Below are 57,671 nucleotides of genomic sequence, written 5' to 3'. Positions count from 1 at the left end.
AAGCGGTCGAGGCGGGCCGGGTGTCGCTGTCGACCGGATTCCGCACCGAGCGCATCGATCTGGTCGACGGCCGCGCGGTGGTGACCGCCGAGGACGGGCGCGCTTTGGCGCCAGCCGATCACGTGGTGGTGCTCACCGGGTTCCGGCCGGACCTGTCGTTCCTGTCGGAGATGCGCATCGCGCTGGACCCGATCCTGCAGGCCCCGATCAACCTGGCAGGCTCGATCGATCCGAACATGCACTCCTGCGGCAGCGTATTGCCGCACGGCGCCGCCGAATTGGCCCACCCCGAGCCGAATCTGTACATCGTGGGCATGAAGTCCTACGGCCGGGCGCCGACGTTCCTGGCGATGACCGGCTACGAGCAGGTCCGCAGCATCGCCGCCGAGCTGGCCGGCGACCACGAGGCCGCGAGCCGGGTCGAGCTGACGTTGCCCGATACCGGGGTGTGCAACGGGGCGGGCTTGTTCGACAGCCCCGAGGGCGAGAACGCCGGGGGCGGGTGCTGCGGACCAGCCCCGACGTCGCAGAACTCGGCACCGCAGCTGCTGTCGTTGTCGCTGAACCCCATTGGCGGATGACCCAGGCCAATCCTCATCCGGCGCCCGGTGCAGCTCACGGGCTGCGCTGGGTGTTGGTGACGTTGTGTGTCACCGAGATCAGCAGCTGGGGCGTGCTGTACTACGCCTTCACCGTGCTTTCGGAGCAGATCAGCGCCGACACCGGCTGGTCCCCGCCGGCGGTGACGGCCGCGTTCTCCGCGGGGTTGGTGACCGCGGCATTGGTGGGCATCCCTATTGGGCGGTGGTTGGACCGGGTGGGTCCGCGCTGGATCATGACCGCCGGCTCCATCCTGGGCAGCCTCGCGGTGGTGGCGGTTGTGACGGCGCCGAACTACGGCTGGTTCGTCGCGGCCTGGGTGCTGGCCGGGGTGGCGATGAGCGCGGTGTTCTATGCGCCCGCGTTCGCGGCGCTGACCCGGTTCTTCGGCACCGACGCCGTGCGTGCACTGACCGCGTTGACGCTGGTGGCTGGTTTCGCCAGCACCGTGTTCGCCCCTTTAACCGCGGCACTGTCAGCCCAGATGAGTTGGCGTCACACGTATCTTGTTCTGGCTGCCGTGATGGCGGTGATCACCATCCCGGCGCACTTCTTCGGCTTGCGGCGCCCATGGCCGGCGGTGACCACCACGCATCAGCATGTCGAGGCGCCGACCCGCACCGCTCGGAGCGGGCCGTTCCTGGCGTTGATCGCGGCGTTCGCGCTCGCCGGGCTCGCCTCGTATGCGGTGATCGCGAACCTGGTGCCGTTGATGAGTCAACGTGGCATCAGCACCGGTGCCGCGGCGGTTGCGCTTGGCTTGGGCGGCGCCGGGCAGGTGTTGGGCCGCCTGGGCTATCAGAGGTTGGTGCGCCGCGTCGGTGTCGTGCCCCGCACGGTGCTCGTCATGGCCGGCGTCGCCGCCACCACCGCGCTGCTGGGGCTGTTCAGCAGTTTCGCTGCGCTGGTCGTGGTGGCGATCGGGGCGGGAGTGATCCGCGGCATCATGACCTTGCTGCAGGCCACCGCGGTCACCGAAAGGTGGGGCCCCACCCATTACGGCCATCTCAGCGGCATCCTGTCCGCGCCGATCATGATCGCTACCGCGGTCGGCCCGTTCGTCGGCGCGGCTCTGGCCAGCCTTCTCGGTAGCTACGCCGCGATGTTCGTCGCCCTCGGTGCGATCGCCGCAGCGGGGGCACTGATAGCGGTGGCCACCAGGCCCCGGGTTCAGACCCCCGCTCCGGTCGTCCGGATCTAGCCGCTTTCGGCGTGGGCTCCGATCCGGTGCAGCCGGGAGGTCAGCTGAATGCCTTCGCCCGGAGGTGGCGCGCCCAGGTCTGGGTGGCCATTTGCGTTGCATCCCAGGGTGATCCCAGCGGCGGGGTGTAGGACAGGTCCAGCTCGGAGAAGCCCTCGACGCTCATCTCGTGAAACAGTGCGGCAGCGTAGGTGTCGACCCGCTTGGACACCTCGGCGCTGCGGTGTCCGACCAGCTGGGCACCCAACAGCCGGCCGGTATGTTCGTCGCCGGTGATTCGGATGTGAATCGGGGTGGCGCCCGGGTAGTAGGCCTTGTGGTCATCCGGGGTGGCCGTGGTGGTGACCGGTGTCCACCCGCGGTCGGCGGCCAGCACTTCGTGATCACGCAGCCCGGTCCGGGCGGCCACCAAGTCGAAGACCTTGACCACCTGGGCGCCGAGGCTGCCGGCGAACCGCGCTGAACCGCCGACAGCGTTCTCCCCCGCGACCCGGCCTTGCTTGTGGGCGGTGGTGCCCAGCGGCAGCCACGTCACGCCGAGGAGGCGGTGGTGGGTGTGTACGCAGTCCCCGGCGGCGAACACATCCGGCAGGTTGGTGCGCATCGCCTCATCGACGGCGATCGCGCCTTTGATTCCGAGTTCGGCGCCGGCGTCGACGGCCAGCTCCACATCAGGCTTCACACCGACCACGACGAGCACGAAATCGACTGTCTGCTGCAGTGTTTCACCACCACGGTGGGCGGTCACCGTGATCGCTCCGGTGTCTGTGCGGGTGACGGCGGAAACGGTGGTGTGGGTGAGGACCTGCACGCCGTGGCGTTCCAGTGCGTCGTGGACCAAGGCGCCCAGCTCGGGATCGACGGTCGGCAACACCTCGGCTAGCGCCTCGATCTGGGTGACGGCAATACCGCGGGTGGTGAGCCCTTCGGCCATCTCCAGGCCGATGTAACCGGCGCCGATGATGACCGCGGTGGCTGGTTGGCGTTGCTCCAGGGAGTCCATGACGGCGAAGGTGTCGCCCATCGAATGCAGCAGGTGCACGCCATCTTTGGGGCCGAGGGCGTCCGGTCCGGTCAGTCCGGTGATGGGTGGGCGGGCACTGACGGCGCCGGTGCCCACGATCAGGGCGTCATAGGACAGTTCGGTGGGTGCCCCGGTGGGGTCGAGGACGTCGAGGGTGTGTTCGGCGGCGTTGATTCCGGTGGCGCGGGTGTCGGTGAGGACCCGCATGCCGGTGGCGGCCAGGTCGTCGGCGGTGCGGTGCGCCAGATGGGTCCAGTGCGAGACCTCCCCGGAGACGTAATAGGGGATGCCGCAGATGGAGAAGTTGGGATAGGCGTCGGCGACGACCACGGTGACGTCGGTGCTGGGGTCGAGTTCACGGATGCGCAGGGCAGCGCTGATTCCGGCGTCGCTGCCGCCGATGGCGACGATATGGCGTGCGGGCATGACGAAGTCTCCTCGGTACATCGAGTGGGAAGGGTGGGTGCTGCCGCGGTGCAGCGTGAAAGCGAGCTGCGTCAGGCAGATGCGTTGGTGAGCGTGGTGTGGAGGCGTTGCACGCGGGCGATGATGTCGTCGCGGACCAGGCGCATCCGGTCTAGGCCGTCGATGCCGCGCTCAGACGGTTCGTCGGTGTCCCAGTTCTCCACCCGGGTGCCCGGCAGCGGATCGAGTAGGGCTTCCCGGCCGAGGGTGACCACCAGATCGACGTCGCGGGCCAGCTCGTAGTCCACCGGCGTGGGCTGCTCACCGGCGATGTCGACGCCCACCTCCAACAGGGCTTGGGCGGACAGATCGTTGACCGCGGCACCAGGTTTGGTGCCGGCCGAATACACGGCCACGGTGTCCCCGGCGAGCTGACGCATGAGACCAGCCGCCATCTGCGACTTGCCGCCGTTCTTCACGCACACGAACAACACCGAAGGTGTCGAAGAGTCAGTCATCGGGTCCTGTGCTCCTAGTTCTGCCGTGCGGTGACATGGAGTTCCGCGAGGAGGCGGCGGACGCGTTCTTCGAGGTCGTCGCGGATCGGGCGGACCGCATCGACGTCCTGGCCTTCCGGGTCGGGTAGGTCCCAGTTCTCATAGCGCTTGCCGGGGAAGATCGGGCAGGCATCTCCGCAGCCCATAGTGATCACCACGTCGGCTGCCTGGACGATCTCGTCGGTCCAGGGTTTGGGGAACTCCCCGGTGATGTCGATGCCAACCTCGGCCATCGCCACGACCGCGGACGGGTTGATGGCATCGCCAGGTTCGGAGCCTCCCGACCAGGCCACCGCGTCCTCGCCGGCGAGATGGGTGAAGAAGCCCAGCGCCATCTGAGACCGGCCGGCGTTGTGGGTGCACAGGAACAGCACCGTGGGCTTGCCGTCGCTGATCTTGCCCTCGACTCGGGCCAGGGCGTGCAGGCGTTGACGGGCGAACCTTTCGGCCAATAAGGGCAGAAAGTTGGGGACGGTGGCGCGGCCGGCGAACTGGTCATAGGAGGTGCTCAGGAACCTCTCGATGGTCTCGACGCCGAAGCTGGCGCCGAAGTCGCGTTCCAACCGGGTGGCCGCGGTCTTGAGTGCGTGCTGTTGATCGATCGAGAGGTCGCGGTGCGAACGCAGGGCGGCGGGGCTGTCAAACATGGTGTTACGACTCCTGTGTCGTGGACGGGTGGATTGCGGCGGGTTCGGTGGTGTGGTCGCGGAAGCGTCGGCGCAGCGCCAGCGAGACGTAGACCAAGGCGACCAGCACGGGAACCTCGATCAGTGGGCCCACCACCCCGGCCAGGGCTTGCCCGGAGGTGGCGCCGTAAGTGGCGATCGCGACCGCGATGGCCAACTCGAAGTTGTTGCCCGCCGCGGTGAACGCCAAGGTGGTGGTTCGTTGATAGCCCAGGCCGATCGCGGCGCCCAGCAGATAGCCACCGCCCCACATGATCGCGAAGTACACCAGCAGGGGCAGCGCGATCCGCACCACGTCGAGAGGCCGGCTAGTGATCTGTTCACCTTGCAGCGCAAAGAGAATCACGACGGTGAACAGCAGCCCATAGAGCGCCCACGGCCCGATCCGGGGCAGGAACTTCGACTCGTACCAGTCGCGGCCCTTGGCCTTCTCGCCGATCCGACGCGACAAGTACCCGGCCAACAGGGGGATACCGAGGAAGATGAGAACCGATTTGGCGATCTGCCACGGCGAAGTGTCGATGGTGGTCTGCTCCAGACCCAGCCAGCCGGGCAGCACCGACAGGTAGAACCAGCCCAAGACCGCGAACATGATGACCTGAAAAATCGAGTTCAACGCCACCAACACGGCGGCGGCTTCCCGATCGCCGCAGGCCAGGTCATTCCAGATGATGACCATGGCAATGCAGCGCGCCAGCCCGACGATGATCAGCCCAGTCCGGTACTCCGGCAGATCGGGCAGCATCAGCCACGCCAGCGCGAACATCAACGCCGGCCCGAACACCCAGTTCAAAAATAACGAGCTGAGCAGCAGTTTGCGGTCCCCGGTCACGGTATTGAGGCGGTCATAGCGGACCTTGGCCAGCACCGGATACATCATGATCAACAGGCCCAGGGCGATCGGCAACGAAATCCCGTCGATCTGCACACTTTCCAGCGCGGTATTCAGACCCGGGATCCATCGACCCAGCAGCAGGCCGGCGACCATCGCGACACCGATCCACACAGGTAAGAAGCGGTCCAAAGTGGACAACTTGGCGATCACCGGCGCTGAGGAACTCGAGGCCACCGTGTCGGTCATGCCGTCACCCCCGCCAGCGCGGCCGCGTTGAGATCCAACAACGCCGAGAGGTCACGCAGCGCTTCCGGGACCACGGCGTAGTACACCCACGACGCCCTACGCTCAGAAGTGAGCAGGCCGGCGGCACGCAGGACCTTGAGGTGATGCGACACCGTGGGCTGGGAGACGTCGATGCCACCCGAGACGTCACACACGCACGCCTCCCCACCGGAATGACTGGCGATCGCACTGAACAGCCGCAGCCGCACCGGATCAGCCAGCGCCTTCAACTTCTTGGCCATCTCGGCAGCCGCCGGCTCAGTCAGTGGCTCGCGCAACAGCGGTGGCGTGACGCAGCAAGCATCTGCGGCCAGTCCCTCCGGATTCGACATACATCGATATTGACGACTATCGAACCAAGATGCAAGCGAACGATGTGTGAACACCGCACGCCGCGCGCACCCGGCCCGTCCCCGCAGTCCGCCAACACACTTTGCAGACCAACGCGGCGCCTTTATCGAATCTTCATCGAAGGACTAAGAAAGCCAAACGACGCATCAGCACACTGAGGGCATACCCGTGAACGGTGCGCCGTCGCCCGCGACCGGCCCTCACGACGCGCCAGAGGGTGCCCCGCCCGTAAGCCGATGACGACAACCCGATACGGAGAGCCCCACTCATGCCGCAGACAGGCTGTCCCCCACAGCTTCGAGCGACGACGCACTGGCTGCGCACGACCGTCGTCGCGGTGGCGGTGCTGCTGATAGCGGCCGCCTGCACCTCGACTCCGGCGGCGGCGCCCACCCCCGACGTCATCACCGACAAGGGCACGCCCTACGCAGACTTGCTCGTACCGAAACTCGAAGCGTCCGTCACCGATGGTGCAATCGGCGTCGCTGTCGACTCCCCCGTAACCGTTACCGCCGGCGGCGGTGTTCTCGGCCAAGTATCGCTGACCAACGAGGCGGGCGAACTTGTCGACGGGCAGCTGGGCCCCGACGGCGTTACCTGGTCCTCGGCGGAACCGCTTGGCTACAACAAGCAGTACACCCTGCAGGCGCACGCACAAGGACTTGGCGGAACGACAAGCACCAGCGCAACATTCGAAACCCATTCCCCCGAAAACCTGACGATGCCCTACGTGTTGCCCAATGACGGCGAAACGGTGGGCGTGGGTCAACCCATTGCGATTCGCTTTGACGAGAACATCACGAACCGAGCGGCGGCCCAGCAGGCGATCACCGTGACCACGAACCCATCGGTTGAGGGTGCGTTCTACTGGCTCAGCAATCGTGAAGTCCGCTGGCGCCCCGCCGAGTACTGGGAGCCCGGCACGAAGGTTGAGGTGTCAGTTAAGGCTTACGGTGTCGACTTCGGCGACGGGCTCTTCGGCCAGGATGACGTCACCACGCGCTTCACCATCGGCGACCAGATCATCGCCACCGCCGATGACGCCACCAAGACGATGACCGTGCGGCGCAACGGCGAAGTCGTCAAAACCATGCCCCTGTCCATGGGCAAAGCCACAACACCCACCGACAACGGCGCCTACATCATCGGCGACCGTTACTCATTCCTGGTGATGGATTCGTCCACCTACGGAGTCCCCGTCAACTCACCCGACGGGTACCGCACCGAAGTCGAATGGGCAACGCAAATGTCGTACAGCGGCATCTACGTGCACTCGGCCCCATGGTCGGTGGGCAGCCAAGGCATCGCCAATGTCAGCCACGGATGTCTCAACGTCAATCCAGCGAATGCCCGCTGGTTCTACGACAACACCCGACGCGGCGACATCGTCGAAGTGATCAACACGACCGGCCCCACCCTTTCAGGAACCGACGGTCTCGGCGACTGGAACGTCCCCTGGGAGCAATGGAAGACCGGAAACGCCAACCTCTGACCATCGAAAGGTGCTTGACAAGCCGATACTGCTTCACTGCACGGAGACTCTTAATGCCATTGTCCCGCAGTACCTTTGAGTGCCGTTCCGAAGGGCCGTTGCCATTCGGGCGGTTGTCGCGCAGCTGGAGCCCGTCAACTCCCCGGTGACCGAAGGCGGTGCGCTGCCGCCGACGATGCTTCACGTGACCGCTCGGGGCAGAACGACTGACCCCGACGACCGTCCATAGTGCCCCCTTCTCCGTGAAGCTCGCACAATGTGCGTTCACCCCAGGCGCTATTCACGCGCGCCTTCCCGACCGCGAAACGCCTGAGCCCGGTAATGCAGCATCCAAATCGCCAACTGCCGCAGCGAATTTCACCATTGTAATTATGTGGCTGCTGTTACTGGTGGGGCTTTTGTGAGTTACGCTTTTCTACGTAGGAGCTACGTATTTTGGTGCTGCGCCGTGCGTATGCGATTCAGCCCCGCTAGTGGTGCGTGATAGCTCACCGCGCGGAGCACCGAGGAGAAGACATGGGATTACACGTTCGAAGCAAGGGTGCGGCAGCTGCCCGTGCCGATCGCTGCGACCCCGCAACTCGTGTAGCGGGCCGCGTTCGACGGCTCCCCGGTGTGATCGCCATCGTCGTCGCGCTCCTCCTCGCGTGCGCACCGATCACGTCGGCCCAACCTGCCGCCGGCCCGTGGGACCCACTGCTGCCAAAGATGCCGAGCGCGGGCGCTCCCGGCGATCCGGTTGCCATCGCGAACGCATCCCTGCAGGCAACGGCCATGGCGACGCAGACAGCCATGAGCATGGGTCGCAGCTTCCTCAGCAGCCTGGGAATTGTCAGTCCCGCCGCGGATCCGTCGACGAGCGTGCGTGGCAATCGGGTCAATGGTGCGCAAGCGATCGAGTACGTGATTCGCAGGGCGGGAACACAAATTGGTGTTCCCTACTCCTGGGGTGGCGGAAGCCTCACCGGTCCCAGCCGCGGCGTCGACCAGGGGGCAGGCACCGTGGGCTTTGACTGTTCTGGTCTGACACGGTTCGCGTTCGCCGGCGTCGGAGTGCTGCTCCCGCGATGGTCCGGCGACCAATACAACGCCGGCCGCAAAGTGCCACCCGCCCAAGCGAAGCGAGGCGATTTGCTGTTCTGGGGGCCGGGCGGCAGTCAGCACGAAGCAATCTACTTGGGCGGCGGCCAAATGCTTGAGGCGCAGCAGACGGGCGTCCCGATCAAAATCTCACCGGTGCGCATGTCAGGGATGACTCCGTACGTCGTTCGCATCATCGAAAGCTGACTGCTCCCCCGCAACCGGTCACCAGTTGGATCGCTACGACGCACCCGGCATTCGCTGCCCCCCGTCGGCTGTGAGGCAGTAGCCGGTCCCGCGCACCGTACGGAGGTACCGCGGTGATGCCGGATCGTCACCCAGCTTGCGCCGAAGCTGACCCACATGCACCCCCAGAGTGTTCCGGCCGCCGGCAGACGCATCCCCCCACAGGCTCAACTGCAATTGACGACAGGTCACCGCTTCACCCGGACTCTCCGCCAGCGTGCAGAGAACCTCAAACTCTGTGCGGGTCAGTGGCAGCGCCTCGCCGCGGAGGAACACCCGGCGCCCGACCAGATCGATAAGGAGATCTCCGATCTCACGACGGTGCGTCTCGTCGCTGCGGCCGCCGTCACGTCGTTCGCCGTGGACACGGCACTTCCTCAGCGCCAACCGAATTCGCGCGTTCAGCGCCTCGATGTCGTCCACCGAGACGGTGCCGGCGGTAAGGAGCAGGGGGGTGACATCGCCGTCGCTGAGAGCAACCACGCCGACCTGAGTTTCCTGACGGATGCGGTCAAGCATGGCCGCGCCCAGCCCCTGAGTGCCGACGCACACCACGACCACATCGGGATCACACTCGCGCAGCGCTGTGAGTGCAGCGCCAGACGAGTAGGCCACCTCCACGGCGAAATCGCCGGCGAGCAGGTGTCGCGCCACAGTGGTCGCATAGATGCGTCGAGGCTCCACTAGCAGCACACGGATGCGGCCGGCGGCCGCCGCTGGCGGTATGGAATCAGCGACAAGACGGTGCGACTCGATCGTCGTGGCACTCTCCTCGCCGCTCAAGAAAACCCAACGCGCCCGCATTCCTTACTGCGCCGCTCACGAGACAGCCTACCGTCATCTACGTAGTTACTACGTAGATGACGCGTCGACCGGAGAGTTCAACGTTGGTTCGCTTCGGTTACGGCCTCCGGCGCTGACCCCAGCCGTCCTCGCAGATCCAGTCGGTACAGCGCAACCGCCGACAGTAATCCGATAACTGTCAACAACACCCACAAAAGTTCCGGCCGCCCCGCCTCACGGGTGAGTTGCATCAACGAGCCTGTTGCCAGGTTGCCGACGAGGATGCCAACGCCGACGATCGTGTTATAGAAGCCGTAATGAGTTCCGACGAGCCGGTTGTCGGCCAGGGAGACGACGGTATCCATTTCGAACGGGAACACCGCAGCCGAGCCGACCGCCAGCACGGCCGCCGCGATGAGCAGCGCTGTCGCCGCAGCAACACGGCCGACTCGCTGATCATCAGGAAACACGATCAGCGGCAGAAACGACAACGCCAGAATCAGCATGCCGATCGCCAGCGACCGCCCCGAACCCCAACGACGCGCAAACCACCGTGTGATCCGCATCTGTCCAAGCACCGCCACCACCCCGGAGACAACGAAAATCATTGCGGTGACCACGGAGTCGTTTTGGGGAAACAAGTATCGCGCCTGCAGCGGCATCGCCAGATACACCTGGAACGACAGCACATAGGAACCGATCATCGCCACGGCGAATAACAGGAACGAGCGATTGGCCGCGACTGCCCGCCAGTCCTGAAGCACCGAGGTCTTCTCCTGTGCTGGAGTCACAGCACGTTGCGGCAGTGCGAACAGCTGCGCCACTGTCAGCGCCGCGAAGACGAGCGCCGCGGCCGCAGCAGTCATCTTGAAGTCAACGAACATCAACGCCAGGCCCACCAACGGCCCCGCGAGGATGCCCGCTTGATAGAACACGTTAAACAGCGCGAACGCTTCCACCCGTCGAGGGCCCGCATCGGCGGCCAAGTACGCACGCACCGCCGGGTTGAAAAGCGCTCCGGCGAAACCCGTTGCCGCCGAAGCCACCAACACTGCCGGTAGCGAGTCGGCGACCACCAGAAGCCCGAATCCTGCGGTGCGCAGCACGCATCCGCTCACAATGAGGGGTTTGTAGCCCAGGCGATCGGCCAGCGTGCCACCGATGATGAACATGCCCTGCTGGGAGAAGTTGCGGACCCCGAGCACGAGCCCGATGGCCCATGCAGCCAGGCCCAGGGGCCCAGCCAGATAGCCAGCCAGATAGGGCATGAGCATGTAGAAACCGAGGTTGATCCCGAACTGGTTGATCATCAACATGCGGCTTGGCCAGCCGAAGCTGCGGAACCCAGACAGCAGTGTCATCGCGGCACCACCTGCGTGGGGTCAACGACCACGGGGCACCGCGTCCAGGTCGTGACCGCGTGTGTCATCGGGTCGTCAACGGTGGCTGGTTCATTGGACGGAACCTTGTCCAACAGACCATGGGTGCGGCAATAGTCGTCGTTATAGACGGTGTCGAAATAGCGCTGCGGGCCGTCAGGGAAAATGGCGGCGACCGTGGTGCCCGGGTCGCTATTGCGCGCAGCCCACCCGGCCACCAACGCGACCGCGCCCACACTCCACCCGCCACTGGCATAGTGGGTGGCCGCCAGGGTTCGGCAGGCCCATACCGCATCCGCCGGCGCGACCCAGTGCACTTCGTTGAAAGCGCCGTAATCGACGTTGCCCGGGAAGATGCTGGAGCCGAGGCCGCGCATGAGTCGAGTGGTGGCGCGCTGCCCAAAGATTGTCGAGCCCACCGTGTCGACGCCGATCAGCTGCAGGCCGGGATTGAATTCCCGCAAGACCCGGGCCACGCCTGCCGAGTGTCCCCCGGTGCCGACCGAACACACCAACACATCCACAGATCCAAGCTGGTCATTCAATTCGACCGCCAGCCCGCGGTAGGCCTCCACGTTGTCCGGATTGTTGTACTGGTCGGGATGCCACGCGTGCGGATCGGTGGCCAGAATCTCCTGCACGCGTTGCGTGCGGGCCTGCTGCCAGCCGCCGCGCTCGTGAGGCTCGGTCACCAGTTCGATGTGCGCGCCGAACGCGGCGAGCATGTGTTGGATGATCGGTTCCATGCCGGGGTCAGTGACCAAGGTGACGGGGTGACCGTACACAGTGCCCGCAAGAGCGAGCCCCAATCCTAATGTGCCACTTGTCGATTCGACGATACGGGCGCCCGGGGCGAGCACCCCGCGGGTGCGCGCGCGTTCGACCATATGCAGCGCGGGCCGGTCCTTCATTCCGCCCGGGTTGAAGCCCTCAAGTTTGGCCCAAAAGCCCTGCCCTGCGGTGGTGAACGGCGCGCCGATCCTCAGGACGGGCGTCTGCCCGACCATCGTGGCCGGCCGCTCAAAGCGGCCCAGCCGTAGGCGCTCGAATCGGTCTGTGTCGTGGGCATGGTTGATCGAAACGGCGTGATTCATGTCGGGGATATCGCTTCTGTTGACGCCGCGACTGACGCGCGGCTGCTGGTGGCGGGCAGCAGTCACCGGCCCCCGGTCCAGAAAAGACGGGGCCTGACGCTAGCCGATCAGCGACGCGCGATGCACAGCCGGACAAGCACGTCGCGTCCGGTCTGTGCGACGGGTGAGCGCGGAGGACCGCGAATAGGAGCAAGCGGCGCGTAGCGCCAGAGCGCCGGCAACACAGCCAGAGCGCCGACCAAGGCCAGGGCAATCAGCGTGATTGTCCCCCGCGGCAGGACAGCTTCCGCAAAAGACTCCGGTGACGGCGCACTTCCGCCCTCGGAGATGTGCGGATGGTCGAGCTGGACGGCCACCGGCGCGCCCACCGCGCTCGCAAGGGGGTGGGGTCCGTGGGCTGGCGCCGCCTCGGTCCCCGGCAGCGCCCATTCCGCAGCCACAATGATGGTCCAGAACGCGAGGAACACAGCGACGACTGCGCGTCGCCGCTGCGAGGAACTCCCGTCGATATAGCTCACGATGTTGCCGACTGTAGCAGCGGATCGCCGAACGGAGTGGCGGCCGTGCAGTCGACGCCGTGTCGTGACCTGCCCGCGACAGTCCTCGTCGGCGGCCCGTGCGAAGCGATCAGAACCTTCACATCATTCGCCCGATAACGTTGCCGTACTGCTTATTTCACCGCTGCGCATGCCATCACTCCAACCTCGGTGACACCAGCCTTTACACTGGTCATCTACGGTTTGACTACGGAGATAATTGGCGATGTGAACTCAAGCATCAGGCAGCCAGGGAGAGATTTGCTGAGTGGGCAGACACCCGACTGCCGAAGGTCCTCGTCCGTCCAAGTGCGCATCACCGACCCGCACCCAGATCGGATGGGTTCGACCGACACCTAGTGGTGGCAGAGCACCTGAATGAATGCCGGAGTGGCGAGCATGGTGGTGATGGCGGCGACCAGCAGAGCGCGGTGACGCCACCGCACGTGCCGACGGGTTGGGGTGACCAGACGCTCGGCTCGGGCGATGACCGCCGTCGCCGCCGCGGCCAGACCTTCAGCCACAGGAGGTCGGTGACCGGCCAGCGCAAGCAACCCCGTGAGTAAAGGACGAGTCCCGACGCGACGAGCGGCGGTGTCGTCGGCACACATCTCCAGCAGTTCCGCCACAGCCTCATGCGCGCAGGCGAACAAAGGAAGGCGAGGAAGGGTGGCGGCGAGGGCACGCAGCACCATCAGAATGTGGTGATGATGCCCTGACAGGTGGGCATCCTCGTGCGCAAGAACCGCCTTCAGTTGCGACCGGTTCAACGATTTCACGGCCGCCGAGGTCACGACGATCGCATGGGGGCGGCCGATGACACAGTAGGCGGCGGGGAGGTCGGCCTCCACGACAACGACGTGAGGATGGTCGGTGGGCCGACCGACGATCCGCGCGGCCTCTGCGTGCTCATGGCTTCGGGTGCGCAGCCTGGCCAGGCAGCGTCCCAGTCGCAGCGCCACGACCGCAGAGGCCAGCAGTCCCCCACCGATAAAAGCAATGGACCCGAGGCGTCCCGCCAGCGGGGTGTGATCGGAGAACCCGAACAGTTCCAGGCAGAGGGTCACGACCGAGCCGTCCAGCACGCTGTTCGACGTCGCGTTGACCACCAGCACCACTGCCGCCAGCCACGCCGCAAGCACGGCGGCAACCGTGGCCAGCCAGGCGGCCACACCCATAGACGGACTCACTCCGCCACCGGTGAGGCGCCGCAGTACCGGTGGAGCAAGCCACGCCAGCACGGCGCCGTAAAGCACCAGCCACAGCGCCGTCGTCATGACCGCCGGCCTTTACGCAAAGCCGCCTTCAGCTGCGCGGATTGCTCAGCGCTCATCTGCTCAAGGAAAAATGCCAGCACGGTGTTGGTATCGCCACCGGAGTCGAACGCGGCTTTCATCAGACGCGCTGACCGCTCCTCACGAGTCATCGCCGCCCGGTACACATAGGCCTTGCCGCTGCGCTGCCGCTTGAGCCACCGCTTGCGATACAGGTTGTCCATGGTCGACAACACGGTGGTGTACGCGATGGGTCGCTGCTGAGCCAAATCCTCGAACACATCACGCACCGTGGCCGGCTCCTGGTGATCCCACACCCAGTCCATGACCACCGCTTCGAGATCGCCGAAAGCTCGCTGTTCCATCCGCCGCAACTCCTGCCCGCTCTGACGAGGTGGCCGATTCGCACAGCGCGGCACCTGCAGCTCCCTAATGTAGCCGCCAACAGCCCAGATGCCGGGACCTCGCCGCGGCGGCGCCACCGATGTCGATCCGCTCACTGGTGCACCATCCTTGTGTCGGTGATCTTGGATGGATTGCCGATGCACCCGAGGTGCCGCTGATCTATCGCCCTGCTCGCTCGACGCTGTTGATGTCCAGCATGAGTTCTGCGGAGGTCAGTGGTTACCCGGGGCGCGTTGACCGTCGACAGGGCTATGCGCCACCGAGCGCCGCTCAGTGAGCGAACCGGCAGTCGTGCCCCGGAACCTGCACATAAGGGTGCCTCCCCACTGGGCTTAGCAGCGAGGAGGCTGTCATGAAGTCTGCCCGAAATACCCTGCCAACGGAACCCGCCAATGGGCTCACGTGTGGAATCGACTGGGCCTGCGATGATCACGCGGTCTCGATCGTCGATGCCAAAGGCCGCGAGATCACCCGCAAAACGATCGGTCACAACGCCGTTGGGCTGCGAGATCTGCTCACCACACTGCAACGCGCCGGTGTCAGCGAAGTCGCCATCGAACGCCCCGACGGTCCGGTCGTACACGCCCTGCTCGACGCTGGGATCACCGTCGTGGTGATCAGCCCCAACCAACTCAAGAACCTGCGCGGGCGCTACGGATCGGCCGGCAACAAAGATGACCGCTTCGACGCGTTCGTCCTGGCCGACACCTTGCGCACCGACCGGACCCGGCTGCGGCCCCTGCAGCCCGACAGCCCGGCCACGGTGGCCCTGCGCCAGACCTGCCGAGCCCGTAAAAATCTGGTCGCTCACCGCGTGGCGATCGCCAACCAGCTGCGGGCTCATCTGATGATCGTCTTTCCCGGCGCGGTCGGGCTGTTCGCCGATATCGACTCGCCGATCAGCCTGGCCTTTTTGGCCCGCTTTGACTGCCAGGACCGCGCCGATCGGCTCTCGGTCACCCGGATGGCCAACTGGCTGGCCAGCGTCGGCTACAGCGGCCGCACCCACGCCAGTGAACTGCACCGACGACTCACCGCCGCGCCTCGCGGTGCCGCCGGTATCGACGGTGCCACCATCACCGCGACCTTCGTCGAGGTGTTGAGCACTGTGAGCGCCCAGATCAAAACCCTCGACCAGAGCATCGCCGAGCAACTCGACGCTCACGCCGATACTCATATCTTCACCAGCCTGCCACGCTCGGGCACCTTCCGTGCCGCCCGACTGCTCGCCGAAATCGGCGACTGCCGCGCACGGTTCCCCACACCCGAATCGCTGGCGTGCCTGGCCGGAGTCGCCCCCTCCACCCGCCAATCCGGGAAAGTCAAACACGTCGGATTCCGCTGGGCTGCAGACAAACAGCTCCGCGACGCCGTATGCGACTTCGCCGGCGACAGTCGTCGAGCCAACCCCTGGGCGGCCGATCTCTACAACCGCGCCCGAGCCCGCGGACACGACCACCCCCACGCCGTGCGCATCCTCGCCCGCGCCTGGCTCTACATCATCTGGCACTGCTGGCACGACGAAGTCGCCTACGATCCCACCCAACACAGGGCCCTCCAAAAGCTGATCAACCAAGATCAACCCAGGGCGGCTTGACACAGGGCAACTCATGCGTGCGCCATCGAAATCATTCCAAGGCCACGGCCCCATCGGACCAAAAGCACATGCTGCCGCCCGCTCAGGTGTTACCGAGTTGAGACTGTGACAGGCGTTTCTCCTGATGCTGCAGTGATGTACGTTCCAACTACGTACTAAGTAACTACGTAGATAGATGGCGCTAGAAGGCAGTGGGATATGACACCTCGGCGCACTGGCCCGACCGACTCGCGGCCACCGGCAGCCACCCCACAGGAGAACTGATGCAGCGCTTCACGTCGCTTCTCACCGCTGGGGCGCTGGCGTCAATGCTGGTGCTTCACCCCTCGGGGATCGCCACAGCCGGGCACGGAAGCGAACCTGATGGTGACAACGAAACGGTCGCAGGACTTGTCGCCGCCGTCGCCGAAGCCAACCAGCACGTCGCCGACATCGGCGCGGACATCCAACACCAACAGGAGAGCGTCAATCGGGCCCTGGTGGAGCTTGCCGCTGCCCGCGAGGCGGTCTCCGAGGCGCACAGCAGACTCGCCGACAGCGAAAAAGCACTCGCCGACAGCCAGAGCGCCATCGACGCCACGCAGCAGCGTTTCGATGAGTTCGCCGCCTCCACCTACATGAACGGTCCTTCCCGCGCACTGCCGCTGGCAACTAGCTCCGAAGACATCCTCTCAGCAGCATCGACGCAGCAGACCTATCTCATCGCCTTCAACAGCGTCAAAGACGATCTTCGCCGAAGCCAGACCGAACGCGCCAACAGACTCTCAGCCGCCAAGCAGGCCCGCCTGGACGCCGACGCAGCAGCAGCCGACGCGCAACGACGACAAGACGGTGCAGTCGCCGAACTCATTGCCGCGCAAAACGCATTCACCGATCAGCAGTCCGACCTCACCCGGTTGGCCGCCGAACGCGACTCCGCCCAAACCCGACTCACTGCTGCGCGGCCGGTCGCTGCCACCACCAACCAGCCCACGGCCGCGCAAACCGGTACCACCGTGGCCCCGAGCGGCCAATGGGACCGCTCCACCCCGACACCAGCCGACAGCCCGGGCACCGGCCAATGGGACACCACGCTGCCGATGGTGCCCAGCGCCAACGTGGCCAGCGATCCGATAGCCATCATCAACGCCGTCCTCAAAATCATGGCGACCTCGCTGCAGCTCACCGCCGACATGGGTCGAAACTTCCTCGTCAAACTGGGCATCCTCTCCCCAGCGACCGCCGCCGCCGATCCCGGCATCACCAACGGACGCATCCCGCGCCTGTACGGCCGCCAGGCCTCCGAATTCGTGATCCGACGCGCCATGTCCCAGCTCGGCGTTCCCTACTCATGGGGCGGTGGCAACGCCAACGGACCAGCTCGGGGAATCGATCAAGGAGCCGGCACCGTCGGCTTCGACTGCTCCGGCCTCATGCTGTACGCCTTCGCCGGCGTGGGCATCAAACTCGACCACTACTCCGGATCGCAATACAACGCCGGCCGCAAAGTACCGTCATCGCAGATGCAACGCGGTGACCTCATCTTCTACGGCCCCAACGCCAGCCAGCACGAAGCCATGTACCTCGGCGACGGCATGATGATCGAAGCTCCCTTCACCGGATCAGTGGTCAAAATCTCCCCGTACGCACCTCCGGCATGACGCCCTACGTCACGCGCTTGATCGAGTACTAACACCTCGCGGCGAGCCATGGGCACGTGCGCCTCTGGTGGGTCAGTCCCCTCCGGAGAGGCTGCCGGTGCGCGTTCCTCCGGTGGCTTACGCCGCTCGCTGCGGCACGGCCGCCCAGAAGCCTGAAACAGGGCCGTCGCGCCGGCAATAGCAGCGGCCCACAGCACGACAATGACGGCGCACAGGATCAGCCACACTTCCCATCCGAGACTGTCCGGGCAGACGTCCATCAGCCAGCGCATGTCAAGCCCACCTCCACAGTGAGCGTCTCCCGCTTCCAGGACGCAATCGGTATGAGTCTGATAAAGATCTGCTGAAGATCGCCGCCGCTCCGGCAGTCGCGTGCCGCCGCACCCGTGTCAGCAGGCACCATGATGACCATGGAGCACCATCCGGGTACACCGCCTGAGCAGGCAAAGGGATACCGCGCCCTGGTCGTCGACGACGAACTTCCCCTGGCCGAAGTGGTGGCCAGCTATCTAGAACGCGAGCAGTTCGAGGCAGTCGTGGCCGCTAACGGCGTCGACGCGATCGCCATCGCCCGCGACCTTGACCCCGATGTCGTCATCCTCGACATCGGCCTACCCGGCATCGACGGACTGGAAGTCTGCAGACAGCTACGCACATTCTCCGATGCCTACATCGTCATGCTCACCGCCCGCGACACCGAAATCGACACAGTCCTCGGCCTCACGGTCGGCGCCGACGACTACATCACCAAACCCTTCAGCCCACGCGAACTCGTCGCGCGCATTCGCGCCATGCTGCGTCGACCCCGCGTCCTGCAATCAGCTACCACTACCGCCGAAACTGAACTCACGCCACCTCGTCGCTTCGGCGCGCTGAGCATCGATGTCGCCGCCCGCGAGGTAGGCATCGACGACGAACGAATCGTGTTGACTCGCACTGAATTCGACATTCTCGAAGCTCTCTCCGGCCGGCCAGGCAATGTGCTCAGTCGGCGACAACTACTTGAAATCGTGCGCGACGGACCCTGGGTCGGCAACGAGCATCTCGTCGACGTCCACATCGGCCATCTACGGCGCAAACTCGGCGACGACGCAGCCTCTCCCCGCTACATCGCCACCGTGCGAGGAGTCGGATACCGGATGGGAACCGGACAGTGACTCCCCCACCTGCACCCACACCTGGCCGACGTCGACGCTGGGGTCGCCCTGGTATCGGCATGCGGCTGCTGGCAGCCCAAGCCATCGTGTTGGTCGCTGGGGCCGCGACGACCGCAGTGGTGGCCGCCGTCGTTGGCCCACCCCTGTTTCGTGAGCACCTTCACCTCGCGGGCGTGCCGATGGACTCGCCGGAGGAAGTGCATGCCGAGGAGGCCTACGGCTACGCCACGGTCATGTCCATCGGGGGCGCCCTGGCGGTGTCGGCGTTAGCCGCGCTCGCCGTCAGCTTCTACGTCAGTCGACGGCTCCAACGGTCCATCACCGAGGTCGCCTCCGCCGCCACCGATGTCGCTCAAGGAAATTACGAGATTCGTGTGTCATCGCCGCGCCTCGGCGACGATTTCGACGCGCTTTCGACCGCCTTCAATCAGATGGCTTCCCGTCTCCAAGCGGTTGATTCGACACGACAGCGACTATTCGGAGACCTAGCGCACGAAATCCGCACACCGGTCGCGGTACTGGAGGCCTACATCGAAGCCCTCGAAGACGGGGTGCGTACTTTGACTCCGCAGACGGCGGCCATGCTGCGCGACCAGACCCGCCGGCTGGTGCGGTTCTCCGATGATGTCGCGGCGCTGGCCAAGGCCGAGGAGAGCTCGGTTTCCATGTCGTACGCCACGATTGACGTCGACCGCTTGACGCGCCAATCCGTCGCCGCGGCCCAGGAACGCTACGACACCAAAGGGGTTGCACTACGCCTACGCCTCCAGCAGGCGCTGCCGCCGCTGTGGGCCGACGAGCAGAGGCTCTCCCAAGTCCTGGGCAATCTGCTGGACAATGCGCTGCGGCACACACCGTCCGGCGGTTCGGTCTACGTCAACTGTGTCCGCGACGGCGACCGGTTGAGAATCGCCGTCGCCGACACCGGTGAAGGAATTGCCCCCGAGCACCTCACCCGACTGTTCGAACGGTTCTATCGGGCAGACGCCGCCCGCGACCGCGAGCACGGCGGCGCCGGTCTAGGGCTCGCCATCGCCAAAGCGCTGGTCCAGGCCCACGACGGATCCATTTCCGTAGCGAGCGCCGGACTGGGCGCCGGCGCAACATTCACCGTCGACCTACCCACTGCTCAGGTACGCGCCGACGAGTTCCCTGTCACGGGTGCCTCAGCGCGGACCTGACCGTCGTGCCTCTGAGCTGTTACTTGTCCAGCATTCCCTGCATCGTGTCGATCTCCGCTTGCTGAGAGGACACGATGGCTCGCGCCATCTCCACCGCCGCCGGGAACTGGCCAATTTCAATCTCCTCCTGCGCCATCATGATTGCACCCTTGTGATGGGCGATCATCTGCGTCAAGAAAAGTCGGCTCGCCTCCGCACCCTGCGCGTTCTGCAGCGCAGCCATGTCGGCTTCAGACATCATGCCGTGGCCGCCACCACCCATGCCAGGCATGTCGCCCATATCGCCGCTAGGCATCTGGTGGCCCGGCATATTGTGGCCAGGCATTGCAGTGCTAGTCGGCGCAGGTGCAGGCGAGGACGACGCTCCCCACTCCTGAAGCCAGCCCTGCATCGTCTCGATCTCAGGGCCTTGTGCGTTCTTGATTTCGTTCGCCAACGAGATGAGCTCGGGATCGATGCCCTGCTTGCCGAGAAGCATGTCGCTCATCTCGATCGCCTGCCGATGATGAGGAATCATGCCTTGGGCAAACGTCACATCAGCGTCGTTGTGGGTAGCGTCGCTGCTCGCAGCACTCGGCGATGCCGATGCTGCCGCCGAGGTGCTGCTGGCCGATGACTGAGAGTCTGTTGCCGCATTCGAACAGGCGCCGACGAACAGGGCCGACACCGCCAACGCCGCCACCCCAACTCCAAATCGCTTGTGCTGCATCGCACATCCTTTCTCACACATCTTCGTGACGCCAAGCGTCTACGCAGCGAGCGCTCTCGCCGCCTCATTCCAGCTTCAGGACTTCGCATATGGGTCGGTTCGTGTTCCGATGAAGATTTGATGAAGACGCCTTCACGACCCGCCGGTACCCGCTGCGCCGCCCAGGGCTCCGAACCGGCATCGCGGCGGTGCCCCATGCCACCCATCTACTATTGCACTACGTAGATTGTCCGTGATCGGAAGGTGTCAGTGTGCAGCTCCGTAGGTTCATCGTCGCAATTCTGACCGGAGCCCTGGCTGCGGGGTGTTCGTCGAACGCCCCCGGCAGCGCGGCACCCGCGATAGAGCCGGGGATGGTGCATATCCACGGTCTTGGCATCAATCCGTCCGATGAAACCCTCTATGTGGCAACTCATTACGGCCTCTACACGGCAGAGACCGATCAGGCGCCACAGCGAGTCGGCGATCTCATCCAGGACTTCATGGGCTTCACCGTCACCGGGCCCGACGAATTCTTGGCCAGCGGCCACCCCGATCCGGCTGACCGTCAACAACCACCACATTTGGGCCTGATCAAGAGCAGCGACGCCGGCCAATCCTGGGAATCTCTGTCGCTGCACGGCAGCGCCGATTTTCATGCACTCGAGTACCGCCACGGGCGGGTCTATGGTCACGACAGCCAGTCGGGCACGGTGATGGTCAGCCTCGATCAGAAGTCCTGGCAGCGGCGTGCAGAAATCCCTGCCTCCGACCTCGCAGTATCACCCGCGGACGCCGACGAGATCCTCGCGGCCACACCCCAAGGGCTCCTCCGAAGCAACGACGGCGCAATGACATTCGCCGCAATCACCGATACACCGGCACTGGCACTCGTCAGCTGGCCCCAGCGCGGCCCCCTGCTCGGGGTCGACCTCCAAGGAACCCTCTACACCAGCACCGACAACGGGCAGACCTGGCAACCACGACACACCCTCAGCGCCAAACCTCAGGCCCTTCTCGCCGCCGGCGACGGCCAGGTCTACATCGCCACAGATACCGCCATCTACACCTCCACCGACGACGGTGCCACGGTGAACGTCCTCACCGCTGTGGAATAGACGGCCAACAACCGAAACCCCCGCGGAACGTCGCACCAACGCATCTGAGGAGCCGCAATGCCGGATGACCACCATCTCATCACCGATGGCGCCACCATCGCCTACCAGCTCAGCGGACCCCCCAACACGGTACCGATTGGCTATGGGCACGGCGTGCTCATGAGCCGGCAGATCGTGCGCGGCCTGGGCATCTTCGACGTCGACGCTATCGCCGAGGGCCGCCACCTGATCACCTACGACCAGCGCGGACACGGCGCATCACCGGGCCGCCCAGAACCCGAGGACTATCGCTTCGAGCAAGCAGCCAACGACCTCCTGCGCGTCCTGGACGCGGCCGGCCTCGACGAACCCATCGATTTCGCCGGATCCTCGCTCGGAGCCGCTGCTGCACTGCATGCCGCCCTCAACGCTCCTCGCCGATTCAGGCGGCTGGCGCTGGTGATCCCTCCCGTCGCCTGGGAAACAGGGCCCCAACAAACGCGCCAGTGGTACTTCGACACCGCTGACCTCATCGACTCCATTGGACCAACCGCGTGGCGACAACAATGGGCCGACGCTCCCCCACTGCCGATCTTCGCCAACTACCGGCAAGGCAAGTTCGAACCCGGCGTCGACGACGATGTGGTCTCCGCCGCCATGCGCGGGGTTGGCTCCTCCGACCTACCCGACCCTGATCAACTCACCCAGATCCGCCAGCCCACTCTGGTCCTGGCCTGGGACACCGACCCCCTGCACCCGATCTCTACCGCCGAGCGCCTCGCTGATCTGATCCCCGACTCGACCCTGCACGTCGCACACACCATCGACGAGATCCGCGAATGGACCCAGATCACCACCCGTTTCTTCAACGATTGACGCCAGCGCCGCGGCGGCGGCCTAGTACCGCCGGACGTTGTGAATTGGTGCGGAAGAGATCGGCGCGACTTTCACCGGCGTTCCGAACGTGGACGCGTGAACCATCATCCCGTCACCGATGTAAATCCCCGCATGAGAGACATCACCATAAAAGGTCACGATGTCACCGGGCTGCATATCAGAAACAGCCACCGCCTGCCCGCCCTGCGCGAGCGCTTGACTTGACCGGGGCAACGACTTCCCGTTCTGCAGGAACGCCCACTTGATCAGCCCTGAGCAATCGAACGCATCCGGGCCTGTGGCGCCCCACGAATACGGTGATCCCACCCGTGTCAGGGCAGCTTGCACGACCGCAGTTCCGCCCCCGAAGGGTTCGCCGCCGGCCGGGCCCGGCATGGCCACGATGCTTGGATCGTTCGACGGCGAGGACGGCGGCAGCGGTGGGGGCGGCGGCCCCGGATCGGCCAAGATGGCCCGCTGATCAGGCGTCAGAGCCTCGTAGCGAGCCTGCACGGCAGCAATCTGCTCCTGCATTCGGCGTTGTTTGGCATCGAGGTCCGTTCGCACCGCCGCGGCCTCGTCGGACGCGATCCGTGCTGTGCTGCCGACTTCGAAGACTGATCTGCGGCTGCGGCTGCACGCGTACTCGCCGATCGGAACGCGGCCATTTGCACAGTCAGCTCCGAGGCAACCGTCTGCTGGACCGCCAGCTGATCTATGAGGTCCTGGGGAGACGTTGCCGTCAATGCCGCCGCCAAGGTGTCGGTACGGCCACCCATGTATGCAGAGGCGGCCAGCTCATCGACTGCAGCCTGATACGTCGCCAGATCGGCCGACGCCACATCGACGGTCGCACGATCAGAGGCCGCCTTTTTCTCCGCGACCTGCTGAGCGGCGAGCTTCTCGTCGAGGTCGATTTGCGCGGTGTGAATCTGCTCTGTGGTCTGCTCAGCAACACGCGATAATTCGGTCAGTTCGGCAAGCGCATCAGCCGCAGGCTCAGCGTTCACGTCGGTCGCCAGAAGCGCAGCAACAATACCGATCGCCGCCAAGATGAAGGCGAGCCGTTTACCCAGCGCGCGCGATGGGGCCTCAAGCACAGGCAAAGTCACAACAGCGGAAACCTTCGGTGAGGTACGAAAGTACGTAGCAGGTACGTAGGTCACGGTTAGGTTACGAGGTCGCCGGGCTGCTGTCCAGCCGGCAACAACGGGGCGACGGCCCTCTTCTTGAGGTCTCGACACCCCTCATGTACCGCGCGCCGCGATTACGAGACATGGCCGAGTTGGGTCTCCGGACTGTCGCACCAGCTGTGCGTGGACCCGTTCTCTCGACTGTCCCCCATCGCACGTTTGACCTGGGGTCCGCGGCTGCCATCCACCTCGGTCAGCATCCACCAGACAACTGGTCTGTCCCTAAACCAGCTGGGCAACAAGGCGGGGCCGACCGCCGCCTTACCCTGCTGAGCTTCAGCAACTCGCTGCGTGTTTACATCGACGATCTTCGTCGAGAGACGATGCGCGCCACACTGCTGTGCCCGGATAGCCGGCGTCGCCGCCCTGGCCGTGGCTCGACGCCCCACGGAGCCGCCCCCACCGCGGTGGTCCTCCAGCGCGGCTGAGCGCCCCAGCGCAAGCCTCGCGTCGACCGTTCCAGCTTCCTCGGCTCGACGTTGCGACAACCGCCGCCACGGCCCGTCTAGCACCGCCCAGGGCGTTCCCGCCGAGACCGCAGGAGACCACATCAGCGACCGCAATTGCTTGCCACGGTGTGGGCTGGGCGCCAAGCAGCGCCGCCTGCACCGCGGCGGCATCCCAGTCGTGCCGCATCGCATCGCGCAGCGCCACCGATCATGCGCGCCGCACGCCGCGACTAGCGAAGCGCCGCACCGCATGCCGGCCGCCGCGACACATTCGCGCCACCCGCACCCTGTTGTCGCCCTGGGAGCTCGAAACGACGCGCTGGGTCAGCCGCGATCTTCACGCACACCGGCACTCGTGCAAACCCAGCACTCTCACGGCCATGCTTCCGATGCCGATCGCCAACGCGTACTGACGCGGACGCACGCAGAACCCCGCGCCGTCGCGGGTCAAAAAGAGGCCGTAAGCGTTTCTTGCCGATCGCCCCGGTCCAGATATGCAGTCTGAAGGCATTGGGCTGCAACCGCGTGACTCTCGTAGCGCACATTCGGGGGCGTGCAGCCGTCGACCGACGATGAGTTGGCCTGCGCTTCTCCTGGCCCTCGACCAACACCAACACGCGGCGCGGCCAAATCGGCGTTCGAAGACACCACAGGCCGGCCACCGTGGACCAGGAGCTGACCGCTGCCAGGTGTGGTTCCTCAACGCACGTCGGTCTGCTCATCACTGCCCCGCCAGCACCGTGCTGCTCCTGGCGGGAGCCGTCGCGCGCCGCGCACCGCGGCCGGGTGGTCACGCCTCCCGTGCTCCACGTTGTCAGCCCATTGCCGACCGTCAACGTAGTTGTCACGCCGAGGCCGCCTCGGGATTGTCTGTAGCTCCGCCGCCGGGGCCTGCTGACGGACCGACAACACCAAAGCCGCCTAGTGCATGCGAACCCTTTCTCGCCGTGCGCTTCTCGATCTTCGGTGCGTGCCTCAGCATGGCCCTGACTTCGCCGAGACCGTCGCCGGTCAGTTCAGCGATCGTCGTCAGCGTCTCACCACTTTCCCGCAACAGCCTGATTGCCGCGCCGGCCGCGGCCCGAGTGCCGGCACGCCGCTTGGTGGCCTCGGCGCGTACCAGTTCGGTCACCGCGGCCAACCGTTCGGTCTCCCAGGCGTCGATCTCGGCCAGCCGAGCCTTGGCCACCATGTAGTTCGCCGCGTTCTCGATGTTCGCCTTCTCCCGAGCCGCGCGGGCCTCGTTGGCGCGCCTGGTCGCCTCGCGCGCTCGTCGCCGGGCTTCCACCTTGGACGTTCCTGCAGCTGTCATGACCGCGACACTAGGAGCAACCGAGGCGTGACGGCCACCACCACAGCCACATTCGCTGTCCACCAATTTTTGCCGGCGCGCCTGAAGAACCAATGCCACACCTCGCCCGACATTCACCCTCCGCCTGACCGCCACCCCGCCGCCGTACCCCAGCTGCCTCGCCATCACCCCTGCTTCTGCGTTCCCTCAAAGCCAACACACCTCTTGCATTTAGGGGTGCTTTCTGAGAGTTGTTTAAGAACTGCCGGTTTGGTGGTGGAAATTTCGAAACCAACGGAGTTTCCTCCCGGACATGGTGGCATCCAGGTGCGCGTCATGGTGATGACGCTGCACAAGCTGACCGCCGGGGACGGATACCTGTACCTGGTGCGCCAAGTCGCAGCAGCCGACGATACTCAGCGCGGCCGATCCACATTGGCCGACTACTACTCGGCGAAAGGCGAAGCGCCGGGCCGCTGGCTCGGGCGCGGTTTGGCCGCTTTATCCGAGACCAGCGGGACGGATATTGATTCGCATGTCCGTCACGACATCTGGTCGGTCGAGGCGGGATCGGATGTCGGCGAGGAACAGATGCGTGCCCTTTTCGGAGAAGGCCTGCACCCCAACGCCGATCGCATCGAACGGTTCGTCGCCGGCCGCGGAGTCGGTTCTCAGCGCACCGCGGGCCGATTGGGCCGCAAGTTCTACGTCCGTGACGGGGAACCCGAGTTCGCTCGACGGCTCGCGGTCGCATACCGCGAACACAACACTGCCGCCGGTGCCCAGTGGAACACCACGATCGACGCTGACCTGCGTGCTCGCCTCCGCACCGGTATCGCTGTCGACATGTTTGGCGAGCAGTACGCCCGCCCACCGGCCGATGATCGTGAACTGTCAGGCTTCATCGCCCGCAATACCCGCGCCCGTACGACCGCTGTCGCCGGGTACGACCTGACCTTCTCCCCCGTGAAATCCGTTTCCGCACTGTGGGCTATCGCGCCACTGACTGTCGCGGAGAAAATCGAGACAGCCCACGATGCCGCCGTTGCCGAGGTTCTTGACTGGTTGCAGGATCATGCGGCGTTCACCCGGCTGGGTACCAACGGTGTCGCTCAAGTCGACACCGAAGGACTGATCGCCGCGGCGTTCACCCATCGCGATTCGCGCGCCGGGGACCCAGACCTACACACCCACATCGCCGTCTCGAACAAGGTCTGCCACGTCGACGCCAACGGCGTGCGCCGCTGGCTCGCCCTCGACGGCCAACCGCTGCACCGAACCGTGGTCGCCGCCTCCGAGTTGTACAACACGCGCCTGGAAGCTCATCTGTCTTCCAGTTTGGGTGTGTCGTTCACCGAAAAGTCGCGCGGCGCCGGGAAACGACCCGTCCGCGAAATCGTCGGACTGCCCGGAGAATTGCTATCCAGGTGGTCGAGCCGACGCGCCATGATCGAAGGCCGCACAGCCGAGCTCGCAAAGCAGTTTCAGACCGATCATGGTCGCGAACCGACACATGTCGAGATCATCGCACTGGCCCAACAGGCAACGTTGGAAACGCGCGAGGACAAGCACGAGCCCCGCTCGCTGGCCCAGCAGCGCGCGACCTGGCGGAACCAGGCCGTGGAGGTCCTCGGCCGCGACGGCGTGCAGCGGATGCTGGCCGACATCCTCGACCACCCCGCGCGGCAATATCGGGTCCCGGTGACCGATGATCGGTGGGTGTCGGCGCGCGCCGACGAGATCATCGCGACGGTGGCCCAAAATCGCGCGACCTGGCAGCGCCACCACGTCCGCGCCGAAGCACTGCGCGTTGTCCGCCACCACAACGTGTCGCACAATGTCGGACTCGTCGATCGCATCACCGATACCGCACTGTCGGAATCTTTCTCGGTGCCGCACGCCAGTGTCGGGGACGGCCTGTTGGGTGAGCCTGTCGCATTGCGCCGCCGCGACGGCGCAAGTGTCTACACCCGCCACGGAACGCAAACATTCACCAGCCGAGACATCCTGGCCGCCGAACGCCGCATCCTGACCGCTGTCGCACGTGTCGACGGCCGCTGCGCCACAGACCTCGATGTCGAATTCGCCCGCGCCGACGCAGAGCTGCGCGGACGCACTCTCAACCCCGGCCAGGTCGCACTCGTCGCGGAGATGGCGACGTGCGGGCGGCGGCTGGCACTCGCGCTCGCACCCGCGGGCACCGGCAAGACCACCGCCATGGCTGCCCTGGCCCATGCGTGGCGCAGCTCCGGAGGCCACGTCCTCGGTTTGGCCCCCACCGCCGAAGCGGCAATCGTCCTCGACGAAGACCTCAAATCCCGCACCGACACCATCGACAAGTACGTGCACACCATCGACCAGCCGGCCAACGCACAGCCCAGCTGGTTTCGCCGTGTCGGACCCGACACGCTGATCATCGTCGACGAAGCCGGAAAAGCCTCCACCGTCGGACTCGACCGCCTGATCGCCGATGCACTATCGAAAGGCGCCAGCGTGCGTCTTATCGGTGATGACGGACAGCTTTCCTCGATCTCGGCCGGCGGTGTCCTGCGCGACATCGCCGAAGCCACCGACGCTCTCACCTTGTCCGAAGTCGTGCGCTTCAAATCGCCCGCCGAAGCCGCTGCCGGGCTCGCACTGCACGACGCCGACCCCGCCGGCATCGCCTTCTACATCGACCACCACCGCATCCACGTCGGCACCGAAGACACCGCCGCCGACATGGCCTACCGGGCATGGCGCGACGATCTGGCCGCCGGCACAGATTCCATCCTGCTCGCCCCCACCAACGACATCATCACCACCCTCAACGCCCGCGCCCGCGCCGACCGCATCGCCACCACCCCCCACGCACAACACCAACCCACCGTCGTCCTGTCCGACGGGCTGCACGCCAGCGTCGGCGACACCATCCGCACCCGCCGCAACAACCGCCGCATCCCCATCGGCCGCGACGATTACGTCCGCAACGGCTACCGCTACACCCTCACCGACGTCCGACCCGACGGCGCCATCGTCGCCCACCATTTGCGCAGCGGACGCCACGTCACCCTGCCCGCCGGTTACCTCGCCGAGCACGTCACCCTCGGCTACGCCGCCACCATCGACTCCGCACAAGGCCTGACCGCCGGAAGCCGCACCACCACCGGCACCTGCCACATCGTCGGCTCCGACCAACTGACCCGCCAACACCTCTACGTCGCGATGACCCGCGGCACCGACGAAAACCACCTCTACCTGTCCACCGCCGAAGCCGATCCCCACCGCCTGCTCTCCCCCAAAGCCACCCACCCCGGACACCGCCGTCGACGTCCTCACCCGCGTGCTGGCCCGCGACGGCGCACAGGTTTCGGCGACCACCGCTGCCCGACAGGCCGCCGACCCGGCCACACGCCTGCACGCCGCCGCCGACATGTTCTACGACGCCCTCGGCGTCGCCGCCGAACACCACCTCGGACCCCGCACCCGCGACCACCTCGACACCCTCGCCGACACCGTCCTGCCCGAACTCAGCACCCGAGAAGCCTGGCCGGTGCTGCGCCGCCGCCTCGCCCTCCACGCGGTGGAGGGCGCCGACCCCCGCCAACTACTCACCGACGCCCTGGCCAAAGGCGACATCCACAACGCCGCGGACCCCGCCGCCGTCCTGGACTACCGCATCGACCCCGCCGGCGCCCACTCCGCCGGCGTCGGTGTCCTGCGCTGGCTTCCCGCCATCCCCGACACCCTCACCCACGACCCGCACTGGGGCAACTACCTAAGGCGCAGGGAAGCCCTCGTCGAGGACTTGGCCAACGACATCCGCGCCCGCGCCCGCGACTGGACCCACGCCACCGCACCCGCCTGGGCAAGACCCCTCATCACCGTGAACACCGCACTGACCGCCGAGATCGCCGTCCTGCGCTGCGCCACAGGAATACCCGACTCCGACACCCGCCTCACCGGCGCTCCGCAGCGCCCCGTCCGCACCCGCGCCGTCCAGACACTGCTGCAACGCCACGCCGCCGCCGGCATCAGCCGCCACAGCGCCGACACCACCCGCTGGAACGACCTCATCGACCACCTCGACCCGCGACTGCGCGCAGACGCCTACTGGCCGCAGTTGGCCACCAAACTCGCTCACGCCGCCCGCACCACCCCGCACTTCCGCGAAACCCTCATCAATGCGGCGCACCAAAAGCCCCTGCCCGACGAACAACCCGCTGCAGCACTGTGGTGGCGCATCATCGGCGCCCTGTCCCCCACCACCACGCTGGCCACCACCCACTCCCGGCTACGGCCGGCCTGGCTGCGAGACCTCGACGACACCTTCGGCACCGCGCTGGCCGAAACCATCTGCGCCGACCCCGCCTGGCCCGGCCTGGTCGCCGCCATCAGCGCCGCCGACCCACACACCTGGACCCCACGCGACCTGCTGCAACTGGCCGCCGAGCACCTCGCCGACGACGACGAACCGATCCCAGCCGCCGACTACGCCCGACTCATCACCTACACCATCGACGCCTTCACCCACCACCCGGCACTGCACCCCGGCGCTGCCGAGGTACCCCTACCTGATGACATGCCGGCCGACCCGTTCGAGGAAGAGGCGCTGTTCCCGCCCGACCCTGCCCATCCCGTACCGCCCCACGACGCCGCGTACTACTTTGACCAACAGAACTCTGCCGACGTCGGGAACACCTATGAGTACGGCACCGGCCCCATCGACGGACTTCGATTCGAAGAGCTCACCACCACCGCGCCGGACCGCGAACCCCTGGTCACCATCGAGCTCCTACACTCGCTGCAACAGCAATACCGCACCGCCAGCGAGCAATTGAACGTTCTCGACGTCCAGATCAAGGCTGACAACGGCCCCGCGATGAAGGCCGTCGTCGAAGAGCTGGCGCGCATGCGTCGCCAGGTCGATGCCGATCGACCGTACCGACATGCCGTCACCGAGATCGTCGCGCAGTGGTCAGACGCGGACGCTGCGTTCAACAACGTGCTCCTGATGATCGAACATGCCCAGAATCGCCTGCTGTCGCTGCGCGCCGACCCGGATGCCGATGAACTCGATATCGCCTCCGCCCAAGCCGATCTCGCGTTCCACAACGCCTTCCTCCCCGACACCAACCCCGCCACGCAGTTCCAGCCGTTACTTGAGAACGCGCGCGCCGCACGAGCACACGCCGGCGGCGGCGAACCGATCGCCACCGAACGCGACATCGACACACTGCGCAACACCGCAAGAAACGACGACCGCACCGCCCGAACAGCACTACGCGCACGCTGCAACACCCTCACCGCACAGATCACGCGCGCCGAACGCGACATCGCCCGCGCCTTCGCATCCGCACATACCGCAGCCGAAACGGCATTGGAGAAGCTGCGTGAACCCGCAGAGCAAGAACTCGACGTCCTGCGCGCCGCACGCCACGTCGATATCGACCACGCACCGCTCGCCATCACCGACTCTGCACTCGAATCGATCGACTCGACCATCGCCACGCAGATCACAACACTCGCCGCCCAGCCCTACCTCGTCGGCTACCTGTACGCCGACCGCACCCATCCAGACACCGCTGCAGCCCTCCGCACCCTGCGCATGGTAGCCAACACCCACGATCGAAAAGTGCTGTGGCTCAGCACCACCCAAAACAGTTCAGACACCGACCCTGGGCTCGACTCCGCAGACAGCCTCCGCCCACTCGACAACAACATCGAAGGCCTCGCCGAAGAACTTCACACCCTGGGACCGCACACCATCGTCGTCATCGACAACCCCACACACACCCACCCCGGCCATCTCGCCGACGTCCTCCGATGTGTCACCGCGAACAACGCCCGCGCCATCATCCTCGACCCCAGCACCAGCACACCCGGACCAGCCTCAAGCGCTCTGCGACTACTGGCCACGACCCTGCCCTGGGCCACACAACTCGGACCCACCGACCACCGACGGACGGCCAATCCAACGCCAGCCATCACGCTCGCCGCCGGCCACGACCGCACCCAGCTCGCCCAGGACTGGCGACATCTGCTCAACGACTACGACGCCGCCACCCGCGCCATCCGCTCCGCACACCGACTACAACTCACCCTCTCCTGGAACACCCCGCGTAACGACCGGGAGCAAGATCTCGGCGCAAGCATCGACGACTAGCTCCTCGGTTCTTCTCAAGGCGTACCTACACGCAGAAATCGCTAATGTGCAACATGTTTCGGCAAGCTGCGGAGTATCGTGAGGAAATGGCATGCAAGGCCTTCCCCCACCGTTTGGCCTGTGGTGGCTACCGCTTCCAGGCCCCGCGTCGCCGGGGACGATCATGACCGGGCAACACGCCCTCGCGCTGCGGCGTCGGACGTCAGGGGTACGAGCGTGCGGCACCGAGTCAATGCCGCTGGCTATCGATCCGGAAGTCCTGCGCACGGTCCAGGCGGTATACAACTCCGAGCTCGGCCTTCCTGACGATTGGAGTGACTCGCGCCGTGCAGCTTTCCTCAACGCTGAAGCAGAGAAGATAACTTGGATGGTTCGCGCACAGGCCGGTGCCATTGGCGACGAAAGGGTCTATCAATGGACTCGGCAGCACGGCGTGCCACCGGATTTGGAACTACAGCGTCATTTATTTGGATCCGCACGATCAGAGGCACTGCGCGCAGTTTTGCGAAGCGAGTTATACGAGCTCATTGATTACGGGGTCGACAACTGAGCGAAATATGTTCGCCATCTATCCCCATAGATAAACGATTCTCACAATTGCAGGGCGCAGCCTAGCCGGATCCGAATCGAAATCTGACGGCATTCCACTACGACAGATTTTTCGCCGTTTGTCCGCTCGCATTGTGGACAAATAGCGAAATACGTTAGTAGCCAGATTTTCTCGCAGCGGATACGCCTAGCGTGGTGGACAGCACGTCACGATTGCGCATACCGTCAATCAAGCCGACCGAATCTTGAGAAAGACGCGTGAAGCCCAAGCACTGGCCCTGAGGCAACGTCGCCTCTCTGGCTTTTGAGGAGGTGAATAGCGTTGAATAACAGTTCTTTAGATGGCCTGCCTCTACTCCTCCCGGTACCGCGTGCAGCAATACTGCTGGGTATCAGTCGCGCGTCGGCATACCGGCTCGTGTCCACAGGCGAACTTCCGTCAAAGCGGCTGGGCGGGCGCGTCTACGTTGTGACCGCCGAACTTCGTCAGATCATTGCGGCATAATGGATTGAGTTCCTCGTCGCTGCTCGGTATCCGCGCCGGCGCTCCCCGGTGTAGGCGAGGTTTTCCTCCATCGCAGTAGACGGTGCCCGGTCCACTGCCTTCGAACCCGCAGGATCGGTCTCGTGAATCCAAGCCCCAACGCCTCGGCGGATCAGTCGAAGCGCGACTCGTCGAAACGTGCCCGCCGAGCTGAGCCGATTACCAAACGGACGTCCAAGGATGGCTCGATCAGCTATGAGTTCCGGGCCGACGTCGGCAGTAAGCCGGACGGCAGCCGAGACAGGCGCCGATTCACCTACCGCACCCTGACCGAGGCGAAGCGCGAATACCGTCGCATCACAACTGAAGTCACGATCGGTGTCTACGCACGAAAGTCAACACTCACGGTGGCCGAAGCATGTGATGAATGGCTGGCGGGACGCCGGGGAATCCGCAGCGTCACACTGCAGGGCTACAGGCACGACCTCGCCGTCGTCAGACGCTTCCTCGGCGGCAGGAACCTTCAGCAGCTCACCAAAGCTGACGGCGATGCACTTGTGGACTACATGCTGACCAGCGGTCGAAGGTCTCGCCGCTGCTACCAGCCGGGGAGCTTGGCCGGACGAGTCATCGAGCAAATTTCTGCCCATCCCGGAGGCATCTCCGCGGCCGATCTCGTCGCCGCATTCCCGAACGAGAACGTGCATACATGCCTGTCCGGCCTGAAGCGGGCGAACCGCGTCGCACGTCCCAGCCGAGGCATGTACATAGTTCAAGACCCTGAGGCAGAGAACACTTCGAACGCCGGAGTCAAACCCATCACTGTCCGCTCGACGTTGACCACCTTCGGCATGGTCATCCAGTCCTTTGTCGACCAGGGCACGCTCAGTCGCAATGTCATCGCACTGGTCGAGCGGCCAGCCGACCCCCTCGTTGACGACAAACCCGCGACGGCCAAGTCGTGGACACTCGCCGAAGTCGACGAGTTCCGTAAGTCAGTGCGCGATGAACGGCTCTTCGCCTGCTGGCTGCTGAGCTGTTACGGCTTGCGCCGGTCCGAGGTGCTCGGCATCCGATGGTCGGCCCTCGAGGGCGACACGTTGTCGATTCGCCGAAGCCGTGTCCTGGTCGGCAACGACGCCGTCGAGGGCATGCCCAAATCTCGACGCAGCCTCCGCGAGCTGCCGCTACCTCCAGAGCTCTCGGCGGCGCTAGAAAGGCTGAAGGTGCAGCAGCAGGAAGAGACGCGCGTCGCGGGCGACACGTGGTCCGATGACCGTCTGATCGCTGTCCGGGCCGACGGCACCCCCATCCGCCACGAGTGGTACTCCGATGAGTTCCAGCGACTGCGTGCCCGCGCCGGCCTGCGTCGTCTCCACCTGAAGGGTCTACGCAACACGAGCGTCAGTCTGATGCTGGCCGGCGGTTTGCCGGTCCACGTCGTCGCCGCGTGGCACGGGCACGACCCCGCCGTGTCTCTGTCCATCTACTCCGATGCTCAACGCGAGGATCTGCGCGCCGCTGGCGCCGCACTCTTCGGTTGACCCTCGGCCCACTGAGATCCGCTTGGGACACTGTTGGGACACTGGGCAAAATCCGAGGACTCGCCGAAATGACAAAACCCGCTCCGACCGAGGTCAGAGCGGGTTTTCTTGGTCGGGCTGACAGGATTTGAACCTGCGACCACTTGACCCCCAGTCAAGTGCGCTACCAAGCTGCGCCACAGCCCGAGTGCCTTCCGGGATCGCCGGTAGGCGAGCGAAACTCTACCTCAGGCCCCCGCCCAAATCCCAACCGCGTCATCCGCTCCAGATTCGGGTATCTCCACGACGTGCCTGAGACCCGTGACGACACTCCCCTGTGGCTGTTCGCCGACCAGCTCGGACCCGCCGTGTACGGCGGTGAGCACGCCCACCGCGAGGTGCTGCTGATCGAATCGACCGCCGCGCTGGCCAAGCGTCGCTATCACCGCCAGAAGCTGCACCTGGTGCTATCCGCCCTGCGGCACGCCCACCATGACCTCGGCGACCGAGCGACCCTCATCCGGGCCGACAGCTACACCGAGGCATTGCAGAAGTACAAGAAGCCTGTCCTGGTGCACGAGCCCACCTCGCACGCCGCGGAAAGCTTCGTCCACCGGCTGCAGCAGCAGGGTCTGGTCACCGAGGTGCTGCCGACACCGACCTTTGCGCTGCCCCGCAAGGATTTCGAGGAATGGGCCGGCGAACGCACTCGGTTCCGGATGGAGGACTTCTACCGCGACCAACGGCGCCGGTTCGACGTGCTGATGCAGGGCAAGGATCCCGTCGGCAACCGGTGGAATTACGACGAGGACAACCGCGAATCACCGCCCAAGAAGCAGCAGAAGCTCGACGTGCCCGCCCCGTACAAGCCGCGCGAAGACGATATCGACGCCCAGGTCCGTCGGGATCTCGATGAACTCGACCTCGGCACCGTCGGCATCGACGGTCCCCGCCTGTTCGCCGTCACTCCGGCCGAGGCGCAACGCGCCCTGAAGCGATTCATCGAGCATCGGCTGCCCACCTTCGGCCGCTACGAGGACGCCATGATGGGCGACGATTGGGCGATGGCGCACTCGCTGCTGTCGGTGCCACTGAACCTCGGCGTGCTGCATCCCCTCGATGCCGTCGACGCCGCCGAACGCGCCTACCGCGAGAACGAGGCGCCGCTGGCGGCCGTCGAGGGTTTCATCCGGCAGATCCTCGGCTGGCGCGAGTACATGTGGCACCTCTACTGGCATTTCGGTGCGCGCTACACCGCCGAAAACAACGAACTGAATGCCCGCACACCGTTACCGGACTGGTGGGCCGACCTCGACGCCGACGCCGTCACCGCGCAGTGTCTGCATCACGCCCTCAAGGGCGTCCGCGACCGCGGCTGGACGCATCACATCCAGCGACTGATGATCCTGGGCAGCCACGCCCTGCAGCGCGGCTACCGGCCCGATGAGCTCACCGACTGGTTCGCCACGGCCTATGTCGACGGTTTCCGCTGGGTGATGCCCACCAACGTCGTCGGCATGAGTCAGCACGCCGACGGCGGCCTGCTGGCCACCAAGCCCTACACCTCCGGCGGCGCCTACATCAACAAGATGAGCGACCACTGCTCGGACTGCGCCTACGACCCCAAAAAACGCCTCGGCGAGGACGCCTGCCCCTTCACCGCCGGCTACTGGGCCTTCACCCACCGCCACCGTGACCGGCTCGCCAAGAACATGCGCACCCGCCGGGCGGTGTCGTCGATGGATCGGCTCGGCGACCTGGAGGCCGTGCTGGAGCAGGAATCAGCGCGGGAGAGTTTCTGACGACGGATCGCCGGCCTGCTCCGGGGCGAACTTCGGAGCCCGCGACACCCGCCAGGCGTAGATCACCAGCGACGCCCAGGCCACGATGATCACCGAGTAGATCGCGGTGGACCACGGCCAGTGGATGTCGAAGAAGTGCACCAGCTTCTGGCTGTTGGTCAGCACGATGACGCCACCCACGGCGGTCCCCAGCAGCGCCGGGCTCACCTTGGTGACCAGCCACGCCGCGAACGGCGCCGCGATCACGCCGCCGACCATCAGGCCGACGACCACGGGCCAGTTCTCCAGGAACTCCTGGCGCAGGCCGATGAGGAAGCCCAGCGACGCCGAGCTGGCCACCAGGAACTCCGAGGCACTGACCGAGCCGATGACCGTCCGCGGTGCGGTTTTACCCTGCGACAGCAGCGTGCTGGTGGTCACCGGACCCCAACCGCCGCCACCGGAGGCGTCGATGAACCCACCGAACAGGCCGAGCGGAGCCAGGAATTTGACGCTGTGGCTGGTGCCCTTGGCGCCGAAGGTCAGCGGGGTGCGCAGCGAGAATCGCAGTAGCACGTAGACGCCGATGGCCACCAGGATCGCGGCCATCAGCGGCGCAGCGTGCTCGGTGGACAGCGAGGACAGCAGCGTCGCGCCCAGGAAGGCACCGATGGCGCCGGGGCCGCCCAGCTTCAGCACCAGCTTCCAGTCGATGTTCTTGAACTTCCAGTGCGACAGACCGGACGCAAACGTGGTGCCGACCTCGGCGAGGTGGACCGCCGCGCTGGCCTGGGCCGCACCGACCCCGGAGAGGACGAGCAGGGTGGTGGCGGTGACGCCGAAGGCCATCCCAAGCGCGCCGTCGACGAGTTGGGCACCGGCACCGACGAGCGTGAAGATCAGAAGCGAACGCATGGCTGCTTTCGGGGAGGGTGGTCACCATGAGGTGACCGCGACGGATGGGGACGCGTCAGGGACGCGGACAACACCATTCGTCGAATGCCATCAGCCGGCGCGAGGGCCAGAACGGCTCGAGCGCGGACACGTCGGACGGCGACGGCGTGAGTACCACGCGATCAGCCACGATGACGGTCCCTTCGATGAGCAGGCAAGCTCGGGTCAGCTTACACGGTCAACAATCGATACAGCCCGATCAATCCCACCACCACGATCACGGCACGCAGCGCACCCGGTGAGAGCCGCCGCCCGTAGTGGGCGCCGAGGAATCCGCCGATCAACGAGCCGACGGCGATCAGGCCGGCCGCGATCCAGCTGATCCGGTCGAAGGCCACCACGGTGTAGGCCACCGCGGCGACGATGTTGACCAGCAGTGACAGCAGATTCTTGGCGGCGTTCATGCGCTGCATGTCCTCGGGAAGCAGCGCCCCCATCACGGCGATCAGCAGGATGCCCTGGGCGGCGGTGAAGTAGCCGCCGTACACCCCGACCGCGAACGTCCCGGTGATCAGCGCCGCCATGCGACCGACGCTGATCTGATGCACGGACTGCCCCTGTGCCTCGGCACGCCGGCGGGCCCAGGCCTGGATCCGCGGGCCGATGACCACCAGCACCAGCGCCAGCACCAGCAGCACCGGCACCACTTGCTGGAAGACCTTTTCCGGCAGATGCAGCAGCAGCCAGGCGCCGGCCCCGGCGCCCACCAGCGAGGCCGGGATCTGCCAGCGCAGCCGGCTCCACTGCCCCCGCAGTTCGCGGCGATACCCCCAGGTACCCGAGATGCCCCCGGCCACCAGGCCGACGGCGTTGGACATCGTCGCGGTCACCGGGGGGAAGCCGAGCGCGACCAGCGTCGGGAAGGTGATCAGCGTGCCCGATCCGACGATCGCGTTGATGGCTCCGGCTCCGACACCGGCCAGTGCGATCAGGATCATGTGGGTCGTCGACACTCCGGCCACCCTACTCAGCGCCGCCCGGTACCTTTCAGGGCCACCGAGATCGACGAAATGGCGGAATCCACTCGCACTTTCGCGCCGAAATGTTCGTTTCGGCGAAAGGGGGGCTAGCGCTTGGGTCCGTGCCCGATGGTCGCTCCGCTAGCGCTTCGCTCCGCGCTTCTCGCGCACCCGGACGTTGATCCGGATCGGGCTGCCCTCGAAGCCGAACGTCTCACGCAGCTTGCGCTCCAGGAACCGGCGGTAGCCGGCCTCCAGGAAGCCACTGGTGAACAACACGAACGTCGGCGGGCGCGAGGCCGCCTGGGTGGCGAACAGGATGCGGGGCTGCTTGCCGCCGCGCACCGGCGGCGGGGTCGCGGCGACGATCTCCTTGAAGAAGGTGTTGAGCCGGCCCGTCGGGATGCGGGTGTCCCAGGACCGCAGCGACGTCTCCAATGCGGGCACCAACTTCTGCACCGCACGGCCGGTCATGGCCGAGATGTTGACCCGCGGCGCCCACTGCACCTGCACCAGTTCTCGGTCGATCTCCTTGTCCAACAGGTAGCGCCGGTCCTCGTCGACCAGATCCCACTTGTTGAACGCGAGCACCAGCGCACGGCCGGCCTCGATCACCATCGTGATGACCCGCAGATCCTGCTCCGTCAGCGGGACCGAACCGTCGATCAGCACGATGGCCACCTCGGCGGAGTCGATGGCGCTGTGCGTGCGCACCGACGCATAGAACTCGTGTCCACTGGCCTGCCCGACCTTGCGACGTAGACCGGCGGTGTCCACGAAACGCCATGGCTTGCCGTCGAGTTCGATCAGCGAGTCCACCGGGTCCACGGTGGTGCCCGCCACATCGTGCACCACCGAGCGCTCGTCACCGGCCAACCGGTTCAGCAGCGAACTCTTGCCGACATTGGGCTTGCCGACCAGCGCCACCCGCCGCGGTCCACCCGCCCCGCCGGCGCCGACCTCGGAGATCTCGGGCAGTTTCGCCAGCACGGTGTCCAGCAGATCGGCGACGCCGCGGCCGTGCATGGCACTGATCGGATGGGGCTCGCCCAGCCCCATCGACCACAGCGCGGCCGCATCGGCCTCGCCGCGTTCGTTGTCGACCTTGTTGGCGGCCAGGAACACCGGCTTGCCGGAGCGCTGCAATTTCTTGGCCGCGGCCTCGTCGGCCGAGGTGGCTCCGGTGGTCGCGTCGACGACCATGATGATCGCGTCGGCGGTCTGCATGGCGATCGCCGCCTGTTCGGCGACCTTCTGCTGCAGGCCTTTCGCGTCGGGCTCCCACCCGCCGGTGTCCTGCACGACGAAGCGACGGCCCGACCAGGTGGCGTCGTAGGACACTCGGTCGCGGGTCACCCCGGGGATGTCCTGCACGACGGCCTCACGACGTCCCAGGATCCGGTTGACCAGCGTGGACTTGCCCACGTTGGGGCGGCCGACGATCGCCACCACCGGTGGCGGCGCACTCACCTGCTCTTCGGCGCCCTCTTCGAAAACGACGGATTCCCAATCGCTTTCGTCGACCCACGTACCGTCTTCGGTCATCGATGCGCTCCGACCCGCTGCTGCACGAGCTCTTGAAGATGCGCCACCACCGTGGCCTGGTCCATATCGCTGGTGTCGACGATCACCGCGTCGTCGGCGGGGCGCAGCGGGGAAACTGCGCGCGTCGAGTCCAGATGGTCGCGCCGTTGCACGTCGGCCAGCACGGCGTCGTAGTCGTCGCCCAGGCCGGCCGCGATGTTCTGGGCGTTGCGGCGCCGCGCACGCTCCTCGGCGCTCGCGGTCAGGAAGATCTTGACCTCGGCATCGGGCAGCACCACGGTGCCGATATCGCGACCCTCGACGACCACCGGCCCCTCCCCTGCAGCCAGTTCGCGCTGCAGCTGCACCAGCCGGGCGCGCACGGCCGGCACCGCGGACACCGCCGACACCGCACCGGTGACCTCATCGCCGCGGATCTCCCGCGAGACGTCTTCTCCGGCCAGGTAGGCCAGGTCCTCGTCGGGGTCGTAGCCGACCGCCATCTCGACGCCGGCGGCCACCTCGGCCACCCGATCCGCATCGGCCGGGTCGACCCCGGCACGTAACACCGCCAGGGTCACGATCCTGTACATGGAACCGGTGTTGAGGTAGCGCATCCCCATGGTGCGCGCCAAACCCCTTGATACCGTGGATTTCCCGGTGCCCGCGGGTCCGTCCAGCGCAATCGCGGTTGCCGTGCTCACATTCCCACCGCCTTGTGCAGCTCGCCGATCTCCTTGCGGGTCAACACCCGGATGCTGCCGGGGCGCATATCCCCCAGGTTCACCGCGCCGATATCGGTGCGCACCAAGGCTTCCACCGGAAAGCCCACCGAATCCAGCAGGCGGCGCACGATGCGCTTGCGACCCTCGTGCAGCGTCACCTTCACCAGGGTCTTACCGGGCAGGGTGTCCACCACCGCGAAATCGTCGAGTGTCACCGGCCCGTCGTCGAGTTCGACGCCTTCACGCAGCTTCTTGCCCAGACCACGCGGAACCCGGCCCACCACGGTGGCGACATAGGTCTTGGGCACCTCATAGGAGGGGTGCATCAACCGGTGCGCCAGTTCACCGTCGTTGGTGAGGATCAGCAGGCCCTCGGTGTCGGCGTCCAGTCGGCCGACGTGGAAGAGGTTCTTGTTGCCGCGCACCCGGTGCTCCACCAGATCACCGACACACGGGCGGCCCCGGTCGTCGGACATCGTGGAGTGCATACCGCGCTCCTTGTTGATGGCCAGGTACATCAAGTCCTCGTCGACCACGACGCGGGTGCCGTCCACCCGGATCTCGGCGTTGGCCGGGTCCACCCGGGTACCGAGTTCGGTGACGATGCGGCCGTCCACCTCCACCCGTCCGTCGAGGATCATCCGCTCGGCGACGCGCCGCGAGGCAACACCGGCTTGCGACAACACCTTCTGTAAACGGACACCGTCCGGCTCGTCCATGTCAGTCCTTGTCCACATCGATACCGGCCGGCTGTTCGGGCACAGCGACCGGGCCGTCGAGCTTGGCGAAACGCGGCTCGTCGCTCAGGTTCTCACTCAGGTCGTCGATGACGTCCACATCGGGCAGCAGCGGCGCGATATCGGGCAGATCGGTCAGCGACGACAGGCCCAGGCGCTCCAGGAACAGTTCGGTGGTGGCGAAAGTCACTGCGCCGCTGTCGGAATCGGTTCCCGCCTCGGTGATCAACCCGCGCGCCAACAGCGTGCGCATCACGGCGTCGACGTTCACCCCGCGGACCGCGCTCACCCGGGCGCGGGTCACCGGCTGGCGGTAGGCCACCACGGCCAAGGTTTCCAGCGCCGCGCGGGTCAGTTTCGAGCGCGCCCCGTCGAGCAACAACCGCTCCACGTAGGGGGCGTAGCGCGACCGGGTGTACATCCGCCATCCGCCGCCGGCCTCGCGCAGATCGATACCGCTGTCACGTTCGGTGAGGGCCGCGGCCATCTCGGTCAGCGTGTCCGCAATCCGGTCCGCCGGTTCCCCGGTGGCCGAGGCCAGCGCGTCCACCGTGACCGGGGTGTCGACGACCAGCAGCAGCGATTCCAGCACGGCGCCGAGTTCGGCATCCGACATCGACTCGGTGTCCACGTCGGCGGTCGGATCGAGGTCGTCGATATCCGGGGGGTTGTCGGTCACGTTGTCGGTCATGAGTCTTCTTCCACTGCGGCTGCCAGGTGTTCGTTGGTTGGCCGATCCCCGGTCCACGAAACCTGGAGCACACCGAGCGGTTCTACTTGCTCGAATGCTACCGCCCTGGCCCGGTACAGCTCCAACAGCGCCAGGAAGCTGCCCACGATCTGCATCACATCGCAGCCGTTCACCAGCTCGCCGAAGGACGACCAGCCACCGATCCCGCGCTGTTCCAGCAGACCCATCAACCGCTTGGCCTGCTCGGGCACCGACACCGGTTGCACGTGCAGATGGTCCAGCCGCACGGTCGGCACCGGCCGCGGGGTGAAGGCCGCGGCCGCGATCTGGGCGAACCGATCGGCGTCGACACCCAGCATGACCTCGGGCAGCAGTTCCTCGAACCGCGCCTCCAGGGACACCGACCGCGGATAACTGCGCAGCGCCGCGGCCTCCAGTTCGGCGAACATCTCGGCGACATGCTTGAACGCCCGGTACTGCAGCAGGCGGGCGAACAACAGGTCGCGAACCTCGAGCAGCGCCAGATCGTCCTCGTCGTGCACCTCACCGGCAGGCAGCAGTCGGGCCGCCTTGAGGTCCAGCAAGGTGGCCGCGATCACCAGGAACGCCGTCGTCTCGTCGAGCTCGAGCTGGCGCCCGATCTCCTTGGTGTAGGCGATGAACTCGTCGGTGACCTGGTGCAGCGCCACCTCGGTGACATCGAGGCGGTGCGCGAAGATCAGCTGCAGCAGCAGATCGAACGGACCCTCGAAATTGCTCAGCCGGACCTGGAAACCCTGCGCAGCCTCGGGGGCAGCTTCCGGGATAGCTTCGTCGGTCACGAACCGAACCGGGCGATGACCTCGCGGGCCAACGACCGATAGGCCTGTGCCCCGGTGGATTTCGGCGCCCAGGTGGTGATCGGCTCGCCGGCGACGCTGGTCTCGGGGAATCGCACGGTACGGGTGATGACGGTGTCGAACACCAGATCGCCGAATCGCTCGACGACCCGCGCCATCACCTCGCGGGCATTGACGGTGCGCGGGTCATACCGGGTCACCAGGATGCCGCTGATGTCGAGCTTGGGGTTGAGCCGGTCGCGAACCTTGTCGACGGTGTCGGTCAACAGCGCCAGACCGCGCAGCGAGAAGTACTCGCACTCGGTCGGGATGATGACGCCGTCGGCGCAGGCCAGCCCGTTCACCGTCAGCAGGCCCAGCGACGGCTGGCAGTCGATCAGCACATAGTCATAGCGGTCCAGCACCGGGTAGAGCGCCCGCGCCAGGGACTGTTCCCGGCCCACCTCGTTGACCAGTTGGATCTCGGCGGCCGACAGGTCGATGTTGCTGGGCACCAGATCCAGGCCGCTGACCCGGGTCTTGATGAGCACCTGGTCGATCGAGACGCGCGGCTCGATCAGCAGGTTGTGCACGGTGTGGTCGAGCTCGTAGTGCGGCACCCCGAGTCCGGCGGACAACGCGCCCTGGGGGTCCAGGTCGACCAGCAGCACACGACGGCCGTAGTCGGCCAGGCTCGCGCCGAGGTTGATGGTCGACGTGGTCTTGCCGACGCCGCCCTTCTGGTTGCACATCGCGATGACCTTGGCCGGTCCGTGCGAGGTGCGCGGGGTCGGTTCGGGGATGTCGCGAGGCGGCCGGCCGGTCAGGCCGAGCTCGACCTGCGGCTCGATGCCCAGGTTGAGGCCATCGTCTTCGCTCATGCGCCACCCACCGAGGTCAGGCGGCACACAATCATGGCGAACATCGCAGCAGAGTCTAGCTGTGCATATCCGTCCAGGACGGCAGACCCGCTGGCTACTGTCCACATATGAGCCTGACCCGTCGGGTGCCGTTCCTGCGTCTGTCGTTCCTGCGCATGGGCCTGGCGGTGCGTCGCATCGCGACCTCCGGCCAGGTCGGTGACGGCCGCGAGGACGCCGCGGTCGCGTACGTCCTGACCCACGCGCGGCCCGGCTCGATCACCGATGCCGTCGACGCGTTCGATCGTTTCGCCTACCGGAACGCCTTCCTGATCAACATCGGCGACGAGAAGGGCCGCATCCTGGACGCCGCGATCGCCCGCACGCAGCCGCGCACCATCCTGGAACTGGGCACCTATTGCGGTTACAGCGCCCTGCGGATGGCAAAGGCGGCCCCGGGCGCGCGGATCGTGTCCGTCGAGCTGTCCGGCACCAATGCCGACAACGCCCGCCGCGTCTGGGAACACGCCGGTGTCGGCGACCGGGTGTCGTGCGTGCAGGGCACGCTCGGCGACGGCGGTCAGACCCTCGATGCGTTGGGTTTCCCGCCCGGCGCACTGGACTTCGTGTTCGTCGACCACGACAAGGACGCCTACCTGGCCGATCTGCTCAGTATCCTGGACCGCGAGTGGCTGTGCCCGGGCGCAGTTGTGCTCGCCGACAACATGGGTGTGCCCGGGTCACCTCCGTATCGCCGCTACATGCGCGAACACGAGGGAAGGCAGTGGCGGACCACCGAACACAAGACCCATGTCGAATACCAGACGATGATCCCGGACCTGGTCCTGGAGTCCACCTACCTTGGTGATTTCGGTGAGGAAACACGCGCTGAGCGCACGTGATCTCACCGAAATCGCAACGTCAGCGAGCCCGCGGGTGCGCCCCGGCCCACACCTCGCGCAGCGCGTTGACCGTCACCAGGGTGTAGATCTGGGTGGTGGTGACCGAGGCGTGCCCCAGCAGTTCCTGCACCACGCGCACATCGGCGCCGCCCTCGAGCAGATGAGTGGCGAACGAGTGCCGCATGGTGTGCGGCGACACCGCCGACGCGATCCCGGCCGCCGCCGCCGCATCCTGAAGTACCTGCCAGGCACTTTGCCGGGACAACCGGCCGCCGCGGGCATTCAGGAAGATCGCCGGGGTGCCCTTGCCGCGGCGGGCCAACTCAGGACGACCGCGCACCAGGTAGGTGTCGATGGCGCTGATCGCGGGCCGACCGACCGGGACCAGCCGGTCCTTGCCGCCCTTGCCACGCAGCAGCACCGACCGGTACTCGGTGTCCAGATCGTCGATGTCCAGACCGACGGCCTCGGAGATCCGGGCGCCGGTCGAGTACAACAGCTCCAGCATGGCCCGGTTGCGCAGACTCAGCGGCCCGTCGGATTCCCGATCGCCGCCGGCGGCCTCCAGCAGCGCCAGCACCTCGTCGACGGACAGGCTCTTGGGCAGCCGCCGCGACGGCGTCGGTGGTTTGACCGCACGGGCGACGTCGATCTCGACGACGCCCTCGGCGGCCAGGAAGCGGTGCAGGCCGCGCACCGCGACCAGCGCGCGCGCCGCCGAGACGGCCGACAAGGCGACGACGCCGTGGTCCGGGTCCCCCTTGCGCAGAGCGATCAGGAAATCGCTGACATCGGTCTCACCGACCGCGCGGGCGTCGACGATGCCGCGGCCGACCAGATGGTCGGCGTAGCGACGCAGATCGCGCCGATAGGAACTGATGGTGTTGGCCGCGACCCCGCGTTCGATGGTCAGGTGGTCCAGGTATCCCTGCACCTGCTCGTCGAGCGCACCGGTCGCGGTCGTCACGCTCGGTCCTGCCGGGCGGCGAACGCGCGAGGCCGATCGGCCCACGGCGCATCCGCCGGTCGCAGCGCGGACCAGTCCGCGGCCGCATGGGCGGCCAGAATCCCGGCCACGGCAAGCGAATTGACGATCTCACCGGACAGCACCCGCTGCACGGCCTCGGGCAGCGGCACCCAGTCCAGCTGCAGGTCGGCCTCTTCGTCATCGGCATCGGGACGGGTGACCCCGCGCAGGCCGGTGGCCAGGAACACCCGCACGCTCTCGTCGCTGAAGCCGGCCGCGGAGATCACGTCGACCAGCACCGCCCAGTTCTCCGCGGCCAGCCCGGCCTCCTCGCGCAGTTCCCGGGCGGCGGTGTCCACGGGCGGTTCGCCGTTGATGTCGAGCAGACCGGCGGGCAGTTCCCACAGCCGCCGCCCGACCGGGTGGCGGTATTGGTAGACCATCGCGATCCGGTCGTTCTCGTCGACCGCGACGACCGCGACCGCACCGAAGTGCTCGACCACCTCGCGGCGGGCGACGTTGCCGCCCGGCATCTGCACATCATCGATGCGCAGCGCGAGGATCTTGCCGACGTGCGCCGTCTCGCTGGCGCGCGTGACGAACTCGTGCTCAGCCACGCTGGGCTGGCTCGTGTGACGGCTGCCCGGCATCCTCGTTGCGTTCGGCACCGTTGGTCCGCGCGAAATCCTCCAACGGAAGCCGTTCGGCGGCCTTGTAATCCAGCGCGGCGCCGATGAAAGCGGCGAACAGCGGGTGCGGACGGGTGGGCCGGCTCTTGAGCTCCGGATGGGCCTGGGTGCCCACCAGGAACGGATGCACATCGGCGCCGTACTCCACGAACTCCACCAGATGCCCATCCGGAGAGGTGCCGGAGAACTTCAGACCGCTCTCGGCGATCCGTTCCCGGTAGGTGTTGTTGACCTCGTAGCGGTGCCGATGCCGCTCGGACACCTCGGTGGCGTCATAGGCCTGAGCCACAATCGATCCCGCCTCCAACACCGCCGGGTAGGCGCCCAACCGCATGGTGCCGCCGAGGTCGGCGTCACCGGCGACCGCGTCGAGTTGATCGGCCATAGTCGCGATCACCGGGTCCGGGGTGTCCGGATCGAACTCGGCGGAACTGGCCTCGGTCAGGCCGACCGAGCGGGCCGCCTCGATGACGATGCACTGCAACCCCAGGCACAATCCCAATACCGGGATCTTCTGCCGCCGGGCGAGCCTGATCGCGCCGATCTTGCCCTCGATACCCCGGATACCGAAGCCACCAGGGATCAGGATGCCGTGCACGTCGGCCAGCGCGGAGGTCGCACCGGCGTCCAGTTCGCAGTCGTCGGAGGCGACCCAGCGCAGTTCCACCTTGGCGTAGTGCTTGAAGCCGCCGGCCCGCAGCGCCTCGGCGACTGACAAATAGGCGTCGGACAGGTCGATGTACTTGCCCACCAACGCGATCCGCACCGTCTCGCGTGGCTCGTGCACACGCTGCAGCAGATCGTTCCACTGCGTCCAGTCGACGTCGCGGAACGGCAGGTTGAGCTTGCGCACCACATACGCGTCGAGTTCCTCGCGGTGCAACACCTTGGGGATGTCGTAGATGGACGGCGCGTCGGGGGTGGAGATGACGCCGTCGATGTCCACGTCGCACATCAGCGCGATCTTGTTCTTCAGGCCTTCGGGCACATCGCGGTCGCACCGCAGGATCAGCGCGTCCGGGGTGATGCCGATGCTGCGCAGCGCAGCCACCGAATGCTGGGTGGGCTTGGTCTTGAGCTCACCGGAGGGGGCGAGGTACGGAACCAGGGACACGTGCAGGAAAAAGCAGTTGTCCCGGCCGACCTCGTGGCGGACCTGTCGGGCGGCCTCCAGGAAGGGCAGCGACTCGATATCACCGACGGTGCCGCCGATCTCGGTGATGACGATATCGGGCCGGTTTCCCTGCGGGTCCGGGTCGGCCATCTCCAGGATGCGGCGCTTGATCTCGTCGGTGATGTGCGGGATGACCTGGACGGTGTCGCCCAGGTACTCGCCCCGGCGCTCCTTGGCGATCACCGTGGAGTACACCTGTCCGGTGGTGACGTTGGCCGAACCGGACAGGTCGCGGTCCAGGAAGCGCTCGTAGTGCCCGACATCGAGGTCGGTCTCGGCGCCGTCCTCGGTCACGAACACCTCGCCGTGCTGGAACGGGTTCATGGTGCCGGGATCGACGTTGAGGTATGGGTCGAGCTTCTGCATCGTCACCTGCAGCCCGCGCGCGGTGAGCAGCTGGCCGAGGCTGCTGGCGGTCAGTCCCTTACCGAGTGAGGACGCCACACCCCCGCTGACGAAGAGGTGTTTGGTCGCGGTCTGCGGGTGCTTGCGTAACGAGGGCAAAGACGCCAACCTCCGTGGTGATGGGGCAAGTAGGGCCTGCCGACCCACGGAAGTTCACCTTAACACCAGCACCGACATGCTGATACTGACGCGCCCGAGCCGGTGGCGGGAACCGCTCGTCGACTACTGCGGGACGGTGACCGACGTCGCACCCTGGCCGATGCCGTAGCGGCCGGGTTGCCCGCCGCGCAGCAGGTCGCCGAGCGCCAGCGCGGTGGTGATCCGCCCGGATTCGGCGCCGATGTCGTCGACGGTGGTGACCGCCGCGGCCAGGGCCGCGTCCGACCGGGTCACCGCGACCGCGGCGGTGCCCGACGCCGAGCCGTCGCGGCCGGCGAGCACCGTTCCGCCGCCGTGCGGCGCGAGCGCGGCGGCGAACCGGGCCACGGTGGCGCCGCGATTTCCGGCGTCGTCGCCCAGTGAGCCGCCGGTGACGATGACGGCGGTGTCGGCCGCGCCCACGGTCTCCCCGTCGTAGGTGATGAAACCGGTGTCGCGCAGGGTGGCCAGCACGATGTCACGCTGATCGTCGGGCACCGCGGGGTCCTTGCCGGTCAGCAGCGCGATCCCGAGCAGATCACCGGCCTGGGAGCCCTGGTCCACCGAGGTGGTGGACAGCTGGCGCCCGGCCGGCACGATCGGCGAGTTCACCACCGACAACAACTTCTCCGATGAGTTGGCGTCCACGAATTGCGGTGTCAGCGTGATGGTTCCGGAGACCGCCGCGCCACCGGCGGTGACCAGTCGGGCCACGGCCTCGACATCGTCGTCGGCAGCGTCGGGAGTGCGAAAGATGACCACCGACTTCTCGCGCAGCGTGTCACGCAGGATGCGCGGCGCCATCAATGCGTCGAATTCCCCTGCCGCGCCGAGTTTTTCGTTCAGTTCGTTCTTCTCGTCGGTGAGCACTTCGATCTCGGTGCGCAGATCCGCCTTGTCGCTGCGCAACCCCGACAGCACGGTGTCGGCGAACAATCCCGACCCCAGGACCACCCCGACGGCCAGCGCGAGAAAGACCGCGGCCAGCGAGATGGCATGCGAGCGCAGAGAAATCACAGCGAGCTCCCGTCGGTTCGAACTGCTAGGCGACCAGGCCCTGGACCCAGAGCAGGAAGCGGTTCCAGTAGTCGACCACCCAGTCGATCACGGTGGCGTCGGTCTGGGTGACCCACAGCGCGACGATGATCGCCACCAGCATGGCCAGCACCAGTAGCGCTATCGCACCACCGGAGACCCTGCTGCGGTACAGCGTGGCGACCGCCTTGGCGTCGACCAGTTTCTCGCCGACCTTGAGCCGGGTGAGGAAGGTCGACGGGTTGCTCTGCTGGCGTGAGCGGTCGAAGAACTCCTCGATGGTGGCGCTGTGACCGGCCGTGACGATCAGCGACGCGCCGTGGTGGTGGCACAGCAGCAGGGCCAGATCGGCGGCGGATCCGGCGGCCGGGAATGTCATGGCTCCCACCCCGAGGTCCTGGATGCGTTCCAGACCGGGCGCGTGTCCGTCGGCGTCGGCGGGTAGCACGACCTGGGCGCCGCTGCGCAGGGCATCAGTGCTGATGCTGCTGGGATCACCGACGATGAGCGCCGGCCGGTAGCCGCCCTTGCGCAACAGGTCCGCGCCGGCGCCGACGCCGACGAGGACGGGCTGGTACTCCTTGATGAACGGTTTGAGCGCCTTGAGATCGTCGGCGGCGGACGGGCCCTCGGCGACGACGACCACGTGCCTGCGGTCCATGTCGACATCGATGTCCGGAATGCCCATACCGTCGATCAGCAACGGACTCTCGCTGCGGATGAACTCGATGGTGTTGCCGGCGAAGGCTTCCAGGTGCGCGACCAGTCCGCTCTTGGCTTCCACCATGAGTTCGTGGATCTCCAGATCGGTGCGCTCGGTGCCGAGTCCGATCCGGCGGTCACCGGAGTACACGCCGCCGTTGTTGAGCCGGATCTTGGCGCCGTCTTTGATCTTCTTGAAGACCTCGGGCCCGGCCTCGTCGATCAGCACGATGCCGTTGGCGACCAGCACCTCGGGGCCGAGGTTGGGGTAGCGCCCCGAGATGGACGGCGAGGCGTTCACGACGCCGGCCACCTCCGCCTCCACCAACGCGTCGGCCGTGATGCGATCGAGGTCCTGGGCGTCGAGGACGACGATGTCGCCCGGACCGATGCGGCGAAGCAATCGGTCGATGTCGCGGTCAACGCGGGCAGTACCGATGACGCCCGGCTTTGAGCTGGCATTTCGCGATAGCAACGCTGACATCTTCATGGGGGCGATTCTGGCGCTTAACCCTCAAGTTGAGGTGGAGGCGCGCCGTAACATCTGTCCCAGGAGTTTTCATTTGTCACAACTGCAACACCGAGTGCGTCTCAATTGCGCTTCGCCGCGGTGCCCGATTCGCGGCCCGCCGCGGTGCCCGATTCGCGGCTCGCCGCGGTGCCCGATTCGCGGCTCGCCGCGGTGCCCGATTCGCGGCTCGCCGCGGTGCCCGATTCGCGGCTCGCCGCGTAGTGCCGCGCGGCCTTCGCACGGTTGCCACACGTGGTCATCGAATGCCAGCGCCGGGTCCCATTCTTCGACGTGTCGAGGAACCACAACACGCAGTGCTCATGCGCGCACTGTTTGATCCGGCCGGGGTTCTCGGTCAGCAGTCGCAACAGATCATCGGCGGCCAGCCAACCCGGCAGCCATTCCGGCCGCGGCACGTCGGCATCCTCCTGCGGTCCACTCCGCGTCAGCGTGCGCCGCACGCGCCCCTGATCCAGCACGGCGTTCAACGCGTCCATCGCTGCCGCCGACCCCTCGGACACCATCCGCAGCACCGCGTCTCGGGTCTGCACGAGGGCGACCCGGGTGTTCTCGTCGGCGCGGCAACGATCCGCCAGACCGTTGGTGGCCAGCCAACACCGCAGCCCCCCGACGTCGGTGAGCAGATCCTGCACGCCGTCGGGCGACATCCAGTTGGTGTTCAACAGGTCCAGCGCGAGGGGTTCGCCGACGTGCGGGCGCGGATCACGCATACCTCATGGTACGTCACTAACCACCGTAAGAGACTTTGATGGTTGACAGCGCCGACCGGCCAGCCTAACCTTCAAATGTCACTTCAACAGTTATACGGAGGATCTGATGACCACCACCGTCGGCCCACGCCTGGCTCCCGGACACGTCGGCCTCAACGTCACCGATCTCGATCGATCCGTCGATTTCTACCGGCGCGCGTTCGGTTTCGACGAGTTGAGCCGCAGCGAGGAAGGCGGCCGCCGGTTCGCCTTCCTGGGTTCCGAGGGCACCTTGCGCCTGACGCTGTGGCAACAGAGCGACGGCGGGTTCTCCACCCGCACAGCCGGTCTGCACCATCTGTCGTTCCAGGTCGACAGCATCGAGGACGTACGCACCGTGGAGGCGGTGCTCAAAGATCTGGGCACGACCTTCGCGCACGACGGGGTGGTGGCGCACTCCGAGGGCAGCGCGTCGGGCGGCATCTTCTTCGTCGATCCCGACGGCATCCGACTGGAGGTCTACGCACCGGCCGGCGCCGAGGCCGAACCGGCACCCACCGGCGAAGCACCCTCCTGCGGCTTCTTCTGAGCCGTCGTGACCGTCTATCACGCGGGTGAGCTGGAAGTGCAGCGACGCCTGGGCCAGAGCGAGATCGCCGCACACCTGGGCCGCATAATTCGTGACGAAATTCCCGATGCCGCAGCGGCTTTCCTCACCGAGCAGCCGATGGTTGTGCTCGCGGCCGCCGACGACGAGCAGCGGATCTGGGCCGGGATGGTGACCGGCGCACCCGGTTTCGTGCATGCCGACGACGGCACGATCGGCATCGACGCGCTACCCGTCACGGGTGACCCACTGCGTGCGGCACTGACGGCCACGCCGAGGCAGGTCGGGATGATCGCCGTCCAGCCACAGACCCGACGCCGCATGCGGGTCAACGGAATCGCCGCACCCTCCGGCGCCGGCCTGCTGATCCATCCCGACCAGGTGTACTCGAACTGCCCGAAGTACATCTCCCGCAGACATGTCGAGACCGCCCGGACGGTCCTCGCGCCCCCGGCGATGCGGCGCTCGACCGATCTCGGCGCCGACGCCCAGACGATGATCGCGGACGCGGACACCTTCTTCATCGGGTCCGCCGATCCGCAGGGCAACGCCGACGCGTCACACCGCGGCGGCAATCCCGGCTTCCTGCAGGTCCTCTCGCCGACCCGGCTGCGCTGGCCTGATTACCGCGGCAACTCGATGTTCATGACGTTGGGCAACATCCTTGCCAATCCCCGCGCGGGTCTGCTCGTCCCGCATTGGCGCACCGGAACGACACTGCAGCTCACCGGAACGGCGCGGATCATCTGGGACGGCGCCGACAGTGGGCCGGGTGCGCAGTGCTCGGTGCAGTTCGACATCGACGAGGCGGTGGAACTCACCGGCGCCAGCCCGCTGCAGTGGAGCGATCCGGAACTGTCCCCGGCCAATCCCGGCTGATCGACTATTCGGCGCGATCGCGCTGCGCGGACTCCCACAACTCGCGCGCGTGGGCCCGGCCGCTGTCGGTGTCCCCCAACCCGGCCAGCATGCGGGCCAACTCGGCCACCCGGTCCTCGTCCTGCAGGCGCTTCACCCGACTGGACTTGGGTCCGCTCTCGACGACCAGATGGGTGTCGGCGTAGGCCGCCACCTGCGGCAGGTGGGTGACGACGATGACCTGGTGGGTGCGGGCCAGTCGGGCCAGTCGTCGCCCGATCTGCACCGCCGCGCGACCACCGACACCGGCGTCCACCTCATCGAACACCATGGTCGTGCCCGCATCCGATGCCGACAGCACGACTTCGAGAGCCAGCATCACGCGCGACAATTCACCGCCGGAAGCGCTCTTGGCCAGCGGAAGCAGTTCGGTGCCGCGGTGGGCGGCGAAGCCGAACTCGACGCCGTCGACGCCGTCACGTCCGGCGTGCACCACCGTGCCGTCGGCCAGTGTCACCGGCGCGGAGTCGTCGGCGCGCGCGGGTATCGGTGCCACCGCGATGCCGAAATCCGCCCCGGTCATCGCCAGGCCGGCCAATTCGGCCGACACCGCCTTGGACAGACCCTTGGCCGCCTTGGTGCGGGCCTTGGTCAGATCGGCCGCCGCGGCCACCACCTTGGCGTGCAATTCGTCGACGCGGGCCTGCAACCCGGCCAGTGCCTCCTCGGAGACGTCCAGCTGCGCCAGCCGCGCACGGGACTCGCTCGCCCACGCCAACACACCGTCGATATCGGGGGCGTACTTGCGGGTCAGGCCGCGCAGTTCGGCCTGGCGCGCCAGCTTGGACTCCAAGGTGCTTGCATCGCTGGGCAATTCGGCCAGGAAGTCGCCGAGCTCGGTCGACACGTCACCGATCACGGCGAGCGCCTCGACCAGCCGCTCCCCCAGTGCCTGCAATGCCGAGTCATCGGTGCCGCTCAGCGCGGCCTTGGCCTGTGCGACACCGTTGGACGCCGACGCCGATTCGGAACCGTCGTCATCGATCGGTCCGGCCAGCCAGGAACGCGCCAGCACGGCGGCCTCGCGCAGTGCGTCGAGTTCGGAGAGCCTGCGGATCTCACCGACCAGGGTTTCGTCCTCACCGGGCTGCGGGTCGACGGTGTCGATCTCGTTGAGGCCGAAGGTCAACCGGTCCGACTCCAGCGCCAGCTCGCGGGCCCGCTCGGTGCGGTCGGTCAGATCACGGCGCGCGGTCAGCCACTGCTCGCGCACGGCGCGGTACTTCGTCAGCGAACCGGTCACATCGGCGTAGCGGTCCAGCGCCGCGCGCTGCTCGTCGGGCCGCATCAGGCGCAGTTGATCATTCTGGCCGTGCAGGGCCAGCAGTTCGTTGGTGAACGTACTCAGCGATTTGGCCGGCACGCTGCGTCCGCCGAGGTAGGCGCGCGACGGGCCCTCGCGATTCACCGAGCGGGCCGCGATGACGCTGTCATCGTCATCGCGTTCGGCCCCGGAGGACTCCAGGATCTCGTCGACGCGGCCGGCCACATCGGCCCCGACCTCGGTGGTGCTGAAACGGCCTTCCACCACGGCGCGGTCGGACCCGGTGCGCACCCGGGTGGCATCGGCGCGGGCACCGCCGAGCAGATGCAGGCCGGTGACCACCATCGTCTTGCCGGCCCCCGTCTCACCGGTCAGGACGGTCAGGCCACGGTCGAATTCTGCGGTCGCCGAGCTGATCGCACCCAGCGACTCGATTCGGATCTCGGAGAGCACTACTGACCGCGCCATCCCTTGACCGGCAGACGGAACTTGCGCACCAATCGATCGGTGAACGGTGCGCTGTCCAGGCGAACCCACTTCAACGAGGTCCCGCACCGCGTCACCTCCAGGCGCGCGCCCGCCGGCACCGACATCTTGCGCCGGCCATCGCAGAACGCGACCGCATCATGACCGTCGGCCTCGACCTCGATCGCGATCGACGCGTCGGGGCTGGTCACCATGGGACGGGCGAATAACGCGTGAGCATTGTTGGGCACCACCAGGATCGACTCGAGATCCGGCCACAGGATCGGGCCACCGGCGGAGAACGCGTACGCGGTCGAACCGGTCGGGGTGGACACCAGCACGCCGTCGCAGCCGAACTGCGATACCGGACGACCGTCGACCTCCAGCACCACACCCAGCACGCCGAGGCGAGGACCCTTCTCCAGGCTGGCCTCGTTCAGCGCCCACCCGCGGTCGCGCACCTCACCGTTCACGCGGACGGACACGTCGAGGGTCATTCGCTGCTCGACCCGGTAATCGCGGGCGATGACGTGCTCGAGCACGGTGTCGATGGCCTCGGCCTCCGCCTCGGCAAGGAAGCCGATCCGGCCCAGATTGATTCCCAGCACCGGTATCTCGACATTGCGGGCCAGTTCGGCGGCACGCAGGAAGGTGCCGTCGCCGCCGAGCGCGAGAACCAGCTCGCACCCCTCGGCCGCCTGCTCATCGGCGTCGACGACCTCGATGTCGACGCCGAGGGCCCGCATCTCATCGGGCGCCAGATGCAAGGTGCCGCGGTCGACGGCCTCGGCCGTCAGCACCCGTAGCCCGATGCCGTGGTCACCGAGCACCTTCTCCACCCGCCGGGCGGTTTCGGTGGCCTCTGCTCGCCCGGTGTGCACGACCAGTAGCACTGTGCGTTCGCAGGTCATTGCGGCCCTTCGTCGATCGCTTGCTGGACAGCTCGTTCGAGTTCCTCACCCACCAGCGCGTCATCGGTCTCGGCGCGCAAACGCAGGAAGAACTCGACGTTACCCGACGGACCCGGAAGCGGGCTGGCGGTGACAGCCACTGTGTGCCAACGCAATTCGGTTGCCCGCCGCGCGACGGCGAGGACCGCCTCGGCGCGCAGCGCCGGATCCGAGACCACACCGCCGGCGCCCACCCGGTCCTTGCCGACCTCGAACTGCGGTTTCACCATCGGGACGATATCGGCATCGGATGACGCGCACGCGGTCAGCGCAGGCAGCACGGTGGCCAGCGAGATGAATGACAGGTCGGCGACCACCAGATCGACCGGCCCTCCGATCGCCTCCGGCGTCAGTGTGCGGACGTTGGTGCGTTCCAGCACCTGCACTCGATCATCGGACCGCAACGACCAGGCCAGCTGTCCATAGCCGACGTCGGCGGCCACCACCTCGGCGGCGTCACGGTCCAGCAGGACCTCGGTGAATCCGCCGGTGGATGCGCCCGCATCCAGGCAGCGACGGCCGGTGACCGGCACGGCGAAGGCATCCAACGCCCCGATCAGCTTGTGCGCGCCGCGCGACACCCAGACCCGCTCGTCGGCGGCGACGGTCAACTTGGCGTCCACCGAGACCGTGGTGGCCGGCTTGGCGGCCGGCATCCCGTCAATGTGAACCCGGCCGGCGCCGATCAGCTCGGCGGCCTGTTGGCGCGAACGTGCCAGTCCGCGCCGCACCAACTCGGCATCCACCCGCGCCCGCCGCGTCATCGGCTCAGCGCTCCCGGGTCGCGTCGCCCCGGCCCTCCACCGATTCCAGCGCCCGCACCAGCAGGTCGTGCGCTTCTTCCAGGCGGGCCGCGACGGCGTCGATGTCGGCATCCTCCAACCCGCCGGACTCGACGTCCGGCAGGTCGGCCAGCAGCGCCGCGATACCGGCGCAGATCTGCTCAGGATCGGTACTCATACTGCTGATCACGCTAGCGGATGCGGTCAGCTCAGCAGCGACCAGCGTTGCAGTCCCGTCCGCGCGATGTCATCGCCGGCGGCGAGGCTGACAGCGCCGCCGGCCGCCCACACCGCGTGCGCGGTGGCCCGCACGATACTCAGCGGATCATCGCCGGTATCGAAACCCGCGGACCGGACGGTGACCGTCGAATCGTCGGTGTCGATCTGCCAGGCCGGATGGGCGGCGATACGCAGCGCATCGCTATCGGTGTGCAGCGAGCGCAGATCCTCGGCCAAGAAGTCCGGTCGGCTGCCGGGGGCGGCGTGCAGCATGTCGGCGGCGTTGTTGACCCCGGTCAGCACCATCAGGCTGGGCAGTCCCGCGGCGTTGGCGCCCTCGATATCGGTATCGAGGCGATCCCCGACCACCAACGGCGTGCTGAACTTCCCGCGTGCGAGCGCGTCGTTCATCAGACTGGGCGCCGGTTTGCCGGCAACCTGCGGATCGCGGTCGGTGGCGGTGCGCAGCGCGGCGACCATCGAGCCGTTGCCCGGCAGCAGGCCGCGTTCCGACGGAAGCGTCCGGTCGACGTTGGCCGCGACCCACAAGGCGCCGGCGCGGATGGCCAGGGCGGCCTCGGCGAGCTGGGCCCATCCGGTTTCCGGGTTGTGTCCTTGCACGACGGCCACCGGCTGTTCGGCCATCGTGCGCACCGGGGTGAGCCCGACGGCGCTCACCTCGGCGGCCAGCGAGTCCGTTCCCACGATCAGGACGGCCGATCCGGCGGGCAGCTGGACGGCCAGCAGCCGCGCAGCGCTCTGAGCACTCGTGACGACATCCTCTGCGTGCGCGGAGAATCCCAGCTCGCACAGGTGGCCGGCCACCTCGGCGGCCGACCGGGAAGCGTTGTTGGTGACGAACAAGGCGCGTGACGGTACCGTGGCCAGGCTGTCGACCGCGCCGACGGTCGGTTCGTGTCCCCGGAAGACGGTGCCGTCGAGATCCAGGAGCAGGCAATCGTGCTCCTGTGCCAGCGTCCCCATCTCAGGTCAGCTCGGCGAGTCGTTCTTCGGCGTCGGTGACGCCCTCGACATCGGCGGCCGCGGCGTTGATGAAAGCCTGCACGGCTTCCTCGGAGCGGCCCAGCGCCAGCAGCGTCTCGGCATAGGTATAGAAGAGCCGGGCACTCGTCGGTCCGATACGGGTCGGATCCAACGGCGGGCTGGACAGGATCGCCAGGGCCTGCTCGTGCTGGCCCAGATCGGATCGCGCCCCGGCCACCACCATCCGCAGCTCGTCGGCATCGTCACCGCTGAGTTGTTCGGCCTCGGGGCCGCGAGCGAGCTCGATGGCGCGTTCGGGCCGGCCCACGCCGCGTTCGCAATCGGCGATCAGCGGTAGCAGGACCGACTTGCTACCCATCCGCCGGGCGGCCCGCAGCTCGGCGAGCGCCTGAGCCCAGTCACCGCAGTAGTAGGCGGCGATACCGACCGCTTCGCGGACCGCCGCGATTCGCCCGGACCGTGCACGGGCTGCGCGGGCGTGGGCGAGGGCGGCTTCGGGATCCTCGTCGAGCAGTTCGCCGGCGGCGACCAGATGACGGGCCACGACGTCGGCGGTCGACTTGTCGAGGGTGATCAGTTCGCCCCGGATCTCCGGTGCGAGCTGCTTGGCTTCGATGTTGGGAGGGATACGCGGACCCGTTGGCCGCTGTTCGTCACCCTCATGCTGGGGCTGTTCCCGACGGCTGCGATTGGGTCCCGACGTCCGCGGCGCACCGGTCCGGTCTCCGGAGCCGCGCCGCGGTCCGCCGTTACGGTCGAACCTCGCGCCGCCGGCGCGCTGGCCGTCGCCCGTGCCCCGACGCGGGCGCCGTTCGTCGCCGCCGCCTTGTCTGTCCTGGGCCACTGTCGCCTTCCTGATCGTTCACACGTCCGGAGCAAAGGATAGCCGGGCGACGGCCATTCGCGACACTCGCCGACGAAATAGAAATGGTCGATAAATGGAATTACCCCCCACGATAAACGTGGGGGGTAATTCTAATGTGTGTTCGGCGGTGTCCTACTTTTCCACCCTGTTGGGTAGTATCATTGGCGCTGGTAGGCTTAGCTTCCGGGTTCGGGATGGGACCGGGCGTTTC

General features: G+C 66.6%; 48 protein-coding genes, 1 tRNA gene, 1 rRNA gene and 5 pseudogenes (1 of these 55 running past the window's edge). 19 read left to right on the top strand and 36 right to left on the bottom strand.

Annotation, left to right across the window (positions count from 1 at the left end; all coding sequences use genetic code 11):
• Together ACWDUN_RS16055 and ACWDUN_RS16050 are read left to right on the top strand one after the other, a co-directional pair.
• Positions 1 to 581, top strand: the 3' portion of a protein-coding gene (locus tag ACWDUN_RS16055; protein ID WP_030133918.1) for an NAD(P)-binding domain-containing protein. 769 nt of this gene lie to the left of the window's left edge; the window shows 581 of its 1,350 coding nt (coding positions 770-1,350); its start codon lies beyond the left edge, outside the window; its stop codon occupies positions 579 to 581.
• Positions 578 to 1,801 (top strand): MFS transporter, encoded by a 1,224-nt coding sequence (locus tag ACWDUN_RS16050; protein WP_141864116.1) that lies wholly within the window; start codon positions 578 to 580, stop codon positions 1,799 to 1,801. Before ACWDUN_RS16055 ends, ACWDUN_RS16050 begins: the two co-directional genes overlap by 4 nt.
• 40 nt (positions 1,802 to 1,841) lie before the next feature.
• On the opposite strand, the gene ACWDUN_RS16045 is transcribed toward ACWDUN_RS16050, so the two are convergent.
• The 5 genes and pseudogenes from ACWDUN_RS16045 to ACWDUN_RS16025 form a co-directional block, all read right to left on the bottom strand.
• Positions 1,842 to 3,251: an FAD-dependent oxidoreductase gene (locus ACWDUN_RS16045; RefSeq protein WP_449930261.1), complete on the bottom strand. Its 1,410-nt coding sequence runs from the start codon at positions 3,249 to 3,251 to the stop codon at positions 1,842 to 1,844.
• 71 nt (positions 3,252 to 3,322) lie between these two features.
• Entirely contained in the window at positions 3,323 to 3,748 is a 426-nt protein-coding gene (locus ACWDUN_RS16040; RefSeq protein WP_141864120.1) for an arsenate-mycothiol transferase ArsC, read from the bottom strand.
• Between the two features lie 14 nt (positions 3,749 to 3,762).
• Positions 3,763 to 4,434 (bottom strand): arsenate reductase ArsC, encoded by a 672-nt coding sequence (locus tag ACWDUN_RS16035; RefSeq protein ID WP_141864122.1) that lies wholly within the window; start codon positions 4,432 to 4,434, stop codon positions 3,763 to 3,765.
• A gap of 22 nt (positions 4,435 to 4,456) precedes the next feature.
• Positions 4,457 to 5,554, bottom strand: a pseudogene (gene arsB, locus ACWDUN_RS16030) (ACR3 family arsenite efflux transporter); the annotation flags it as partial.
• Positions 5,551 to 5,925 carry an ArsR/SmtB family transcription factor gene (locus tag ACWDUN_RS16025; RefSeq protein ID WP_030133912.1) on the bottom strand — a complete coding sequence of 125 codons (375 nt, stop codon included), beginning with the start codon at positions 5,923 to 5,925 and terminating at the stop codon, positions 5,551 to 5,553. The gene ACWDUN_RS16025 and the pseudogene arsB, both read right to left, overlap by 4 nt.
• A 287-nt stretch (positions 5,926 to 6,212) precedes the next feature.
• Here ACWDUN_RS16025 and ACWDUN_RS16020 point away from each other — a divergent pair, with 287 nt between their 5' ends.
• Together ACWDUN_RS16020 and ripB are read left to right on the top strand one after the other, a co-directional pair.
• Entirely contained in the window at positions 6,213 to 7,436 is a 1,224-nt protein-coding gene (locus ACWDUN_RS16020) for a L,D-transpeptidase (RefSeq protein ID WP_141864124.1), read from the top strand.
• 516 nt (positions 7,437 to 7,952) lie between these two features.
• Positions 7,953 to 8,723, top strand: a complete 771-nt coding sequence (ripB, locus tag ACWDUN_RS16015) for an NlpC/P60 family peptidoglycan endopeptidase RipB (protein WP_141864126.1) — start codon at positions 7,953 to 7,955, stop codon at positions 8,721 to 8,723.
• Between the two features lie 33 nt (positions 8,724 to 8,756).
• Here the strand turns inward: ripB and ACWDUN_RS16010 are convergent, their stop codons facing one another.
• From ACWDUN_RS16010 to ACWDUN_RS15985, 6 genes are all read right to left on the bottom strand, one after another.
• A complete protein-coding gene (locus ACWDUN_RS16010) occupies positions 8,757 to 9,545 on the bottom strand; it encodes a winged helix-turn-helix transcriptional regulator (protein ID WP_304114404.1) in 789 nt (262 codons plus the stop codon).
• Positions 9,546 to 9,643: 98 nt separating this feature from the next.
• Positions 9,644 to 10,906, bottom strand: coding sequence for an MFS transporter (locus ACWDUN_RS16005; protein ID WP_141864128.1), 1,263 nt, complete (start codon positions 10,904 to 10,906; stop codon positions 9,644 to 9,646).
• Positions 10,903 to 12,018, bottom strand: a complete 1,116-nt coding sequence (locus ACWDUN_RS16000) for a PLP-dependent cysteine synthase family protein (protein ID WP_141870015.1) — start codon at positions 12,016 to 12,018, stop codon at positions 10,903 to 10,905. Before ACWDUN_RS16000 ends, ACWDUN_RS16005 begins: the two co-directional genes overlap by 4 nt.
• 107 nt (positions 12,019 to 12,125) lie before the next feature.
• Positions 12,126 to 12,536 (bottom strand): putative copper homeostasis (lipo)protein LpqS, encoded by a 411-nt coding sequence (lpqS, locus tag ACWDUN_RS15995; RefSeq protein WP_141864130.1) that lies wholly within the window; start codon positions 12,534 to 12,536, stop codon positions 12,126 to 12,128.
• Positions 12,537 to 12,910: 374 nt separating this feature from the next.
• Positions 12,911 to 13,831 carry a M56 family metallopeptidase gene (locus tag ACWDUN_RS15990; RefSeq protein ID WP_141864132.1) on the bottom strand — a complete coding sequence of 307 codons (921 nt, stop codon included), beginning with the start codon at positions 13,829 to 13,831 and terminating at the stop codon, positions 12,911 to 12,913.
• Positions 13,828 to 14,193 carry a BlaI/MecI/CopY family transcriptional regulator gene (locus ACWDUN_RS15985; protein WP_030133904.1) on the bottom strand — a complete coding sequence of 122 codons (366 nt, stop codon included), beginning with the start codon at positions 14,191 to 14,193 and terminating at the stop codon, positions 13,828 to 13,830. The genes ACWDUN_RS15990 and ACWDUN_RS15985 overlap by 4 nt, the downstream gene beginning before the upstream one ends.
• Positions 14,194 to 14,585: 392 nt before the next feature.
• On the opposite strand from ACWDUN_RS15985, the gene ACWDUN_RS15980 reads away from it, so the two are divergent.
• From ACWDUN_RS15980 to ACWDUN_RS15965, 4 genes and pseudogenes are all read left to right on the top strand, one after another.
• On the top strand, positions 14,586 to 15,830 hold the full coding sequence (locus tag ACWDUN_RS15980; RefSeq protein ID WP_449930254.1) for an IS110 family transposase: 1,245 nt from the start codon (positions 14,586 to 14,588) through the stop codon (positions 15,828 to 15,830).
• 263 nt (positions 15,831 to 16,093) lie between these two features.
• Positions 16,094 to 17,502: pseudogene (gene ripA / locus ACWDUN_RS15975) on the top strand (NlpC/P60 family peptidoglycan endopeptidase RipA).
• A gap of 369 nt (positions 17,503 to 17,871) precedes the next feature.
• A complete protein-coding gene (locus ACWDUN_RS15970; RefSeq protein ID WP_141864134.1) occupies positions 17,872 to 18,627 on the top strand; it encodes a response regulator transcription factor in 756 nt (251 codons plus the stop codon).
• The gene (locus ACWDUN_RS15965) at positions 18,624 to 19,808 is read left to right on the top strand and encodes a sensor histidine kinase (protein WP_141864136.1); all 1,185 of its coding nucleotides are present in this window, start codon (positions 18,624 to 18,626) and stop codon (positions 19,806 to 19,808) included. Before ACWDUN_RS15970 ends, ACWDUN_RS15965 begins: the two co-directional genes overlap by 4 nt.
• Positions 19,809 to 19,827: 19 nt before the next feature.
• Here the strand turns inward: ACWDUN_RS15965 and ACWDUN_RS15960 are convergent, their stop codons facing one another.
• On the bottom strand, positions 19,828 to 20,517 hold the full coding sequence (locus ACWDUN_RS15960) for a DUF305 domain-containing protein (protein ID WP_141864138.1): 690 nt from the start codon (positions 20,515 to 20,517) through the stop codon (positions 19,828 to 19,830).
• Positions 20,518 to 20,768: 251 nt separating this feature from the next.
• Here ACWDUN_RS15960 and ACWDUN_RS15955 point away from each other — a divergent pair, with 251 nt between their 5' ends.
• Together ACWDUN_RS15955 and ACWDUN_RS15950 are read left to right on the top strand one after the other, a co-directional pair.
• A complete protein-coding gene (locus tag ACWDUN_RS15955; protein ID WP_141864139.1) occupies positions 20,769 to 21,614 on the top strand; it encodes a F510_1955 family glycosylhydrolase in 846 nt (281 codons plus the stop codon).
• Between the two features lie 57 nt (positions 21,615 to 21,671).
• Entirely contained in the window at positions 21,672 to 22,469 is a 798-nt protein-coding gene (locus ACWDUN_RS15950) for an alpha/beta fold hydrolase (RefSeq protein ID WP_030133898.1), read from the top strand.
• Positions 22,470 to 22,490: 21 nt separating this feature from the next.
• Here ACWDUN_RS15950 and ripC read toward each other — a convergent pair.
• A pseudogene (ripC, locus tag ACWDUN_RS15945) lies at positions 22,491 to 23,581 on the bottom strand (peptidoglycan hydrolase RipC).
• A 1,374-nt stretch (positions 23,582 to 24,955) separates the two neighbouring features.
• On the bottom strand, positions 24,956 to 25,423 hold the full coding sequence (locus ACWDUN_RS15940; RefSeq protein WP_449930249.1) for a hypothetical protein: 468 nt from the start codon (positions 25,421 to 25,423) through the stop codon (positions 24,956 to 24,958).
• Positions 25,424 to 25,738: 315 nt separating this feature from the next.
• Between ACWDUN_RS15940 and mobF the strand changes: the two are divergent.
• The 5 genes and pseudogenes from mobF to ACWDUN_RS15915 all read left to right on the top strand — a co-directional run.
• A pseudogene (mobF, locus tag ACWDUN_RS15935) lies at positions 25,739 to 28,045 on the top strand (MobF family relaxase); the annotation flags it as partial.
• A gap of 679 nt (positions 28,046 to 28,724) precedes the next feature.
• Complete coding sequence (locus ACWDUN_RS15930; RefSeq protein ID WP_449930689.1) at positions 28,725 to 31,547, top strand: hypothetical protein; 2,823 nt, start codon at positions 28,725 to 28,727, stop codon at positions 31,545 to 31,547.
• A 232-nt stretch (positions 31,548 to 31,779) separates the two neighbouring features.
• On the top strand, positions 31,780 to 32,097 hold the full coding sequence (locus ACWDUN_RS15925; RefSeq protein WP_141864148.1) for a hypothetical protein: 318 nt from the start codon (positions 31,780 to 31,782) through the stop codon (positions 32,095 to 32,097).
• A 321-nt stretch (positions 32,098 to 32,418) separates the two neighbouring features.
• A complete protein-coding gene (locus ACWDUN_RS15920) occupies positions 32,419 to 32,601 on the top strand; it encodes a helix-turn-helix transcriptional regulator (RefSeq protein WP_216847472.1) in 183 nt (60 codons plus the stop codon).
• Between the two features lie 122 nt (positions 32,602 to 32,723).
• A complete protein-coding gene (locus tag ACWDUN_RS15915; RefSeq protein WP_216847473.1) occupies positions 32,724 to 34,124 on the top strand; it encodes a tyrosine-type recombinase/integrase in 1,401 nt (466 codons plus the stop codon).
• 109 nt (positions 34,125 to 34,233) lie between these two features.
• Here ACWDUN_RS15915 and ACWDUN_RS15910 read toward each other — a convergent pair.
• A tRNA-Pro gene (locus ACWDUN_RS15910) sits at positions 34,234 to 34,310 on the bottom strand.
• A gap of 101 nt (positions 34,311 to 34,411) precedes the next feature.
• Here ACWDUN_RS15910 and ACWDUN_RS15905 point away from each other — a divergent pair.
• Entirely contained in the window at positions 34,412 to 35,905 is a 1,494-nt protein-coding gene (locus ACWDUN_RS15905; protein WP_449930244.1) for a cryptochrome/photolyase family protein, read from the top strand.
• Here the strand turns inward: ACWDUN_RS15905 and ACWDUN_RS15900 are convergent.
• From ACWDUN_RS15900 to ACWDUN_RS15865, 8 genes are all read right to left on the bottom strand, one after another.
• Positions 35,885 to 36,799: a sulfite exporter TauE/SafE family protein gene (locus ACWDUN_RS15900; RefSeq protein ID WP_449930242.1), complete on the bottom strand. Its 915-nt coding sequence runs from the start codon at positions 36,797 to 36,799 to the stop codon at positions 35,885 to 35,887. The two genes, ACWDUN_RS15905 and ACWDUN_RS15900, sit on opposite strands and share 21 nt — an antisense overlap.
• 209 nt (positions 36,800 to 37,008) lie before the next feature.
• Positions 37,009 to 37,776: a sulfite exporter TauE/SafE family protein gene (locus ACWDUN_RS15895; RefSeq protein ID WP_449930654.1), complete on the bottom strand. Its 768-nt coding sequence runs from the start codon at positions 37,774 to 37,776 to the stop codon at positions 37,009 to 37,011.
• A gap of 162 nt (positions 37,777 to 37,938) precedes the next feature.
• Positions 37,939 to 39,342, bottom strand: a complete 1,404-nt coding sequence (gene der, locus ACWDUN_RS15890) for a ribosome biogenesis GTPase Der (protein ID WP_449930240.1) — start codon at positions 39,340 to 39,342, stop codon at positions 37,939 to 37,941.
• Positions 39,339 to 40,025: a (d)CMP kinase gene (cmk, locus tag ACWDUN_RS15885; RefSeq protein ID WP_449930238.1), complete on the bottom strand. Its 687-nt coding sequence runs from the start codon at positions 40,023 to 40,025 to the stop codon at positions 39,339 to 39,341. Before cmk ends, der begins: the two co-directional genes overlap by 4 nt.
• Complete coding sequence (locus tag ACWDUN_RS15880; RefSeq protein WP_449930236.1) at positions 40,022 to 40,765, bottom strand: pseudouridine synthase; 744 nt, start codon at positions 40,763 to 40,765, stop codon at positions 40,022 to 40,024. Before ACWDUN_RS15880 ends, cmk begins: the two co-directional genes overlap by 4 nt.
• Position 40,766: 1 nt before the next feature.
• Positions 40,767 to 41,474 carry an SMC-Scp complex subunit ScpB gene (scpB, locus tag ACWDUN_RS15875; protein WP_449930234.1) on the bottom strand — a complete coding sequence of 236 codons (708 nt, stop codon included), beginning with the start codon at positions 41,472 to 41,474 and terminating at the stop codon, positions 40,767 to 40,769.
• Positions 41,471 to 42,295 (bottom strand): segregation/condensation protein A, encoded by an 825-nt coding sequence (locus ACWDUN_RS15870; RefSeq protein ID WP_449930232.1) that lies wholly within the window; start codon positions 42,293 to 42,295, stop codon positions 41,471 to 41,473. Before ACWDUN_RS15870 ends, scpB begins: the two co-directional genes overlap by 4 nt.
• Positions 42,292 to 43,173, bottom strand: coding sequence for a ParA family protein (locus ACWDUN_RS15865; RefSeq protein ID WP_449930230.1), 882 nt, complete (start codon positions 43,171 to 43,173; stop codon positions 42,292 to 42,294). Before ACWDUN_RS15865 ends, ACWDUN_RS15870 begins: the two co-directional genes overlap by 4 nt.
• 107 nt (positions 43,174 to 43,280) lie before the next feature.
• On the opposite strand from ACWDUN_RS15865, the gene ACWDUN_RS15860 reads away from it, so the two are divergent.
• A complete protein-coding gene (locus ACWDUN_RS15860) occupies positions 43,281 to 44,054 on the top strand; it encodes an O-methyltransferase (RefSeq protein WP_449930228.1) in 774 nt (257 codons plus the stop codon).
• A gap of 19 nt (positions 44,055 to 44,073) precedes the next feature.
• On the opposite strand, the gene xerD is transcribed toward ACWDUN_RS15860, so the two are convergent.
• From xerD to ACWDUN_RS15830, 6 genes and pseudogenes are all read right to left on the bottom strand, one after another.
• A complete protein-coding gene (gene xerD, locus ACWDUN_RS15855; RefSeq protein ID WP_449930226.1) occupies positions 44,074 to 45,021 on the bottom strand; it encodes a site-specific tyrosine recombinase XerD in 948 nt (315 codons plus the stop codon).
• Complete coding sequence (locus tag ACWDUN_RS15850; protein ID WP_449930224.1) at positions 45,018 to 45,638, bottom strand: NUDIX domain-containing protein; 621 nt, start codon at positions 45,636 to 45,638, stop codon at positions 45,018 to 45,020. Before ACWDUN_RS15850 ends, xerD begins: the two co-directional genes overlap by 4 nt.
• Positions 45,631 to 47,388, bottom strand: coding sequence for a CTP synthase (locus ACWDUN_RS15845; RefSeq protein WP_449930222.1), 1,758 nt, complete (start codon positions 47,386 to 47,388; stop codon positions 45,631 to 45,633). Before ACWDUN_RS15845 ends, ACWDUN_RS15850 begins: the two co-directional genes overlap by 8 nt.
• A gap of 123 nt (positions 47,389 to 47,511) precedes the next feature.
• The gene (locus ACWDUN_RS15840; RefSeq protein WP_449930220.1) at positions 47,512 to 48,444 is read right to left on the bottom strand and encodes a copper transporter; all 933 of its coding nucleotides are present in this window, start codon (positions 48,442 to 48,444) and stop codon (positions 47,512 to 47,514) included.
• Between the two features lie 25 nt (positions 48,445 to 48,469).
• A complete protein-coding gene (steA, locus tag ACWDUN_RS15835; RefSeq protein ID WP_449930218.1) occupies positions 48,470 to 49,654 on the bottom strand; it encodes a putative cytokinetic ring protein SteA in 1,185 nt (394 codons plus the stop codon).
• 236 nt (positions 49,655 to 49,890) lie between these two features.
• Positions 49,891 to 50,406 (bottom strand): annotated as a pseudogene (locus ACWDUN_RS15830) (CGNR zinc finger domain-containing protein); the annotation flags it as partial.
• Positions 50,407 to 50,512: 106 nt separating this feature from the next.
• Between ACWDUN_RS15830 and ACWDUN_RS15825 the strand changes: the two are divergent.
• Together ACWDUN_RS15825 and ACWDUN_RS15820 are read left to right on the top strand one after the other, a co-directional pair.
• A complete protein-coding gene (locus ACWDUN_RS15825; protein WP_449930216.1) occupies positions 50,513 to 50,974 on the top strand; it encodes a VOC family protein in 462 nt (153 codons plus the stop codon).
• Between the two features lie 6 nt (positions 50,975 to 50,980).
• Positions 50,981 to 51,871 carry a pyridoxamine 5'-phosphate oxidase family protein gene (locus tag ACWDUN_RS15820; RefSeq protein WP_449930214.1) on the top strand — a complete coding sequence of 297 codons (891 nt, stop codon included), beginning with the start codon at positions 50,981 to 50,983 and terminating at the stop codon, positions 51,869 to 51,871.
• Between the two features lie 4 nt (positions 51,872 to 51,875).
• On the opposite strand, the gene recN is transcribed toward ACWDUN_RS15820, so the two are convergent.
• The 7 genes from recN to rrf all read right to left on the bottom strand — a co-directional run.
• Positions 51,876 to 53,627: a DNA repair protein RecN gene (gene recN, locus ACWDUN_RS15815; protein WP_449930652.1), complete on the bottom strand. Its 1,752-nt coding sequence runs from the start codon at positions 53,625 to 53,627 to the stop codon at positions 51,876 to 51,878.
• Positions 53,627 to 54,550 carry an NAD kinase gene (locus ACWDUN_RS15810; protein WP_449930212.1) on the bottom strand — a complete coding sequence of 308 codons (924 nt, stop codon included), beginning with the start codon at positions 54,548 to 54,550 and terminating at the stop codon, positions 53,627 to 53,629. The genes recN and ACWDUN_RS15810 overlap by 1 nt, the downstream gene beginning before the upstream one ends.
• Positions 54,547 to 55,353 (bottom strand): TlyA family RNA methyltransferase, encoded by an 807-nt coding sequence (locus ACWDUN_RS15805; protein ID WP_449930210.1) that lies wholly within the window; start codon positions 55,351 to 55,353, stop codon positions 54,547 to 54,549. The genes ACWDUN_RS15810 and ACWDUN_RS15805 overlap by 4 nt, the downstream gene beginning before the upstream one ends.
• 4 nt (positions 55,354 to 55,357) lie before the next feature.
• A complete protein-coding gene (locus ACWDUN_RS15800) occupies positions 55,358 to 55,549 on the bottom strand; it encodes a hypothetical protein (protein ID WP_449930208.1) in 192 nt (63 codons plus the stop codon).
• 26 nt (positions 55,550 to 55,575) lie between these two features.
• A complete protein-coding gene (locus ACWDUN_RS15795; protein WP_449930206.1) occupies positions 55,576 to 56,574 on the bottom strand; it encodes an HAD-IIA family hydrolase in 999 nt (332 codons plus the stop codon).
• Between the two features lies 1 nt (position 56,575).
• Positions 56,576 to 57,439, bottom strand: a complete 864-nt coding sequence (locus ACWDUN_RS15790) for a tetratricopeptide repeat protein (protein ID WP_449930204.1) — start codon at positions 57,437 to 57,439, stop codon at positions 56,576 to 56,578.
• A gap of 140 nt (positions 57,440 to 57,579) precedes the next feature.
• A 5S ribosomal RNA gene (gene rrf / locus ACWDUN_RS15785) occupies positions 57,580 to 57,671 on the bottom strand; the annotation flags it as partial.

It is taken from the genome of Mycobacterium sp. NPDC003323 (assembly GCF_053589535.1).
This window is presented reverse-complemented; position numbering and strand designations above follow the sequence as displayed.

What these genes read in the sequence shown, in the direction of transcription:
- ACWDUN_RS16050 (WP_141864116.1), top strand. Translation starts at nt 578, where the DNA reads ATGACCCAGGCCAATCCTCATCCGGCGCCCGGTGCAGCTCACGGGCTG.
- ACWDUN_RS16045 (WP_449930261.1), bottom strand. Translation starts at nt 3,251, where the DNA reads ATGCCCGCACGCCATATCGTCGCCATCGGCGGCAGCGACGCCGGAATC.
- ACWDUN_RS16040 (WP_141864120.1), bottom strand. Translation starts at nt 3,748, where the DNA reads ATGACTGACTCTTCGACACCTTCGGTGTTGTTCGTGTGCGTGAAGAAC.
- ACWDUN_RS16035 (WP_141864122.1), bottom strand. Translation starts at nt 4,434, where the DNA reads ATGTTTGACAGCCCCGCCGCCCTGCGTTCGCACCGCGACCTCTCGATC.
- ACWDUN_RS16025 (WP_030133912.1), bottom strand. Translation starts at nt 5,925, where the DNA reads ATGTCGAATCCGGAGGGACTGGCCGCAGATGCTTGCTGCGTCACGCCA.
- ACWDUN_RS16020 (WP_141864124.1), top strand. Translation starts at nt 6,213, where the DNA reads ATGCCGCAGACAGGCTGTCCCCCACAGCTTCGAGCGACGACGCACTGG.
- ripB (WP_141864126.1), top strand. Translation starts at nt 7,953, where the DNA reads ATGGGATTACACGTTCGAAGCAAGGGTGCGGCAGCTGCCCGTGCCGAT.
- ACWDUN_RS16005 (WP_141864128.1), bottom strand. Translation starts at nt 10,906, where the DNA reads ATGACACTGCTGTCTGGGTTCCGCAGCTTCGGCTGGCCAAGCCGCATG.
- ACWDUN_RS16000 (WP_141870015.1), bottom strand. Translation starts at nt 12,018, where the DNA reads ATGAATCACGCCGTTTCGATCAACCATGCCCACGACACAGACCGATTC.
- ACWDUN_RS15990 (WP_141864132.1), bottom strand. Translation starts at nt 13,831, where the DNA reads ATGACGACGGCGCTGTGGCTGGTGCTTTACGGCGCCGTGCTGGCGTGG.
- ACWDUN_RS15985 (WP_030133904.1), bottom strand. Translation starts at nt 14,193, where the DNA reads ATGGAACAGCGAGCTTTCGGCGATCTCGAAGCGGTGGTCATGGACTGG.
- ACWDUN_RS15980 (WP_449930254.1), top strand. Translation starts at nt 14,586, where the DNA reads ATGAAGTCTGCCCGAAATACCCTGCCAACGGAACCCGCCAATGGGCTC.
- ACWDUN_RS15970 (WP_141864134.1), top strand. Translation starts at nt 17,872, where the DNA reads ATGATGACCATGGAGCACCATCCGGGTACACCGCCTGAGCAGGCAAAG.
- ACWDUN_RS15960 (WP_141864138.1), bottom strand. Translation starts at nt 20,517, where the DNA reads ATGCAGCACAAGCGATTTGGAGTTGGGGTGGCGGCGTTGGCGGTGTCG.
- ACWDUN_RS15950 (WP_030133898.1), top strand. Translation starts at nt 21,672, where the DNA reads ATGCCGGATGACCACCATCTCATCACCGATGGCGCCACCATCGCCTAC.
- ACWDUN_RS15940 (WP_449930249.1), bottom strand. Translation starts at nt 25,423, where the DNA reads ATGACAGCTGCAGGAACGTCCAAGGTGGAAGCCCGGCGACGAGCGCGC.
- ACWDUN_RS15925 (WP_141864148.1), top strand. Translation starts at nt 31,780, where the DNA reads ATGCCGCTGGCTATCGATCCGGAAGTCCTGCGCACGGTCCAGGCGGTA.
- ACWDUN_RS15900 (WP_449930242.1), bottom strand. Translation starts at nt 36,799, where the DNA reads ATGCGTTCGCTTCTGATCTTCACGCTCGTCGGTGCCGGTGCCCAACTC.
- ACWDUN_RS15895 (WP_449930654.1), bottom strand. Translation starts at nt 37,776, where the DNA reads ATGATCCTGATCGCACTGGCCGGTGTCGGAGCCGGAGCCATCAACGCG.
- der (WP_449930240.1), bottom strand. Translation starts at nt 39,342, where the DNA reads ATGACCGAAGACGGTACGTGGGTCGACGAAAGCGATTGGGAATCCGTC.
- ACWDUN_RS15880 (WP_449930236.1), bottom strand. Translation starts at nt 40,765, where the DNA reads ATGGACGAGCCGGACGGTGTCCGTTTACAGAAGGTGTTGTCGCAAGCC.
- scpB (WP_449930234.1), bottom strand. Translation starts at nt 41,474, where the DNA reads ATGACCGACAACGTGACCGACAACCCCCCGGATATCGACGACCTCGAT.
- ACWDUN_RS15865 (WP_449930230.1), bottom strand. Translation starts at nt 43,173, where the DNA reads ATGAGCGAAGACGATGGCCTCAACCTGGGCATCGAGCCGCAGGTCGAG.
- ACWDUN_RS15860 (WP_449930228.1), top strand. Translation starts at nt 43,281, where the DNA reads ATGAGCCTGACCCGTCGGGTGCCGTTCCTGCGTCTGTCGTTCCTGCGC.
- steA (WP_449930218.1), bottom strand. Translation starts at nt 49,654, where the DNA reads ATGAAGATGTCAGCGTTGCTATCGCGAAATGCCAGCTCAAAGCCGGGC.
- ACWDUN_RS15825 (WP_449930216.1), top strand. Translation starts at nt 50,513, where the DNA reads ATGACCACCACCGTCGGCCCACGCCTGGCTCCCGGACACGTCGGCCTC.
- ACWDUN_RS15810 (WP_449930212.1), bottom strand. Translation starts at nt 54,550, where the DNA reads ATGACCTGCGAACGCACAGTGCTACTGGTCGTGCACACCGGGCGAGCA.
- ACWDUN_RS15805 (WP_449930210.1), bottom strand. Translation starts at nt 55,353, where the DNA reads ATGACGCGGCGGGCGCGGGTGGATGCCGAGTTGGTGCGGCGCGGACTG.
- ACWDUN_RS15800 (WP_449930208.1), bottom strand. Translation starts at nt 55,549, where the DNA reads ATGAGTACCGATCCTGAGCAGATCTGCGCCGGTATCGCGGCGCTGCTG.
- ACWDUN_RS15795 (WP_449930206.1), bottom strand. Translation starts at nt 56,574, where the DNA reads ATGGGGACGCTGGCACAGGAGCACGATTGCCTGCTCCTGGATCTCGAC.